General features: G+C 64.1%; 52 protein-coding genes, 1 tRNA gene and 1 pseudogene (2 of these 54 cut by a window edge). 32 read left to right on the top strand and 22 right to left on the bottom strand.

Translation table 11 applies throughout. The annotated features are described in order from the left end of the window. The 5 genes from CAG00_RS19425 to CAG00_RS19405 all read left to right on the top strand — a co-directional run. Positions 1–1,601, top strand: partial view of a Lon protease family protein gene (locus tag CAG00_RS19425; RefSeq protein WP_085665091.1) — the 3' portion only. It extends 838 nt beyond the left edge of the window; the window shows 1,601 of its 2,439 coding nt (coding positions 839–2,439); its start codon lies beyond the left edge, outside the window; it ends in the stop codon at positions 1,599–1,601. A gap of 161 nt (positions 1,602–1,762) precedes the next feature. Then, on the top strand, positions 1,763–2,101 hold the full coding sequence (locus CAG00_RS19420; protein ID WP_003247487.1) for a hypothetical protein: 339 nt from the start codon (positions 1,763–1,765) through the stop codon (positions 2,099–2,101). A 191-nt stretch (positions 2,102–2,292) separates the two neighbouring features. Beyond that, complete coding sequence (locus tag CAG00_RS19415; RefSeq protein WP_003247486.1) at positions 2,293–2,781, top strand: TIGR00645 family protein; 489 nt, start codon at positions 2,293–2,295, stop codon at positions 2,779–2,781. 158 nt (positions 2,782–2,939) lie between these two features. Continuing rightward, positions 2,940–3,245 carry a DUF6482 family protein gene (locus CAG00_RS19410; RefSeq protein WP_015268897.1) on the top strand — a complete coding sequence of 102 codons (306 nt, stop codon included), beginning with the start codon at positions 2,940–2,942 and terminating at the stop codon, positions 3,243–3,245. A gap of 85 nt (positions 3,246–3,330) precedes the next feature. Next, positions 3,331–3,948, top strand: a complete 618-nt coding sequence (locus CAG00_RS19405) for an FKBP-type peptidyl-prolyl cis-trans isomerase (protein WP_025337633.1) — start codon at positions 3,331–3,333, stop codon at positions 3,946–3,948. A 118-nt stretch (positions 3,949–4,066) separates the two neighbouring features. On the opposite strand, the gene CAG00_RS19400 is transcribed toward CAG00_RS19405, so the two are convergent. The 3 genes from CAG00_RS19400 to CAG00_RS19390 all read right to left on the bottom strand — a co-directional run bounded on the left by CAG00_RS19400 (position 4,067) and on the right by CAG00_RS19390 (position 5,894). Then, the gene (locus CAG00_RS19400) at positions 4,067–4,312 is read right to left on the bottom strand and encodes a hypothetical protein (protein WP_003256316.1); all 246 of its coding nucleotides are present in this window, start codon (positions 4,310–4,312) and stop codon (positions 4,067–4,069) included. Positions 4,313–4,396: 84 nt separating this feature from the next. Beyond that, positions 4,397–4,738 (bottom strand): zinc ribbon domain-containing protein YjdM, encoded by a 342-nt coding sequence (locus CAG00_RS19395; RefSeq protein WP_009686103.1) that lies wholly within the window; start codon positions 4,736–4,738, stop codon positions 4,397–4,399. Positions 4,739–4,925: 187 nt separating this feature from the next. Then, the gene (locus tag CAG00_RS19390; protein ID WP_003256318.1) at positions 4,926–5,894 is read right to left on the bottom strand and encodes a polyprenyl synthetase family protein; all 969 of its coding nucleotides are present in this window, start codon (positions 5,892–5,894) and stop codon (positions 4,926–4,928) included. Between the two features lie 244 nt (positions 5,895–6,138). Between CAG00_RS19390 and rplU the strand changes: the two genes are divergently transcribed. From rplU to CAG00_RS19365, 5 genes are all read left to right on the top strand, one after another. After that, entirely contained in the window at positions 6,139–6,453 is a 315-nt protein-coding gene (gene rplU / locus CAG00_RS19385) for a 50S ribosomal protein L21 (protein WP_003247466.1), read from the top strand. A 38-nt stretch (positions 6,454–6,491) separates the two neighbouring features. Beyond that, positions 6,492–6,749, top strand: coding sequence for a 50S ribosomal protein L27 (rpmA, locus tag CAG00_RS19380; protein WP_003247464.1), 258 nt, complete (start codon positions 6,492–6,494; stop codon positions 6,747–6,749). A gap of 189 nt (positions 6,750–6,938) precedes the next feature. Further along, positions 6,939–8,165, top strand: a complete 1,227-nt coding sequence (cgtA, locus tag CAG00_RS19375) for an Obg family GTPase CgtA (protein ID WP_025337634.1) — start codon at positions 6,939–6,941, stop codon at positions 8,163–8,165. A gap of 85 nt (positions 8,166–8,250) precedes the next feature. Continuing rightward, complete coding sequence (proB, locus tag CAG00_RS19370; RefSeq protein WP_025337635.1) at positions 8,251–9,369, top strand: glutamate 5-kinase; 1,119 nt, start codon at positions 8,251–8,253, stop codon at positions 9,367–9,369. A gap of 52 nt (positions 9,370–9,421) precedes the next feature. Continuing rightward, positions 9,422–9,835 (top strand): CreA family protein, encoded by a 414-nt coding sequence (locus tag CAG00_RS19365; protein ID WP_085665097.1) that lies wholly within the window; start codon positions 9,422–9,424, stop codon positions 9,833–9,835. A 125-nt stretch (positions 9,836–9,960) separates the two neighbouring features. Here CAG00_RS19365 and mksF read toward each other — a convergent pair whose 3' ends face one another. The 3 genes from mksF to mksB are packed head-to-tail and all read right to left on the bottom strand — an operon-like array spanning position 9,961 to position 14,778. Further along, the gene (mksF, locus tag CAG00_RS19360; RefSeq protein ID WP_015268901.1) at positions 9,961–12,795 is read right to left on the bottom strand and encodes an Mks condensin complex protein MksF; all 2,835 of its coding nucleotides are present in this window, start codon (positions 12,793–12,795) and stop codon (positions 9,961–9,963) included. Next, positions 12,792–13,499: an Mks condensin complex protein MksE gene (gene mksE, locus CAG00_RS19355; protein ID WP_025337638.1), complete on the bottom strand. Its 708-nt coding sequence runs from the start codon at positions 13,497–13,499 to the stop codon at positions 12,792–12,794. Before mksE ends, mksF begins: the two co-directional genes overlap by 4 nt. After that, positions 13,489–14,778 carry an Mks condensin complex protein MksB gene (gene mksB / locus CAG00_RS19350; protein ID WP_024086237.1) on the bottom strand — a complete coding sequence of 430 codons (1,290 nt, stop codon included), beginning with the start codon at positions 14,776–14,778 and terminating at the stop codon, positions 13,489–13,491. The genes mksE and mksB overlap by 11 nt, the downstream gene beginning before the upstream one ends. 285 nt (positions 14,779–15,063) lie before the next feature. Here mksB and CAG00_RS19345 point away from each other — a divergent pair, with 285 nt between their 5' ends. The 4 genes from CAG00_RS19345 to CAG00_RS19330 all read left to right on the top strand — a co-directional run bounded on the left by CAG00_RS19345 (position 15,064) and on the right by CAG00_RS19330 (position 17,753). After that, positions 15,064–15,849 (top strand): energy transducer TonB, encoded by a 786-nt coding sequence (locus CAG00_RS19345; RefSeq protein ID WP_085665090.1) that lies wholly within the window; start codon positions 15,064–15,066, stop codon positions 15,847–15,849. Continuing rightward, complete coding sequence (rimI, locus tag CAG00_RS19340; protein ID WP_025337640.1) at positions 15,846–16,301, top strand: ribosomal protein S18-alanine N-acetyltransferase; 456 nt, start codon at positions 15,846–15,848, stop codon at positions 16,299–16,301. Before CAG00_RS19345 ends, rimI begins: the two co-directional genes overlap by 4 nt. 52 nt (positions 16,302–16,353) lie before the next feature. Then, positions 16,354–16,992 (top strand): carbonate dehydratase, encoded by a 639-nt coding sequence (gene can, locus CAG00_RS19335; RefSeq protein ID WP_085665089.1) that lies wholly within the window; start codon positions 16,354–16,356, stop codon positions 16,990–16,992. Positions 16,993–17,177: 185 nt separating this feature from the next. Beyond that, positions 17,178–17,753 (top strand): D-Ala-D-Ala carboxypeptidase family metallohydrolase, encoded by a 576-nt coding sequence (locus CAG00_RS19330; RefSeq protein ID WP_085592580.1) that lies wholly within the window; start codon positions 17,178–17,180, stop codon positions 17,751–17,753. On the opposite strand, the gene CAG00_RS19325 is transcribed toward CAG00_RS19330, so the two are convergent. After that, the gene (locus CAG00_RS19325) at positions 17,693–18,610 is read right to left on the bottom strand and encodes a LysR substrate-binding domain-containing protein (RefSeq protein ID WP_085665088.1); all 918 of its coding nucleotides are present in this window, start codon (positions 18,608–18,610) and stop codon (positions 17,693–17,695) included. The two genes, CAG00_RS19330 and CAG00_RS19325, sit on opposite strands and share 61 nt — an antisense overlap. 246 nt (positions 18,611–18,856) lie before the next feature. Here CAG00_RS19325 and CAG00_RS19320 point away from each other — a divergent pair, with 246 nt between their 5' ends. After that, complete coding sequence (locus CAG00_RS19320) at positions 18,857–19,471, top strand: LysE family translocator (RefSeq protein WP_075043724.1); 615 nt, start codon at positions 18,857–18,859, stop codon at positions 19,469–19,471. A 93-nt stretch (positions 19,472–19,564) separates the two neighbouring features. Here the strand turns inward: CAG00_RS19320 and CAG00_RS19315 are convergent. Together CAG00_RS19315 and CAG00_RS19310 are read right to left on the bottom strand one after the other, a co-directional pair. Further along, positions 19,565–19,641, bottom strand: a tRNA-Met gene (locus tag CAG00_RS19315). A 130-nt stretch (positions 19,642–19,771) separates the two neighbouring features. Then, positions 19,772–20,332: pseudogene (locus CAG00_RS19310) on the bottom strand (FecR family protein); the annotation flags it as partial. 182 nt (positions 20,333–20,514) lie between these two features. On the opposite strand from CAG00_RS19310, the gene CAG00_RS19305 reads away from it, so the two are divergent. Together CAG00_RS19305 and CAG00_RS19300 are read left to right on the top strand one after the other, a co-directional pair. Further along, a complete protein-coding gene (locus tag CAG00_RS19305; protein ID WP_085665086.1) occupies positions 20,515–21,729 on the top strand; it encodes an MFS transporter in 1,215 nt (404 codons plus the stop codon). Positions 21,730–22,135: 406 nt separating this feature from the next. Next, on the top strand, positions 22,136–23,293 hold the full coding sequence (locus CAG00_RS19300) for an MFS transporter (protein ID WP_025337647.1): 1,158 nt from the start codon (positions 22,136–22,138) through the stop codon (positions 23,291–23,293). A gap of 108 nt (positions 23,294–23,401) precedes the next feature. Here CAG00_RS19300 and CAG00_RS19295 read toward each other — a convergent pair whose 3' ends face one another. The 3 genes from CAG00_RS19295 to CAG00_RS19285 all read right to left on the bottom strand — a co-directional run bounded on the left by CAG00_RS19295 (position 23,402) and on the right by CAG00_RS19285 (position 27,425). Continuing rightward, a complete protein-coding gene (locus tag CAG00_RS19295) occupies positions 23,402–25,870 on the bottom strand; it encodes a TonB-dependent receptor (protein WP_085665085.1) in 2,469 nt (822 codons plus the stop codon). A 96-nt stretch (positions 25,871–25,966) separates the two neighbouring features. Then, positions 25,967–26,923, bottom strand: a complete 957-nt coding sequence (locus CAG00_RS19290) for a FecR domain-containing protein (RefSeq protein WP_085665084.1) — start codon at positions 26,921–26,923, stop codon at positions 25,967–25,969. After that, positions 26,910–27,425, bottom strand: a complete 516-nt coding sequence (locus CAG00_RS19285; RefSeq protein WP_085665083.1) for a sigma-70 family RNA polymerase sigma factor — start codon at positions 27,423–27,425, stop codon at positions 26,910–26,912. Before CAG00_RS19285 ends, CAG00_RS19290 begins: the two co-directional genes overlap by 14 nt. 172 nt (positions 27,426–27,597) lie before the next feature. On the opposite strand from CAG00_RS19285, the gene CAG00_RS19280 reads away from it, so the two are divergent. The 3 genes from CAG00_RS19280 to CAG00_RS19270 all read left to right on the top strand — a co-directional run bounded on the left by CAG00_RS19280 (position 27,598) and on the right by CAG00_RS19270 (position 31,960). After that, on the top strand, positions 27,598–28,224 hold the full coding sequence (locus tag CAG00_RS19280; RefSeq protein WP_085665082.1) for a DNA-3-methyladenine glycosylase: 627 nt from the start codon (positions 27,598–27,600) through the stop codon (positions 28,222–28,224). Between the two features lie 209 nt (positions 28,225–28,433). Then, the gene (gene ada / locus CAG00_RS19275) at positions 28,434–29,492 is read left to right on the top strand and encodes a bifunctional DNA-binding transcriptional regulator/O6-methylguanine-DNA methyltransferase Ada (protein WP_085665081.1); all 1,059 of its coding nucleotides are present in this window, start codon (positions 28,434–28,436) and stop codon (positions 29,490–29,492) included. 56 nt (positions 29,493–29,548) lie between these two features. Continuing rightward, complete coding sequence (locus CAG00_RS19270; RefSeq protein WP_085665080.1) at positions 29,549–31,960, top strand: DUF3772 domain-containing protein; 2,412 nt, start codon at positions 29,549–29,551, stop codon at positions 31,958–31,960. Positions 31,961–32,074: 114 nt separating this feature from the next. On the opposite strand, the gene CAG00_RS19265 is transcribed toward CAG00_RS19270, so the two are convergent. From CAG00_RS19265 to CAG00_RS19240, 6 genes are all read right to left on the bottom strand, one after another. Continuing rightward, the gene (locus tag CAG00_RS19265; protein ID WP_085665079.1) at positions 32,075–33,292 is read right to left on the bottom strand and encodes a DUF3422 domain-containing protein; all 1,218 of its coding nucleotides are present in this window, start codon (positions 33,290–33,292) and stop codon (positions 32,075–32,077) included. A 188-nt stretch (positions 33,293–33,480) separates the two neighbouring features. Beyond that, positions 33,481–34,602, bottom strand: a complete 1,122-nt coding sequence (fic, locus tag CAG00_RS19260; RefSeq protein ID WP_085665078.1) for a protein adenylyltransferase Fic — start codon at positions 34,600–34,602, stop codon at positions 33,481–33,483. 264 nt (positions 34,603–34,866) lie between these two features. Continuing rightward, positions 34,867–35,112 (bottom strand): hypothetical protein, encoded by a 246-nt coding sequence (locus tag CAG00_RS19255; protein WP_024086246.1) that lies wholly within the window; start codon positions 35,110–35,112, stop codon positions 34,867–34,869. Between the two features lie 420 nt (positions 35,113–35,532). Continuing rightward, the gene (locus CAG00_RS19250; protein WP_085665077.1) at positions 35,533–36,963 is read right to left on the bottom strand and encodes an aldehyde dehydrogenase family protein; all 1,431 of its coding nucleotides are present in this window, start codon (positions 36,961–36,963) and stop codon (positions 35,533–35,535) included. 13 nt (positions 36,964–36,976) lie between these two features. Further along, positions 36,977–38,476 (bottom strand): cytosine permease, encoded by a 1,500-nt coding sequence (locus tag CAG00_RS19245; RefSeq protein WP_046616768.1) that lies wholly within the window; start codon positions 38,474–38,476, stop codon positions 36,977–36,979. 94 nt (positions 38,477–38,570) lie between these two features. Beyond that, complete coding sequence (locus tag CAG00_RS19240; RefSeq protein ID WP_085665076.1) at positions 38,571–38,960, bottom strand: nuclear transport factor 2 family protein; 390 nt, start codon at positions 38,958–38,960, stop codon at positions 38,571–38,573. A gap of 479 nt (positions 38,961–39,439) precedes the next feature. On the opposite strand from CAG00_RS19240, the gene CAG00_RS19235 reads away from it, so the two are divergent. Then, entirely contained in the window at positions 39,440–40,459 is a 1,020-nt protein-coding gene (locus CAG00_RS19235) for a transporter (protein WP_024086247.1), read from the top strand. A 15-nt stretch (positions 40,460–40,474) separates the two neighbouring features. On the opposite strand, the gene ehuA is transcribed toward CAG00_RS19235, so the two are convergent. The 4 genes from ehuA to ehuB form a co-directional block, all read right to left on the bottom strand. Next, positions 40,475–41,269 carry an ectoine/hydroxyectoine ABC transporter ATP-binding protein EhuA gene (gene ehuA / locus CAG00_RS19230; RefSeq protein WP_075046875.1) on the bottom strand — a complete coding sequence of 265 codons (795 nt, stop codon included), beginning with the start codon at positions 41,267–41,269 and terminating at the stop codon, positions 40,475–40,477. A gap of 59 nt (positions 41,270–41,328) precedes the next feature. Further along, positions 41,329–41,985, bottom strand: a complete 657-nt coding sequence (ehuD, locus tag CAG00_RS19225) for an ectoine/hydroxyectoine ABC transporter permease subunit EhuD (RefSeq protein ID WP_085665075.1) — start codon at positions 41,983–41,985, stop codon at positions 41,329–41,331. Then, the gene (gene ehuC, locus CAG00_RS19220) at positions 41,982–42,641 is read right to left on the bottom strand and encodes an ectoine/hydroxyectoine ABC transporter permease subunit EhuC (RefSeq protein ID WP_015268921.1); all 660 of its coding nucleotides are present in this window, start codon (positions 42,639–42,641) and stop codon (positions 41,982–41,984) included. The genes ehuD and ehuC overlap by 4 nt, the downstream gene beginning before the upstream one ends. A 62-nt stretch (positions 42,642–42,703) precedes the next feature. Next, on the bottom strand, positions 42,704–43,558 hold the full coding sequence (gene ehuB, locus CAG00_RS19215; protein WP_085665074.1) for an ectoine/hydroxyectoine ABC transporter substrate-binding protein EhuB: 855 nt from the start codon (positions 43,556–43,558) through the stop codon (positions 42,704–42,706). A gap of 239 nt (positions 43,559–43,797) precedes the next feature. Between ehuB and CAG00_RS19210 the strand changes: the two genes are divergently transcribed. The 11 genes from CAG00_RS19210 to CAG00_RS19160 all read left to right on the top strand — a co-directional run. Beyond that, positions 43,798–45,192 (top strand): PLP-dependent aminotransferase family protein, encoded by a 1,395-nt coding sequence (locus tag CAG00_RS19210; protein ID WP_085665096.1) that lies wholly within the window; start codon positions 43,798–43,800, stop codon positions 45,190–45,192. Between the two features lie 214 nt (positions 45,193–45,406). Further along, a complete protein-coding gene (gene eutB, locus CAG00_RS19205) occupies positions 45,407–46,378 on the top strand; it encodes a hydroxyectoine utilization dehydratase EutB (protein ID WP_085665073.1) in 972 nt (323 codons plus the stop codon). A 31-nt stretch (positions 46,379–46,409) separates the two neighbouring features. After that, positions 46,410–47,402, top strand: coding sequence for an ectoine utilization protein EutC (gene eutC / locus CAG00_RS19200; RefSeq protein ID WP_085665072.1), 993 nt, complete (start codon positions 46,410–46,412; stop codon positions 47,400–47,402). Between the two features lie 36 nt (positions 47,403–47,438). After that, positions 47,439–48,629 (top strand): ectoine hydrolase DoeA, encoded by a 1,191-nt coding sequence (gene doeA, locus CAG00_RS19195; RefSeq protein WP_085665071.1) that lies wholly within the window; start codon positions 47,439–47,441, stop codon positions 48,627–48,629. A 3-nt stretch (positions 48,630–48,632) separates the two neighbouring features. After that, on the top strand, positions 48,633–49,652 hold the full coding sequence (doeB, locus tag CAG00_RS19190) for a N(2)-acetyl-L-2,4-diaminobutanoate deacetylase DoeB (protein WP_025337669.1): 1,020 nt from the start codon (positions 48,633–48,635) through the stop codon (positions 49,650–49,652). Positions 49,653–49,688: 36 nt separating this feature from the next. Next, positions 49,689–51,155: an NAD-dependent succinate-semialdehyde dehydrogenase gene (locus CAG00_RS19185; protein ID WP_025337670.1), complete on the top strand. Its 1,467-nt coding sequence runs from the start codon at positions 49,689–49,691 to the stop codon at positions 51,153–51,155. A gap of 12 nt (positions 51,156–51,167) precedes the next feature. Further along, positions 51,168–52,553: an aspartate aminotransferase family protein gene (locus CAG00_RS19180; RefSeq protein WP_085665070.1), complete on the top strand. Its 1,386-nt coding sequence runs from the start codon at positions 51,168–51,170 to the stop codon at positions 52,551–52,553. Positions 52,554–52,677: 124 nt separating this feature from the next. Beyond that, entirely contained in the window at positions 52,678–53,298 is a 621-nt protein-coding gene (gene ycaC, locus CAG00_RS19175; protein ID WP_010951959.1) for an isochorismate family cysteine hydrolase YcaC, read from the top strand. Between the two features lie 230 nt (positions 53,299–53,528). Then, complete coding sequence (gene ppk2 / locus CAG00_RS19170) at positions 53,529–54,347, top strand: polyphosphate kinase 2 (RefSeq protein ID WP_085665069.1); 819 nt, start codon at positions 53,529–53,531, stop codon at positions 54,345–54,347. Between the two features lie 35 nt (positions 54,348–54,382). Beyond that, positions 54,383–55,579: a monovalent cation:proton antiporter-2 (CPA2) family protein gene (locus CAG00_RS19165; protein WP_085665068.1), complete on the top strand. Its 1,197-nt coding sequence runs from the start codon at positions 54,383–54,385 to the stop codon at positions 55,577–55,579. A gap of 39 nt (positions 55,580–55,618) precedes the next feature. Next, positions 55,619–55,983, top strand: partial view of an AI-2E family transporter gene (locus CAG00_RS19160; protein ID WP_025337674.1) — the 5' portion only. It continues 733 nt past the right edge of the window; 365 of the gene's 1,098 nt are visible here — the first part of the coding sequence; the start codon lies at positions 55,619–55,621; its stop codon lies off the right edge, out of view.

The following is a 55,983-nucleotide window of genomic DNA, read 5'->3' as shown; positions in this document are numbered from 1 at the left end:
GTACCGTGGTCGAGCAACTGGTCGATGACAGCAAGACCGACGCGGCCGCGCGCAAGCTGCTGGAAGAGCAGTACGCCCCGAGCCTGGTGGTCGGCCACCACGCCGACGGCGGTGCGCCGGTGGTGTTCGAGCCGCACCCGACCTACGACAACCTGTTTGGCCGTATCGAATACAGCACCGACCAGGGTGCGCTGTACACCTCGTACCGCCAGCTGCGCCCGGGCGCACTGCACCGCGCCAACGGCGGCTTCCTGATTCTGGAAGCCGAGAAGATGCTGGGCGAGCCGTTCGTCTGGGACGCGCTCAAGCGTGCGCTGCAGTCGCGCAAGTTGAAGATGGAGTCGCCACTGGGCGAGCTGGGCCGGGTGGCCACCGTCAGCCTGACACCGCAGATGATCCCGCTGAACATCAAACTGGTCATCATCGGTTCGCGCCAGCTGTATTACGCGCTGCAGGACCACGACCCGGACTTCCAGGAGATGTTCCGTGTGCTGGTGGACTTCGACGAAGACATGCCCATGGTCGACGAGAACCTGGAGCAGTTCGCCCAGCTGTTGCGCACCCGCACCAACGAAGAGGGCATGGCGCCACTGACCAGTGACGCGGTGGCGCGCCTGGCCACCTACAGCGCCCGCCTGGCAGAAAACCAGTCGCGTCTGTCGGCGCGTATCGGCGACCTGTTCCAGCTGGTCAGCGAAGCCGATTTCATCCGCCAGCTGGCCAGTGACGAAATGACCGACGCCGGGCACATCGAGCGTGCGCTCAAGGCCAAGGCCACCCGCACCGGGCGTGTTTCGCAGCGGGTGCTGGACGACATGCTCGCCGGCATCATCCTGATCGACACCGAAGGCGCTGCCATCGGCAAGTGCAACGGCCTGACCGTGCTTGAAGTGGGTGATTCGGCGTTCGGTATGCCGGCGCGCATCTCCGCCACCGTGTACCCGGGCGGCAGCGGTATCGTCGACATCGAGCGCGAGGTCAACCTCGGTCAGCCGATCCACTCCAAGGGTGTGATGATCCTCACCGGCTACCTGGGCAGCCGCTATGCCCAGGAGTTCCCGCTGGCGATCTCGGCGAGCATCGCCCTGGAACAGTCCTACGGCTATGTGGACGGTGACAGCGCCTCGCTGGGCGAAGCCTGCACGCTGATCTCGGCCTTGTCGCGCACGCCGCTCAAACAGTGCTTCGCCATTACCGGCTCGATCAACCAGTTTGGTGAAGTGCAGGCGGTGGGTGGGGTCAACGAGAAGATCGAGGGCTTCTTCCGCCTGTGCGAGGCGCGTGGCCTGACCGGCGAGCAGGGGGTGATCATCCCGCGTGCCAACGTCGCCACGCTGATGCTCGACGAGCGTGTGCTGCAGGCGGTGGAAAATGGCATGTTCCACGTGTACGCGGTCAGCCAGGCCGACGAGGCGTTGAGCCTGCTGGTGGGCGAGGAGGCCGGTGTGCTGGATGACAAGGGCCAGTTCACCGAGGGCAGCGTCAACGCCCGGGTGGTGGAGCGCCTGCGTGAGATTGCCGAGATGATCAGCGAGGAAGAAATCGAGAAGGCGGAGAAAGAACGCCTGGAAGAGGTAATTGCCCAGGCCAAGCCGGCCTGAGTCAAGAAACCGGCGCTAGCGGCGATGTGCTACCGTTCAGCGCCGGTTTTCCATCTTTCTGTACCGTTCTTCTATGCTGGAACTTAAGGACGGTATCAGCGTTCAGGATGGAAACAGCCTGAGGTTCAGGCTGAACAAGGCTTTTTGGAGGGGGCGCGGCCATGCGCAATCTCAGCCTCACACGCCAGTGCCTGGGCCTGGTGACCCGCATCGAATGCAGCATCCGTCCGCTGGCCGGGGACAACGGCATGTGGACGCTGCTGTTCGCCGCCGGCATGGCCGGTGAACAACCGTCCGCGATCAAGGCCCAGGGGCCGTTCCATGGGCCGTTGGTGGCCGAATCTGTGCTCAATGCCATTGTCGACAGCCTGACCTTGCATGGGTACCAGGTGGCCGAGGATCCGCAGATCTGGTGTTTGCATTTGCAGGCGCAGTTGCGGCGGATCAATGGTGAGCGGTGTCGGAATCTGGGGGATTACCAGTTTCATCCTGAGACCTGATTGATGCAGGGGGCCGCTTTGCGGCCCATCGCGACACAAGGCCGCTCCTACAAGGGACCGCGATCTCTTGTAGGAGCGGCCTTGTGTCGCGATGGGCTGCAAAGCAGCCCCATTCACCGGGCTTTTGCTGTAACAGGTGGCTGGCTATACTCGCCGTCGCTTTTTAGTCACCTGATGAGTCCCAACCCTCCATGGAACGTATCCTCGAAAACGCGATGTATGCCTCGCGCTGGCTGCTCGCCCCCATCTACTTCGGCCTGTCCCTCGGCCTGCTGGCCCTGGCGCTGAAATTCTTCCAGGAAGTGGTCCACGTCCTGCCCAACGTCTTCGCCCTGAGCGAAGCCGACCTGATCCTGGTGATCCTGTCACTGATCGACATGTCGCTGGTGGGCGGCCTGCTGGTGATGGTGATGATCTCCGGCTACGAGAACTTCGTCTCGCAACTGGACATCGACGAGAGCAAGGAAAAGCTCAACTGGCTGGGCAAGATGGACTCTTCGTCGCTGAAGATGAAGGTTGCCGCGTCGATCGTGGCCATTTCGTCCATCCACCTGCTGCGGGTGTTCATGGATGCACAGAACATCTCCACCGATTACCTGATGTGGTACGTGATCATCCACATGACCTTCGTGGTCTCGGCATTCTGCATGGGCTACCTGGACAAGCTGACCAAGCACTGAGCCTGTCAGGCCTCTTCGCAAACCCTGTGGGAGCGGGCAAGCCCGCGAAGAGGCCGGCACGGTCCACCTGACGAGCGGCGTCAGTCATGCCTTGTGCATTCTCCCTTTCTGTACAAAAAATGAGCTCTCATGCGTGGTTCCCATCGCGAGGTGCTTTCATGAACCTGCATCAGCTCAACACCGAGGCCAGGGCTGGCCATGTCGACGAACTGAACCTGATCGCCATCGAAGGCGGTGACTACCTGCTCGAGGCCCGGATCAAAGGCCACCCCCACCCCCTGTCCGATGCCCGTGGTGAACGCTTGCGCGTACATTCGGTGGAGGACGCGCGCAAGTTGCTGCAAACCATCCCCATGGTCTCGATGAACCTGGTGCACTGGTCGGTGCAGGACGAAATGTGCGGTATGGGCACGCACCCGGAAGAAGACTTGAAGGTGCCGATTTCCCAGCGCTCGGCCTGGTAGCTGCTCGCAGCGCCCCAGTGTGCTAGGCTGCTCGCCCTTTTCATCAAGGGCGCGGCTTCACTGCGCCCTGCAGTGGAGCACGACAATGTCCGAACTCAACCTGTCCACCGACGAAACTCGCGTCAGCTACGGCATCGGCCGTCAGCTGGGCGGCCAGCTGCGCGACAACCCGCCACCAGGCGTCAGCCTGGAAGCCATCCTGGCCGGCCTGACCGACGCCTTCAACGGCGCCGACAGCCGCGTCAGCGAAGCCGACCTGTCGGCCAGCTTCAAGGTCATCCGCGATGTGATGCAAGCCGAAGCAGCCGCCAAGGCCGAAGCCGCTGCTGCCGCTGGCAAGGCATTCCTGGTCGAAAACGCCAAGCGTGACGGCATCACCACCCTGGCTTCGGGCCTGCAGTTCGAAGTACTGACCGCAGGCGAAGGCGCCAAGCCGACCCGCGAAGACAACGTGCGCACCCACTACCACGGCACCCTGATCGACGGCACTGTGTTCGACAGCTCCTACGACCGTGGTCAGCCGGCTGAATTCCCGGTAGGTGGCGTGATCGCTGGCTGGACCGAAGCCCTGCAGCTGATGAACGCTGGCAGCAAATGGCGCCTGTACGTGCCAAGCGAGCTGGCCTACGGCGCCCAAGGCGTTGGCAGCATCCCGCCGCACAGCGTGCTGGTGTTCGACGTCGAGCTGCTCGACGTTCTGTAATGCCGCTGGGGTCGCTTTGCGGCCCATTCGCGACACAAGGCCGCTCCTACAGGGGAACGCACGCACCTGTAGGAGCGGCCTTGTGTCGCGATCGAGGGCGAAGCCCTCGCCAGGTCCGTCAGTTCCAGTCTGTTCCCCCGGGGCGCAACGCCCGCGCATAGCAGAACAGAAACAGATTCCGCACCAGCTCCTTGAGCACCCCCGGTTCACTCGAGTTCAGCCCGCTCATGTCCAGGTCGCCCTGGTCACGCAGCTCGTCGAGCGCTTCTTCTTCGAGCACCGCGCACACTTCGCCGGTTTCCCGATGAAGAATGCGCAGGTAGGGGTGAGGGCGGTCCAGCCAGGCGTCGATCAGATAAGTCATGGCTATTCTCCTTGGATAGCAGTCCCAATGAGAATAATTCTTATTATCTGAATAGCAAGCGCCAATTGCCGGTTTTTTGGAAAATCAGACCTTGCGTACGAACTCGGACTTCAGCTTCATGGCGCCGATGCCGTCGATCTTGCAGTCGATGTCGTGATCGCCATCGCACAGGCGGATGTTCTTGACCTTGGTGCCGACCTTGACCACCAGGGACGAGCCCTTGACCTTGAGGTCCTTGATCACGGTGACGGTGTCGCCATCCTGCAGGATGTTGCCGACCGAGTCCTTCTTCACCACCTCGTCGCTGGCCGCTTCGGCGTCGCCGCTGGCCGACCACTCGTGGGCGCATTCAGGGCAGATCAGCTGAGTGCCATCCTCATAGGTGTATTCAGAGTTGCATTTCGGGCAGGGTGGCAGAGTGCTCACTTCGGTTCCTCAAACAAACAGACGGGCGGTTAAAAACCCGAATTGTATAAGGTATTTTTTCAGAAGTGATTATGTCCGGACAAAAGCATTCGCGGGCTTGCCCGCTCCCACAGGATCTGCGCTACCTTTGAGGCTTGCGCGATCCCTGTGGGAGCGGGCAAGCCCGCGAAGAATACGACTCGGTCTATCAGTGAGTACGCGCGACCGCAAACTCGCTCAGCTCGACCAGCGCATCACGATATTCGCTGGCCGGCAGCACTTCCAGGCACTGGATCGCACGCTTCACATAGTCACGCGCCAGCTCCGCCGTGTACTTCAGCGCACCCGACTCCTCGACCGCCACGCGAATCTGCTCCAGGTCTTCCAGGCCACCCTTCTGGATCGCCTGGCGCACCAGCGCAGCCTGTTCGGCGGTGCCTTCGCGCATGGTGTAGATCAGCGGCAGGGTAGGCTTGCCTTCGGCCAGGTCGTCACCGACGTTCTTGCCCAGGGTCTGCGAGTCGCCCTTGTAGTCCAGCAGGTCGTCGACCAGCTGGAACGCCACGCCCAGGTGGTCACCGAAGGTACGCAGGGCCTCGCGCTGTTCGTCGGTGGCTTCGGCCAGCGCGGCGGCGCTGTGGGTCGAAGCTTCGAACAGCATCGCGGTCTTGCCGCGGATGACCTCCATGTAGACTTCCTCGGTGGTGCTGGCGTCGCGTACCCGCGACAGCTGCAGCACTTCACCCTCGGCAATCACGCGGGTGGCCTTGGACAGGATCTGCATGACCGGCATCGAGCCCAGTTCGACCATCATCTCGAACGAGCGCGAATAGAGGAAGTCGCCCACCAGCACGCTCGGCGCGTTGCCCCACAGGGCATTGGCGGTGGAGCGGCCACGGCGCATGCCGGACATGTCGACCACGTCGTCGTGCAGCAGGGTAGCGGTGTGCAGGAATTCGATGGTGGCAGCCAGCAGGCGCAGGTCGTCGCCTTCGCGGCCCAGGGCCTTGCCACACAGCAGCACCAGCAGGGGGCGCAGGCGCTTGCCACCGGCGGACGTGATATAGTCGCCGATCTTCGATACCAGCGGCACGCGCGAGGTCAGCTGCTTCTTGATGATCTCGTCGACGGCGCTGAAATCATCAGCCACCGCGCGGTAGAAGGATTGGGGTTGCATCGGCTGCTCCAGTGAGGTTGCGCGGCATGCTAGGTCGCAGGTCCCGGTGTGTCAAGGCGCGGTGCCAGCGCCCCGGGGGCGGTACTTGCAAGCAAAACCGCGGTTGCGTACAATCGCGCACCCTAACTTCCTGGGCAGCACCTGCCTTACGCAATTGCGCCGGGCCGTTCCAGCCCTGTGCAGCCATGCCAGCCAATACTCATCATATAAAGCGCTGGGTGAGCAGGATTATCGGAGAAATACCATGTCTTACGCAGTAATCGTTACCGGCGGCAAGCAGTACAAAGTCGCTGAAGGTGAATTCCTCAAGATCGAAAAACTGGAAGTCGCCACTGGCGAATCCGTGACCTTCGATCGCGTCCTGCTGGTCGCCAACGGTGAAGAAGTCACCATCGGTGCTCCAGTTGTTGCTGGCGCCAAAGTAGTGGCCGAAGTCGTTTCGCAAGGCCGCCACGACAAGGTTCGCATCATCAAGTTCCGTCGTCGTAAGCACCACATGAAGCGTATGGGCCACCGCCAGTGGTTCACCGAGATCAAAATCACCGGTATCCAGGCTTAATCCCCTAGATCCCCTGAATTTATTTGGAGAATTGAACCATGGCTCACAAGAAGGCTGGTGGTAGTACTCGTAACGGTCGCGACTCAGAATCGAAACGCCTTGGCGTGAAGATGTATGGCGGCCAGGTTATCAAGCCAGGCAACATCATCGTCCGTCAGCGCGGCACCGAATTCCACGCTGGCTACGGCGTTGGCATGGGCAAGGATCACACCTTGTTCGCCAAGATCGAAGGCGTGATCAAGTTCGAGAAAAAAGGCGAGTTCATGCGCCGTTACGTGAGCATCGTCGCCGCTTAATCGCGACGTCGCTCCAGAAGCCCCGTCATGCGACGGGGCTTTTTCGTTTGTGGTGAGCCTCTTGCAAAGCTGTTTGTATGGGCTGCCGGCGTGGGTTTCTACGGTCGTACGGGGCCGCCGCGCTCATTTTTGCAAGAGCCTCAGGTTTTTCAGGTATTCAACTCGCCAGCAGGCGAGAGGCGGTTTTGAATGAAGTTTGTTGACGAAGTATCCATTCGGGTCAAGGCCGGTGACGGCGGCAACGGTTGCATGAGCTTCCGTCGCGAGAAGTTCATCGAGAACGGTGGCCCCAACGGTGGTGACGGTGGCGACGGTGGTTCGGTGTACATGATCGCCGACGAAAACCTCAACACCCTGGTCGACTATCGCTACACCCGTCACCACGAGGCCCAGCGTGGCGCCAACGGCGGCAGCACCGACTGCACCGGCAAGAAAGGCGACGACCTGTTCCTGCGTGTGCCGGTCGGTACCACCGTGATCGACGCTTCCACCCAGGAAGTGATCGGTGACCTGGTCACCCCGGGCCAGAAGCTGATGGTCGCCCAGGGCGGCTGGCACGGCCTGGGCAACACCCGCTTCAAGTCCAGCACCAACCGTGCACCGCGCCAGACCACCCCGGGCAAGCCAGGTGACCAGCGTGACCTGAAGATGGAAATGAAAGTGCTGGCCGACGTCGGCCTGCTGGGCCTGCCAAACGCCGGCAAGAGCACCTTCATTCGCTCGGTTTCGGCCGCCAAGCCGAAAGTGGCCGACTACCCGTTCACCACCCTGGTGCCGAACCTGGGCGTGGTCAGCGTCGACCGCTGGAAGAGCTTCGTCATCGCCGACATCCCCGGCCTGATCGAAGGTGCTTCCGAAGGCGCCGGCCTGGGTATCCGCTTCCTCAAGCACCTGGCGCGTACCCGCGTGCTGCTGCACCTGGTGGACATGGCGCCGCTGGACGAAAGCAGCCCGGCTGATGCCGCCGAAGTCATCGTCAACGAGCTGACCCGCTTCAGCCCGTCGCTGGCCGAGCGTGAGCGCTGGCTGGTGCTGAACAAGGCCGACATGGTCATGGAAGACGAGCGCGACGAGCGGGTCAAGGAAGTGGTCGAGCGCCTGCAGTGGGAAGGCCCGGTCTACGTGATTTCGGCCATCTCCAAGCAGGGCACCGAAAAGCTCAGCCACGACCTGATGCGCTACCTCGAAGACCGCGCCGACCGCCTGGCCAACGACCCGGCCTACGCCGAAGAGCTGGCCGACCTCGACCAGCGTATCGAAGACGAAGCCCGTGCCCAGCTGCAGGCCCTGGACGACGCCCGTACCCTGCGCCGTACCGGCGTCAAGAGCGTGCACGACATCGGCGACGATGACGGTTGGGACGATGATTTCGAGGACGACGAAGACGGCCCGGAAATCATTTACGTGCGCGACTGACCGGTTGCAGTACACTAAACGCCGCTCTTTGGAGCGGCGTTTTTGTATCCACGGTATCTACAGATTCGACATAGGTTGGAAGAAGATGCGAAGCAAGGTGACGGGCGCCAAGCGCTGGGTCGTGAAGATTGGCAGTGCTCTGCTGACCGCCGATGGCAAAGGCCTCGACCGCGGTGCCATGGCCGTTTGGGTCGAGCAGATGGTCGCGCTGCGTGAGGCAGGCGTGGAGTTGGTACTGGTCTCCTCCGGGGCCGTGGCTGCCGGCATGAGCCAGCTGGGCTGGACGTCGCGACCGAGTGCGATGAACGAGCTGCAGGCGGCTGCCTCGATCGGCCAGATGCGCCTGGTGCAGGCCTGGGAGTCGAGCTTCGGCGAGCACGGCAAGCACACCGCGCAGATCCTGCTGACCCATGACGACCTGTCCGACCGCAAGCGCTACCTGAACGCCCGCAGCACCCTGCGCACGCTGGTCGACCTGGGCGTGGTGCCGGTGATCAACGAAAACGATACCGTGGTTACCGACGAGATCCGCTTCGGCGACAACGACACCCTGGCGGCGCTGGTAGCCAACCTGGTCGAGGCTGACCTGCTGGTGATCCTCACCGACCGCGATGGCATGTTCGATGCCGACCCGCGCAACAACCCCGACGCCCAGCTGATCTACGAGGCCCGCGCCGACGACCCGGCACTGGACGCCGTGGCCGGCGGTACCGGTGGCGCCCTGGGCCGTGGCGGCATGCAGACCAAGCTGCGCGCCGCGCGCCTGGCAGCCCGTTCCGGTGCCCATACCATCATCATCGGTGGCCGCATCGAGCGCGTGCTGGATCGCCTCAAGGCTGGCGAGCGTCTGGGTACCTTGCTGTCGCCCGAGCGCGGCATGCTTGCCGCGCGCAAGCAGTGGCTGGCCGGCCACCTGCAGACCCGTGGCACCCTGGTGCTGGACGCCGGTGCCGTGCAGGCGCTGCGCCAAGCCAACAAGAGCCTGCTGCCGGTTGGCGTGAAAACCGTGCAGGGCAGCTTCCGCCGTGGCGAGATGGTGGTGTGCGTCGGCCCGGACGGCCATGAAGTGGCGCGCGGCCTGGCCAACTACAGCGCCCTGGAGGCGCAGAAGATCATTGGTCAGCCGTCGGATGCCATCGAAAGCATCCTGGGCTATATCGCGGAGCCTGAGCTGGTGCACCGCGACAACCTGGTTCTGGTCTGAGGGCGCGCACGTGCTGAAAAGGATTATTGCCGTGGCGGCACTGGCGTTGCCGATGCTGGCCGGGGCCGAGGAAATCGGCCAGGTCTCCACCGTGTTCAAGTTCCTCGGGCCGAATGATCGTATTGTGGTCGAGGCGTTCGACGACCCCAAGGTCGAGGGCGTGACCTGCTACCTGTCGCGGGCCAAGACTGGCGGCGTGAAGGGTGGGTTGGGGCTTGCGGAGGACCGGGCGGAGGCATCGATTGCCTGTCGTCAGGTCGGGCCGATCAACTTCAAGGGTGAGCTGAAGGATGGCGAGGAAGTGTTCAAGGAACGCACCTCGCTGGTGTTCAAGACCATGCAGGTGGTGCGCTTCCTGGACAAGAAGCGCAATACGCTGGTGTACCTGGTGTACAGCGACCGCATGATCGAAGGCAGCCCGCAGAATGCGGTGACCGCGATTCCGATTCTGCCTTGGGCTCATTGATAGCCTGGTAGATCCAGGGAGGCCTTTGGCCTCCATCGCGACACAAGGCCGCTCCTACAGGGGGCGCGAATCCCTGTAGGAGCGGCCTTGTGTCGCGAAAGGGCCGCAAAGCGGCCCCAATTACCTCAGGCCAATTCCTCGGCCTGATGATCCTCACGCACAACCGCCTTCACCTCATCCCGACGGCTGATGAACTTCCAGTCCGCCTCGTCGATGTAGATGCCATTCGGCCCGCTGCCACCTTCCAGGTCGATCGCCACGCGTGCAGACACCTGCGGCTTCACGCTCGCCAGGATCGGCACGAAGCCCAGCTGCAGGCTGGTTTCCAGCAGCGCAGCCTGGTTGCGTTCGTCGATGTCCGCCGCTTCGTCCAGGTAGTACGGCAGGCGGATGCGCCCGGCCAGGTCGCGGTCCATCAGGTGCAGCAACAGGTACATGTTGGTCAGCGCCTTGATGGTCATGGTGGTGCCGTTGGATGCCGCGCCGTCGATGTCGGCATGGATCACCGGCTGGCCGTTGACCTTGGTGATCTCGAACGCCAGCTCGAACAGGTCCTTCAGGCCCAGCTGGTTGTGGTTGGCTGCCACCAACCGTGCCAGGTATTCCTTGGCCTCTTCGTTCTTGTTGTCCTGCTCGGCGCTCTGGGTCAGGTCGAACACCGACAGGGTTTCGCCTTCTTCGTACTGACCGGCGCTGTGGATGATCTGGTCGATGTGCTTGAGCGCTTCCTTGTTCGGCGCCAGCACCACGCGGAAGCTCTCCAGGTTGGATACCTGGCGCTTGTTGATCTCGCGGTTGAACAGGGCCAGCTGGTGCTCGAGGCTGTCGTAGTCGCTGCGGATGTTGCGCAGGGTCCGGGCGATGTCGGTGACCGCGGCGCGGCGGGCCTTGGCCAAGGTCAGGGCTTCGTCGGTGCGGTGCGCGTAGGCATTCACCAGCAACTGCAGGCGGCGTTCCATGTCGTCTTCGCTGTCGAACTTGGCCACGCCTTTCAGGCGCACCTGGGCGTACAGCGCCTCGATCTGGTTGTCCACCCGCTGCAGGCTCTGCCAGCTGTCCTGGTAGTCGTTGAGCAGTGGCAGCAGGTTGTCCATCGAGTCGTCGATGGCTTCCATGTACGGCGTGCCGTAGGGCAGGTCGGCCGGCAGCAGCTGGCGACGGCGCAGGGCGTCTTCCAGGGTGCGCTGCTTGGCCTCGAGGTCGCCGATCTGCCGGCCGACCAGTTGCAGCTTGGCCGACAGCTGCTGGACGCGTTCGGTGAAGGCGTCGCTGGAGCGCTTGAGTTCGTCCTGCGCGGCTTCGAGCTGCGACAGCTGCTCCAGCTTCTCGGGCTCTTCGGCGGCCAGGGTTTCGCTGCGGCGGAAGTCTTCCAGCGCTTTCTGCGCGTCCAGTACTTCCTGGTACAGGGCCTCGGTCTGCGCCTTGGAGGCGGAGCGGTCGGCGGCCACGGCCTGTTGGGTCTTGAGCTGCTTCAGCTCTTTTTCCAGGCGCTCTTTCTGGTCACGCAGGGCCGCACGGTCGGCCAGGGCCTGCAGCGCCGGTGGGTCGATGTGCGACAGGTCGATGGACAGGCCCGGGGCTTCGAAGCGTTCGCCCTTGAAGCCGTCGAGTACTGCTTCCAGCGATTTTACCCACAGGTCGCTGTCGTCCAGTTCGATACCGCGGTCGCCCAGCGGCAGGCTGAACAGCGCGCCATTGAACAGGCGCATCAGGCGGTCGACGTCCTGCTGCGAGAACTCTTCGCGCAGGCGGGCGTAGCTGTTGTTGTCGGCGTGGTCGAGCTGCTGCTTGACCTGCTTCAGGCGCTTTTCCAGGTCGCGGACGCGTTCGTCCAGGTCTTCGGCGCTGAACTGCCGCGACTGGGCCAGGGCGCCGGCCAGTTCGTCGTGGGCGTCCTTGGCCGCCAGCAGTTGCTGCTCCAGCACCTTGACGTCATCGACCAGGGCGAAGCGGTGCTTGAGCACCGACAGCTCGCCCAGCCAGCGCTGGATACCGGTGATTTCACGCTCCAGGCGCATCAGCTCCTGAGTACCGCCACGCTGGTCGTTCTGCAGGCGGTCCTGCTCGCCACGGTAGTGCTCGGCCTGGATCACCAGCTCTTCCTTGCGCGCCATGGCGTATTCCTGCCAGGTGCCCAGCAGGGTGTCGAGCACTGGCGAAATGCGGTGCAGCTTGCCGCGCAGGATGTCGCGCTGGGCCACGCCACCGGCCAGGGCCTCGACCAGCGGGCCGGCGGCGACCAGGGCGTTGTAGTCCTGTTCCATGCGGCGCACGTCGCGGAAGGCTTCCTCGCACGCGGCGATATAGTCGACGCTGCCAGAGCGCAGGCTGTGCTCGAAAGCGTCGAGGAACAGCTGCTTGAGCTTGGCGGCGGTGATTTCGCGCATGTGCAGCAGGTTGATGAACAGCGCGCGGAAGGTTTTCAGGCTTTGCTCGCTGGTCGAGCGCAGCGGGATCATGGTCAGGTCCAGCGGCACCGAGGTGTGGCCACCGACCAGCAGACGACGCAGTTCGTCCGGCTTCAGCTCGTAGGCCTTGATCCCCAGGCGCTCGAGGTTGGTGAACAGCTCTTTCTGGCGCAGGCAGGTGTCGTTCTTCTGGTAGTGGGCCAGGTCCAGTTCGCCCTTGTAGGCAAAGAACTGGTGGCCGAAACCGCCGCCCGGGCCGCGGCCGACAACGCCGATGACGTGCGGGCCGTGGGGCAGGCTCAGTTCGCAGAGAATGTACGAGGTGTCGCTGGCGAAGTAGAAGCGGCGCGACTGCTCGAGGCTGTACTTGCCGAAGCTCATGTCCGACATGCGCGCCAGGATCGGGAACTGCAGGGCGTTGATCGACGCCGATTTACCCAGGTTGTTGGCGCCGTATACCGACAGTGGGTGCTCCAGCGGGAACAGGCCAAGGCTGTAGCCGGCGGTGTTGAGCAGTGCGAAGCGGCGGATGCCGTAGCGTTCCTGGCTCATGCGTCAATCTCCTGTTGCTCTTCGCGGATCGCCCGGGCCAGGGCTTCCTCTTCGCTTTCTTCGCCCTCGAAGGGGGTGAGGTCGAGCGGGTCGTCGGTGCGGTTGAGTTCTTCGGGGCTTTCTTCCTCGACCAGTACCGGGGTCGGCAGCGGCAGGTCGCTGTGCAGGGTGGCTGCCAGGTCGCGGTCCTGCTGCACGGCCAGGCACACGTCGAGGAAGCGATGCATCGGCGGCAGGAAGCGGTAGATGCCGCCTTCCTCGAAGGCGAAGCCGAGCTGGGTCATGCGGCGCAGGATTTTTTCTTCCAGCTCGTCCACGGTCTGCACTTCGGCCTGCAGGAACAGGTCGCGGTACTTGTCCAGCAGCGAGGGCAGTTCGTCACGGCCGATGCTGCCGCCATCGAGCACGGCCATCGGGTCGCGGCCCTGGTCGGCCAGGTGTTCGACCAGGATGAAGGTGAACAGCGACAGGCGCTGCGCGGTCTTGTTGACCTGCGCGGCGGTCATGTCCGGCACGAAGTAGTAGAAGCCACGGGTGTCGCACACCAGTTCGAAGCCCAGGGCCTTGAACAGGGTGCGGTACTGGTCCTGGAAGTTCGACAGCTGGGCGTACAGCTCGGGGTCGCGGCGGCTGACGTGGAAGCCTTTGAACAGCTCGCGGAAGATCGGCGCGAGCTGGGACAGTTCGGAAAGATCAAGATGCATGGGCTGGGCTCGCGTTGGATTCGGTAGGCGCGCTGGCGGCGTCTTCGCGGCTGGAAGTCAGGGCGAACGAGCGCAGGCTGACTAGGTGTTCCTGGGTGATGTACTCGCGGCGGTCGAGGCGTTCGCGCTTGAAGCGCTTTTCCCGCGACAGGCGCGAGAACCAGTACAGCAGCTCGTCGGTGGCGCCTTCGGGTTCCTGCTCCAGCAGCCAGACCATCAGGTCGGGCAGCGGCAGGGCCTGTTCGCAGCGTTCGGCCATTTCCTTGACCGTGCGCGGTGCACGGGGCAGGGCGCCGGACTGGGTCTTGTGGGCCTTGGGGAAGCGCGCCGGCTTGGGCTCGAAGCGGGCCAGGGCGTAGACATAGGCCTCGACCTGGCTGGCGCTGCCGAGGAAAGTGCTTTGCGGGCGGGTGAACATCGGCATGGCCGCTTGCGGTACGGCGTCGATGCCCTTGCGCCGGATCACCGACAGGGCCAGTGCGGCGCCACGGGTTACGGCGTTGTGCCGGCGGGCTTCTTCACGCAGCGGCAGCAGCAGTTCGCGGGCGTGGCGCAGGGTCAGCTGGGCGCTGGTCTGCATTTCCAGGATGCGCGCGTGGGTGCGCAGCAGCATGTCGTCGTCGACCAGGTGGCCCAGGCGCGCCTGTTCGCCCAGCAGCTTCAGCAGCACGGTCTCGACCTTGCGCACGCCCTGTTCGAAGGCGCCGTCGGCGTTGACCAGCTGGATCATCGGCTCGACGTACTCGTCCCAGGTCGCCAGTACTTCGGCATAGCGCTGGCGCAGCGGGATCTGGCGGTTGCTGGTCTTGGCCCGCTCGGCCACGGCCACCAGTGCCTGTTCGTCGTTGTCGAGCTTCTTCAGTACATCGCGCACGCGCATGTCGAGCAGGCGCAGCTGGCGCGCCAGGTCGTCGCTGTCGCGGTTGTCGAAGGCGTCCTGGATATGCCCGGCCAGGCGCTCCAGGTGGCGCAGGTAGGCTTCGATCTCCAGGCACAGGCCCAGCCGGTGTTCGCGGCGCAGGTAGGCGAGGAAATCGTGGATCTGCGCGTTGAGCTCGAAACGGTTCGGGCTCTTGGCCACCGGGACCAGGATATCCAGGCGGATCCACACGTCGAGCAGCTGGGTGATGTCCTGCGGGGTGCTCTCGACCTGCTGGCGGGCTACATGCTGACGCAATTCGACCAGGCTCAGGGTGCCCTGGTCGAAACGCTCGCACAGCGGCTCGATCAGGGCCCAGTGTTCGGCTAGGGCGCGCAGGACGCGCTTGGGTTCGATCATTGGCTTCGACTCGTTGCCAAGAAAAAGGGGGCGATTGTACTGCATCCGGGGGGGAGGTTTTCACCCCTTGGTCTGTAATGAGAGATAACCTTTGTCGTTGTAGGGGATTCACTGGCCCTTTCGCGGGTGAACCCGCTCCCACAGGGCCTTGCGCAGTACCGGTGGGAGCGGGTTCACCCGCGAAAGGGCCAGTACAGGCAATAAAAATCCGCCGACCAGTTGCGGCACTCGAATGCCAACGGCGTTAGAATGGCCCTTTGTCTTCGCTCCTCGGAACCCCGCCCCTTGCTCACCGAACCCCGTCGCCGCGCCTACCTTTCCGCCATGCAAGTGGTGCACTGGCTGCCGCGCGCCGAACTGCCGTTCGCCGCACCGTCGCGGCCCGAGCTGCTGCTGCCGGTGGCGCCGGTCGAGGACCTCGATTTCGACGTCAGGCCGGCACCGGCTGCCAACGAGGCGCCAGTCACCTCCCAGGCCCGCTCCGGCGAGCGACCGAAAATCGAGATTCCGCGCCCGGGCAGTGTGCCCAAGCCGGCCGCCAAGCCCGCCGAGGCCGAGGAGCAGGCCGCGCCACCGCGCCCGGCCCCGGTGCCACCCCCGCGCTTCTCGCTGCAGTTGCTGCGAGCCGGCAGCTGCCTGCTGCTGGTGGAGTTGGCCACCGGCCAGCCGTTCCAGAGCCGCGACCCGTCCTACCTGCTGCTCAAGGACATGCTGCGCGCCGCCGGCCTGCCCGACGCCCCGCAGATCATCGGCGAGCCGGTGCGCTGGCCGCTGCTGGTGCGCGGCAATATGGACCAGGGCCCGGAGGCGGCGCGCGATTTCGTCCAGGGCTTTGTCCAGGCGCGCCTGGAAGACGCCCCGTGCACCTGCCTGTGGCTGGTCGGCCTGCCGGCGCTGCGCTTTGCCGCCAATGTCGACGGCGAAGCCTATTACCAAACCCTGAAGCTCGAGGGCCTGGGCGAAGCCTGGGCCTTGCCGGGCCTTGAACTGTTGATGGACGAGCCGCAGCGCAAGGCGGACGTCTGGAAAGCCATGCGCCAGCTGATGGCGCGCTGGAAGAGCGTTGAATGAGTGACTCGATCAGCTTCCGCCCGATGACCGAGGCGGATCTGGATGCCGTACTTAAGATCGAATATGCCGCGTTCAGTCATCCCTGGACCCGCGGGATCTTTCAGGATGCGCTCAAGTCGTACGAAGTCTGGCTGATGTTCGACGGCCAGCAGCAGGTGGGCCATGGCGTGATCAACGTGATCATCGACGAGGCGCACCTGCTCAACATTACCGTCAAGCCGGAAAACCAGGGCTGCGGCCTGGGCCTGCGCCTGCTCGAGCACCTGATGGCCCGGGCCTACCAGCTCAATGGCAGGGAGTGCTTCCTGGAAGTGCGCGCCAGCAACCAGTCGGCCTATCGTTTGTACGAGCGCTACGGTTTCAACGAAATCGGCCGCCGCCGCGACTATTACCCGGTTGCCGGTGGCCGTGAAGACGCCCTGGTGATGGCCTGCACCCTGCTCGAGGACTGACCTTGCAGGGGCTTGCGCTGTCACGCAGGCAAACCCTGATGAGGCAACGACCATGCACGACTTGCAGGAACTGATCGACAACAACGCCCGCTGGGCTGACGCGATCAACCAGCGCGACCCCGACTTCTTCGCCAAGCTGGCCCGCCAGCAGACTCCGGAATTCCTCTGGATCGGCTGCTCCGACGCCCGCGTGCCGGCCAACGAAATCGTCGGCATGCTACCGGGTGATCTGTTCGTCCACCGCAACGTTGCCAACGTGGTGCTGCACACTGACCTCAACTGCCTGTCGGTGATCCAGTACGCGGTGGAAGTACTGAAAGTGCGGCACATCCTGGTCACCGGCCACTACGGTTGCGGTGGCGTGCGCGCCGCCATGCAGGATCGCCAGCTGGGCCTGATCGACGGCTGGCTGCGCTCGATACGCGACCTGTATTACGAAAAGCGCGCCGAGCTGGCCAAGCTGGACAACGAAGAGGCCAGGGTCGACCGCCTGTGCGAACTGAACGTCATCCAGCAGGTGGCCAACGTGGCTCACACCAGCATCGTGCAAAACGCCTGGCACCGTGGTCAGGAGCTGTCGGTGCATGGCTGCATCTATGGCATCAAGGATGGCCGGTGGAAGAGCCTGGACACCACCATCAGCGGCTTCGCCCAGCTGCCGTCGCAGTATCGGTTGCGGGCGTTGGAGTAGTAACGTTTGCCAGTTTGACGCGGCCCCTTGTAGGAGCGGCCTTGTGTCGCGAGCGGGCTGCGCAGCAGCCCCGGCAATATCAGCAGCGAAGCTGAAAATCTGGGGCCGCTTCGCAGCCCGTTCGCGACACAAGGCCGCTCCTACAAGGGGGCGTATAGCAGTCTCCATGCAGGGATGGTCAAGGAATGAAAAAACTGCTTCTGGCTGCAAGCCTCCTGATAACGGCCACTGCCCACGCCGACGAACGCGACCTGTGGATGTTCGCCCAGTGGGCTGGCGACCATCACACCCGTCCCTTCCGTGAAATGCTGGTGGATGCCCGCCTTTACGGCATAGTGCCTATCCATCAGCTGCTGCGTTCGGCTTCGGACTGGAAGCTGTGCCACGCGTCCCCCTTCGCCGTGCCGCCTGCCAGCAACTGGCCGGCAGTGCGTTCTACGCTCTCGCTGATCAAGGCGCTCGACGACCAGGGCATCCTGCGCCAGTTCGAGGTGGTTTCGGCCTATCGAGACCCACGCCTGAACGTCTGCGCCGGCGGGGCTGCCAACAGCGCCCATACCCGGGCCTTCGCCGTCGATATCTTGCTACCCGACTGGGCGGACCCCAACCCGCTGTGCCGTTTCTGGCAGCAGTATGGCCAGGCCTGGAACATGGGCCTGGGGCGCTATCCGTCCGGGCGGATTCATGTGGATACCGCGGGTTACCGCACCTGGGGTGGTGACGGCCGTGCAGGTTCGTCGTTCTGTATCAAGCCCAGATGAGCCAGGCAGCTCCTGCATTCGCCCATCACCCACGTGGCGAAGCGCTGGCGCTTGCCTTCGTCTTCCAGCGGCTGAGGGCTGAGCAGGTGGTAGGCCGAGCCGTCACGCACAAAGCCGAACGGCGCCTGCAACTGACCGCTGTCGAGTTCGTCGCGCACCATGAGGGCTGAGGCCATGGCCAGGCCCAGGCCGGCGCTGGCGGCCTGAATCGACAGGTAGAAGTGCTCGTAGTCGCTGCGCTCGGTATGCCGGGCCTGCTGGCCGCTCAGGCGCAGCCAGTCGGGCCAGGCGCCGGGGCGGGTGGCGCTGTGCAGCAGGCGTTGGCCTTCAAGTTGGATGGGGGCGGTGGGATGGCAGACCGGGCCGATCCATTCGTCGCAGATCTTCTGGTTGTACAGCTGCTTGTCCCAGTGGAAGTCATCGCGGCGAATTGCCAGGTCGACACCACTGCGGGCGAAGTCCAGTGGCCCGCCTGCGGCCACCAGGTGCAACTGCAGGTCGGGATGGGCGGCATGAAAGCGGGGCAGGCGCGGGATCAGCCAGCGCATGGCGATGGTCGGCTCGCACGACAACACCAGAACGTTGTCGCGGGCCTGTTGTTGCAAGCGCTGCACGGCGCCTTCGAGCTGCTCGAAAATCGCCTGGGTGGTGCCCTGCAAGGCACGGCCGGCAGGGGTGAGGAAAATGGCCCGGTTGCGGCGCTCGAACAACTCCACACCAAGGCTTTCTTCAAGCAGGCGCACCTGGCGGCTGACTGCGCCATGAGTGACGTGCAGGTGCTCGGCGGCGCGCACGAAGCTCTCGGTTTCGGCGGCGATGTCGAAGTAGCGGAAGGCATTGAGTGGCGGCAGTTTCATGGCATCCCTGTTTGCCTGTGCCGGCCTCTTCGCGGGTAAACCCGCTCCCACAGGGACTTCACCAAACCTGAGGGCGGCGCATCACCTGTGGGAGCGGGTTTACCCGCGAAGAGGCCAGCACAGGCTCTATGTATCTGTGAAGAAAACTATCAGATTTACCTCACTATAAATCGATTTTTCCTGGTCTATAAGCTCTCGATAATTACCTGGTCTGTGCATTTCCATCGTCTATCGAGAGCCACCAGCATGACCGAACTCATCGCCGTCGCCCTGTTCACCCTGCTTGCCGTCATCAGCCCCGGTGCCGACTTCGCCATGGTCACCCGCAGCAGTTATGCACAGGGCCGCAAGGCCGGGCTGGCTGCTGCCGTGGGCATTGCCCTGGGGGTGCAGGTGCACGTTCTGTACACGGTGCTGGGCATCGCGGTGATCATCAGCCAGAGCCCGGCTCTGTTCCTGGGCATGAAAGTGCTGGGCGCGGGTTACCTGGTCTACCTGGGTTACCAGTCGCTGACCAACACCCGGCGCATCAGCCTCGACGGGGTTGCCGCATCCGCCGCCAGCGTAACGCAGGCCCTGCGCACGGGCTTTCTGACCAACGCCCTCAACCCCAAGACCATGCTGTTCGTCATCAGTGCCTTCACCCAGGTGGTGCAGCCTGGCAGCTCGCTGGCGCTGGATTTTGCCTACGGCGCTTTCATGTCCGTTGCCCACTGGCTGTGGTTCAGTCTGGTGGCGGTGTTCTTCTCCAGCACGGCATTGCGCAAGGCGATGATCGAGCGGCAAAGGCTGGTGGACCGGGTAATCGGCCTGGCGCTGATCGGGTTGGGCCTGGCTGTGGCGGTGACCGGCATGCGTTGAGGTAGCGATTGCATGTGGGGGAGGGGCGGGCCTGTGGTATTTTTCGCAGGCAAAGAAAAAGGGCTTACCTTGCGGTAAGCCCTTCGTCTTGTTTGGTGGCTACACAGGGACTTGAACCCCGGACCCCAGCATTATGAATGCTATGCTCTAACCAACTGAGCTATGTAGCCGATGGCGCGCATTATTCTCTTGAACGGCCCCCCTGTCAACACTCATTTCAAAAAAAATTTGCACGCTTTCAAAAACTTAGCGGCCAGGCCCTGGTTCTGCCTTGCCCAACGGCATGTCGTCGGCTTTCTACTGCCCGTTGCGCCAGCCATCGGTGCCCTTGAGGTCGGCTTTCTGTAACGGGCCGATACGCCCGCCATCGAAGGTTACCCGCTCGCCCGCCGATACAAGGCGCTGTTCGCCACCCTGGATAACCATGGCCTTGCCACTGAACACCACCAGTTCGTCATGCCCGGCATGGCGGGCGACCTGCAGGCGGGTACCGAACACCTGGATGCGCGCATCGCCCACTGTCACCTCCATGGCCCGGCCGTCGAGCATCACTTCCAGGTATACCCGGCCCTGCACCAGCTGCAGCTGGCGCGTGCGGCCGCGCAGGTCGGCGTTCATCGCGCTGGCGCTGCCCAGGTGCAAGGTGGTGCCATCGGCCAGGCGGATGCTGCGGCGTTCACCTGCCTCGGTGTGCAATTCGCTGCCCAGGCGCTGCATCAGCGGCCAGTACAGGTAGGCTGCAGCGCCTAACCCCAGCAGGAATAGCAGCGCCAGCCATTTGCCCATGTGGCTGTGGCGCGTGTTGATCTGCCGAGGGCGGGGGCGGTCAGGCTGCAGCTGATTGGCGAGCATCTGGCTCATGGGTTCGATCTGCTCGCGATAGGGGCCGTTTCGCCCAACGATGACAGGGGTATGGGCCAAGGATGCTAATTATATTGATAACCATTTTCAAGTGCGTCACGACAGAGAGATAAAAAAGGTAGCTATGTATCTATTTGTTTCCCGATAATCGGATCCCAAACTGCTGACGGAGATTCAGGCACATGGCTATCAGTAGCGCCTCCACGGCGCCCACCAGTGCGGCGGCGAGCCAAGCCACGCCGCTGGTGATGCGCATCATCGGTTTCTGCGCCCTGGCGCACCTGATCAATGACCTGATCCAGTCGGTGCTGCCGGCGATCTACCCGATGCTCAAGGCCAACTACGACCTGAGCTTCGCCCAGATCGGCATGATTACCCTGACGTTCCAGATCACCGCCTCGCTGCTGCAGCCTTGGGTCGGCTTTTTCACCGATCGCCGACCGGCGCCGAACCTGCTGCCGCTGGGCACCCTGTGTACCCTGGTGGGTATAGTGATGCTGGCCTTCGTCGGCAGCTTCCCCATGATTCTGCTGGCCTCGGCGCTGGTGGGGATCGGTTCGTCGACCTTCCACCCGGAAACCTCGCGTATTGCGCGCCTGGCCTCGGGCGGGCGCTTCGGCCTGGCCCAGTCGACCTTCCAGGTCGGCGGCAACACCGGGTCTGCGCTGGGCCCACTGCTGGCGGCGGCCATTGTCATTCCGTTCGGTCAGAGCCACGTGGCCTGGTTCGGCCTGGCTGCGCTGTTCTTCCTCGGCGTCACCCTGATGCTGCGTAGCTGGTACAAGGAGCACCTCAACCAGGCCAAGGCGCGCAAGGCAGTGCAGGCGACCCACGGCATTTCCCGCGGGCGGGTGGTCGCGGCGCTGATCGTGCTGGGCCTGCTGGTGTTCTCCAAGTACTTCTACATGGCCAGCTTTACCAGCTACTTCACCTTCTACCTGATCGAGAAGTTCGATGTGTCGGTGGCCAGCTCGCAGCTGCACCTGTTCCTGTTCCTTGGTGCGGTGGCGGCAGGTACCTTCTTTGGCGGGCCGATCGGTGACCGCATCGGGCGCAAGGCGGTGATCTGGTTCTCGATCCTCGGCGTGGCGCCGTTCACCCTGGTACTGCCGTATGCCGACCTGTTCTGGACCACTGTGTTGAGCGTGGTGATCGGCTTTATCCTGGCTTCGGCGTTTTCCGCGATCGTGGTGTATGCGCAGGAGCTCGTGCCGGGCAGCGTGGGCATGATTGCCGGGATCTTCTTCGGGCTGATGTTCGGCTTTGGTGGCATCGGTGCAGCCTTGCTGGGGTATGTGGCGGACCTGCGTGGCATCGAGTACGTGTACGAGCTGTGTTCGTTCCTGCCGTTGTTCGGATTGCTGGCGGTGTTCTTGCCAAGTACCTGCAAGCGCTGAGGTTGCCGGGGCTGCTTTGCAGCCCATCGCGACACAAGGCCGCTCCTACAGGGGACTGCGTACTGTTGTAGGAGCGGCCTTGTGTCGTGAAAGGGCCTCGTAGAGGCCCCCAGGGCAATTGACGAGCCAACCTGCGGTGGCCTAGAGTCCGCTTTTTCCCAACCACCTGCGTAGTAGTCAAAGCGATGTGCCGTAACCAGTCCCTGCCAAACGCCCGCCAGCCTGCCTTCCAGGCCCTGCGTCGAGCGTGGCCGAGCGATACGGTGCTCAAGCGTCGCCGCAGCGTGCTGTTTGCCTTCACCTTCTCGCCACACCTCGCCTGAACTGATCTGCGCTTTCGCGTCGCTCGCCACCCTGGCGTGCGCGCCTGTGTCTGCACGTCTTTTCGGTTTGCAAGGAGTGGTACATGAACATGCGTTTGCTGGCGGGCCTGTTGTTCGCCGTTTCGGTCGTGGGTTTCAGTTTGGGGGCCAGCCTGCCGCTGGTGTCGTTGCGCCTGCATGAAGCCGGTGCGAGCACTCTGGAAATCGGCATCATCTCGGCCATCCCCGCTGCGGGCATGATGCTCTCGGCGTTCCTGGTCGACGCCTGCTGTCGCCACCTCACCCGGCGCACCATCTACCTGCTGTGCTTCAGCCTGTGCACGCTCAGCATTGGCTTGCTCGAGTCGGCGTTCGGCTCGCTGTGGCTGCTGGCGTTGTTGCGCCTGGGCCTGGGGCTGGGCATGGGTATCGCCATCATCCTCGGCGAGTCGTGGGTCAACGAACTGTGCCCGGAGCACAACCGCGGCAAGATCATGGCCCTGTACGCCACCAGCTTCACCGGCTTCCAGGTGCTCGGCCCGGCCATGCTGGCGGTGCTGGGCGCCGACAGCCCGTGGATCACCGGTGTGGTCACCGCCTGCTATGGCCTGGCGCTGCTGTGCATCGTGCTGACCGTGCCCAACGACCATGTGGAACATGAAGAGGGTGAAAAGAGCTTCGGCCTGGCCGGTTTCTTCCGTGTGGCGCCGGCGTTGTGCGTGGCGGTGCTGTTTTTCTCGTTCTTCGATGCCGTGGTGCTGTCGCTGCTGCCGGTGTATGCCACCAGCCATGGCTTTGCCGTGGGCGTGGCGGCGCTGATGGTGACCGTGGTGTTTGCCGGTGACATGTTGTTCCAGTTGCCGCTTGGCTGGTTGGCCGACCGGGTGGAGCGCACCGGGCTGCACCTGGTATGCGGGCTGCTGGCGATGGCGATCGGTATCGGCCTGCCCTGGCTGCTGAACCTGACCTGGCTGCTGTGGCCGCTGCTGGTGCTGCTGGGCGCCGTGGCAGGGGGTATCTATACCCTGGCGCTGGTGCTGATCGGGCAGCGCTTCAAGGGGCAGGACCTGGTTACCGCCAATGCCAGCGTGGGCTTGCTGTGGGGTGTGGGTAGCCTGGTCGGGCCGCTGGTCAGCGGTGCGGCGATGGATGTGGCGCCGCATGGTCTGCCCATCGCGCTGGCGCTGATGGCCGGGTTGTTCGTGTGCTTTGCCCGGCAGTCGTACCGGCGCGCGGGGCGGTTGCGGGCGGTGGCGGACTGAGGTCCTCCAGGGCTGCACGGTCCCTCGGCCCGGGGGCCGCTTTGCGGCCCTATCGCGACACAAGGCCGCTCCTACAGGAATGGTGCCAGCCGGTCAGGCAAATGCCTGTCAGAAACTCCCGCGCAAGGTCACCGACACATTGCGCGGCTCCCCCCAGTAGTACCCCGTCGCCGTGGTACCGATCTGCCGGTAGTACTTCTTGTCGAAGATGTTGTTGGCGTTCAGTTGCACTGAGTAGTTGTCGTTGATGCGATAACCGAGCATGCCGTTGTACACCGCATACCCCGCCTGGGTCGCCTTGGCCGTGCCGCTTTCGGAATAGATATCGCTCTGCGCCTGCACGCCGCCGCCAATGGTCCAGGCATCCAGCGTGCCTGGCAGGCGGTAGCTGGTGAACAGCCGCAGCATGTGCTCCGGGTCGGTGGTGCGGATCGCGTTGCCATTGGTGGCTGCCGAGTTCTTCAGGTACTCGGTGGTGTTGTAGGTGTAGCCACCGGTGACCTGCCAGCCCGGCAGCACTTCGCCGGAAATCTCCAGGTCGATGCCCTCGCTGCGGCTCTTGCCCGAGGCGATCTTGCAGCGGCCGGTGGTGCCGTTGCAGCCGATCTCCGTGGACATGTCATCCACCGGCGTACCCACCTGGTTGATACGGAAAAACGCCAGGCTGGTGTTCAACCGGCCATCGTAGAACTCGCCCTTGATGCCCGTTTCGTAGGCTTCGCCGATGATCGGGTCGAGCACCGAGTTGTTCTTGTCCACCACTGTCTGCGGGCTGAATATCTCGGTGTAGCTGGCGTACACGCTGAAGTTGTCATTCAGGTCGTAGATCAGCGCCGCGTACGGCACGATCTTCTCATCGACGCTGAACTTGCCGTTGGCTCCGGTGTTGTTTTCCTGCTCGTAGTCATACCAGTTGGCTCGCGCGCCGATGATCGCGGTCAGCGGTTCGGCCAGCGAAATGCGCCAGGTGGCGTGCGCGGCTTGCTGGGTGGTACGGGTGCGCACCGGGTGTGCGGTGATGTCGATGTCCGGCTCGGGCAGGCTGGTTTTCGGGTCCCAGTAGCGGATGTCGTACAGCCCGGAAATTACCCGGTTGGTGGCCGAAGCGTAGGAATCGTTGCGAATCCGTTCGACGCCGACCATCAGCTCGTGGGTGCGGCCAAACAGGTCGAACGGGCCGTTGAGGGTGGCGCTCAGGTTGTTCTGCAGGCTCTCGCCGCCGTCGCCTTCGGTAACCTGGTATTGCATCAGGTACGGGTTGCCGGTGGGGTTCAGGTTGGCCGGTGCGCGCTCCATGTAGGTTTGCTTGAAACCATGGTCGTCCAGCTCGAAGTGGGTACGCAGGGCCATCAGCTTCAGCGTCCAGTCGTTGTCGAAGCGGTGTTCCAGTTCGGCAAAAGTGTTCAGGTTGCTGCGGTCCCAGCGGTTCCAGTCGGCGCCCAGGTAGGTGCTGCGGCCGAAGGGCAGGGGGGCGCCGCTGGCATCGGCGGGCAGGTTGCCCCAGGCGCCGGTGGCGTCGAGCTTGGTCCACTCGACACCGGTGGTCAGCGTGGTGCTGTCGTCCAGGTCGAAGGCCAGCGAGCCGCCGAACGCTTCCTTGCGCTCCATGCGCGAGTCCTGGAACAGGTCGCGGTCGTCATGCACGGCGATCACCCGCCCGCGTACGTTGCCGGTTTCGGTCAGCGGGCCGGAGATATCGGCCACATAGCGCTGGGCATTCCATGAGCCCAGGGTCACGCTGCCCGTAGCCTGGAAGTCATGGGTCGGGCGCTTGCGCACCAGGTTCACCGTGCCCGACGGGTTGCCGGCGCCACGCAGCATGCCGGTGGCGCCGCGCAGCACTTCGGCGCGGTCGATGAACGCCGAGTCGGTCTGGATGAACGAACCGCCACCGCTGCTCTGCACCACGGTGGCGCCGTCATACTGGATGGCATCGATGGCAAAGCCACGCGAGTAGTACTGCACCCGCTCGCTGTCGGTGTAGTTGACCACCACGCCGGGTGTCTGCTCCAGCAGGTTGGTCAGGTTGGTGATGTTCTGGTCATCGATGCGCTGGCGGGTTATCACACTGACCGATTGCGGGGTATGGCGCAGGGTTTGCGGCATCTTGCCGATGGTCACTTCGCCGGTAGTGTAGGAGCCGGTGTGCTCGGTGGTTTCGCCCAGGCGGTCGCTGGAAATGCTGGTCGCACCTAGCTCAAGGGCGTTTCCCACATCCAGCGCCGGGATCAGCAGGAAGCTGGTTGCGCTTTCCTGCTGGACCTGCACGTTGCTGCCCTGCAACAGGATCGATAGTGCCCCTGCACTGTCATGCCGGCCCTGCACGCCGCGGGTGGTCTTGCCCTGCAGGCTGTTCGCGTCGAACGACAGGCTCAGGCCGCCCTGGCGGGCCAACTGGTCCAGCGCCGGGGCCAGCGGGCCGGCCGGGATGTTCCAGTCGGTCTGCTGGCTCTGGCTGGCCACTGCAGCCTGGGCCATGGCCGGGAAGGCACCACCAGCTGCCAGGCCAAGGCCGAACACGGCCGCGCGCACGGCACGGCGCAGCCTGTCGTTGCGAGGGGAACACGGGGCAATCATGAAGCGCTCCTGAAGGTTGTGAAGACCACTTTTCGGGTTTTGTTCCTTCAGGCCGGACGAGAATGAGATTCCACCTCATTTATTTTCGGAAATTTTTCAGGCCGCACCGATGCTCACCCAATAACGCGTGCGGTAGTCGACCCGTACCGGCAGGCTGCGGGTGAGCAGCTGCAGGATCTGCGCGGTGTCAGCCAGCTGGTAGGTACCGGACACCTTCAGGTCTGCCACTTCCGGGGCACAGCGCAGCAGGCCCGGGCGGTAACGCGCCAGCTCGGCGATGAACTCGCCCAGCGGCATCTGTTGCACGCTGAGCACGCCGTCGGTCCAGCCCCAGGGGTCGCCGTGCAGCGTCACCGCCTGGAAGCTGCCGCTGGCCCACACTTGCAAGGTTTCGCCTGGCAGCACCCGACGTGGCGAGGCCGAGGTGGGGAACAGCGTGACCTCGCCCCGGCGTACCGCCAGCAACAGGCCCTGGTCGTTCTCGCGCAGCAGCAGTTGGCCGTCGAGGGTGGCCAGTTGGCCAATGCGGGTGCCGATGCGGAACGGGCGGTTATCGTTGGGGTTGCTGTCCAGGCTCACCTCGCCACGCACCAGTTGCAGCCGGCGCTGCTCGGCGCTGTAACGCAGGTCGATGGCGCTGGCGGTATTGAGCTGGATGCGGCTGCCATCGCTGCCTTGCAGCTGGCGGCGTTCGCCGGTGGCAGTGCTGCTGTCGGCCAGCAGCTGGGGTATGCCCAACGGTTCGCGCGCGGCCCAGCCCAGGCTGCCGCCCACGGCCAGCACGGCCAGCAGCTTGAGGTGGTCGCGGCGGCTGATGCGCTGGCGCTGGCTGCTATCCAGAGTGCGGCGGCTCAGGCCCTTGGGCAGCCCGGCCAGTTCGTCACTGAGGTGGCTGACCCGCTGCCAGGCCAAGGGGTTGTGCGGATGGCTGGCCAGCCAGTGCTGGAACTGCTGCTCGATACGCGGGCAGGGGCTGTCGAAGCGCAACTTCACCAGCCAGTCGATGGCCTGGTCGACCTGCGCCTGCGCGGGCGCGTTGTCAGGCGTCGGCATAGCGCAACCGGTAGCAGACGCCCAGGGCCTTGGCCAGGTCCCGCTCGACGGTGGCCCGCGACACACCCAGGCGCAGGGCGATCTGCACGATGCTCAAACCATCGAGCTGAGCCAGCAGGAATGCCTGGTGGGCACGCGGTTTCAGCTGGTGCAGGGCACGGTCGAGGCGCGCCAGGGTATCCAGGATGACCAGTCGATCTTCTTCGCTGGGCACTTCGGCTTCGGGGAGGTGAGCCAGGCTTTCCTGGTAGGCCCTCTCCAGCGCGCGGCGGCGGAACTGGTCGATCATCAGGCCACGGGCGATGCTGCTGAGGTAGGCGCGTGGCTCCTTCAGCGGCGAAAGCTGGCGGGCCCGCAACAGCCGCACGAAGGTATCCTGGGCCAGGTCGGCGGCGTGCTCGCTGCAACCTACCCGGCTGCGCAGCCAGCCGCTGAGCCAACGGTGGTGGGCCTGGTAGAGCAGAGCGACCTCGGTCGGCTTGAGCGTGTCGTTGATCTGCATCTTGGCGAAGGCCCGGTCCTGTGGATATATGCGATTGTGAATAGTTCTCAATTCTATGCGGGGACGATGGCGCGGAGCAATGGCACGCCAGGAATTAGCCGCGCAAGAACCGGCGTTTGCCCGATGAACGGCTGCGCTAAGCTGGACCTGCAATCGACTTGATGGAGGTGCCATGATCCGGGCCGACCTTTCGCCTGACGCGTACCGCGAGGCCACCGAATACCTGGCGGCGCTCGACCCGGACTGGTCGCGGCATATCGCGGCGACCGGGCCTTGCCTGCACCAGGCTACTCCGGGGCGTGAGCCTTACGAAGTGCTGGTACGGGCGATTGCCTACCAGCAACTGCATGCCCGTGCTGCCGAGGCAATTCTTGGGCGCTTGCTGGCGTTGTTCCCGGAGGCTGCGTTCCCAGGGCCGGAGCAGTTGTTGGCGGTTACACCAGAAACCATGCGCGCCTGTGGTTTTTCCGCGAGCAAGATGGCGACGATCCAGGGTATTGCCCAGGGCCGGCTGGATGGCCTGGTGCCGAGCCGGGACGAGGCACTGGCCATGGCTGACGACGCGTTGATCGAACGGCTGGTGGCATTGCGCGGGGTAGGGCGGTGGACGGTGGAGATGTTGCTGATCTACAGCCTGGCGCGTTCGGACGTTCTGCCGGTCGACGATTTTGGCGTGCGCGAGGGGTATCGGCGGCTGAAGGGGCTGGACAAGGCGCCGACGCCGGCGCAAATGCGTTCGCTGGGTGGCGGCTGGCGGCCATACCGTACCGTGGCGGCCTGGTATCTGTGGCGGGCCTGAGGTCTTGCACCGCCTGCGCCGGCCCTTTCGCGGGTAAACCCGCTCCCACAGGCACTTCCACAGCCTTGAAGGTCTATGCAGTACCTGAAGTTGTAGGTAAACCGGCCTCAAAGGCATGGCACAACATCCGAAACCGACACGGTACCTGTGGGAGCGGGCATGCCCGCGAAGAGGCTGGCACAGGCAACAACCTATCTGGACATTTACCAATGAACCCCTACACCACCCCCGACCAACGCTGGCAAGCCGTAGAATCCCGCGACACTACCGCCACCGGCCATTTCGTCTACGCCGTGCGCACCACCGGCATCTACTGCCACCCCGGCTGCAAATCGCGCCTGGCCAAGCGAACCAACGTCGAGTTCTACGACACCCCAGCCGCCGCCGAAGCCGCCGGCTACCGCGCCTGCAAACGTTGCACCGCCACCACCAGCGCCAGCGCCACCCGCCACAGCCAGCTGGTCACCCGCGCCTGCCGGCTGATCGAAGCCAGCGACCCCGCGCCCAGCCTCGATCAACTCAGCGCCCAACTGGCCGTCAGCCCTTTCCACCTGCATCGCCTGTTCAAAGCCGAAACCGGCCTCACCCCCAAGGCCTACGCCACCGCTTTCCGTGCCCGGCGCCTGCGCGCGCACCTGGAAGATGGCCAGCGCTCTGTCACCGATGCCATCTATGACGCCGGCTACAACTCCAACAGCCGTTTCTACGAAAGCGCCGACCAACGCCTGGGCATGCGCCCGCGGCAATACCGCGCCGGCGGCGCCGGGGCAACCATCCACTTCGCCCTCGGCCAGTGCTCTCTGGGCGCGATCCTGGTGGCCCAGAGCGAGAAGGGCATTTGCGCGATCCTGCTGGGCGACGACCCCGAGGCCCTGCTGCGCGACCTGCAGGACCAGTTCCCCAGGGCCCACCTGGTTGGTGGCGACAGTGCCTACGAACGGTTGGTCGCCGAGGTGGTGGGCTTCGTCGAAGCCCCGGCGCTGGGCCTGGCCTTGCCCCTGGATGTGCAAGGCACTGCGTTCCAGGAGCGGGTGTGGCAGGCCCTGCGCGAGGTGCCGGCCGGCAGCCGGGTCAGCTACACCGACATCGCCGAGCGCATCGGCGCGCCCAAGGCGGTGCGTGCGGTGGCCATGGCCTGCGCGGCCAACCACATCGCTGTGGCCATCCCTTGTCATCGGGTGGTGCGCCGCGACGGCGACATCAGCGGCTACCGCTGGGGTGTCGAGCGCAAACAGCAACTGCTCAAACGAGAAACGGCACTCTCCTGATTGCCTGAAGCCGCGTAGAATCCCCCGCCAAATCGAATTGTAAAGAGGAATATTCGATGAGGCGTGTCAGCCTTGCCCGTTTTTGCCCAGGCCTGATGGTTTTCATGGCCTTGATGCTGGCCATTGCCAGCCCGGCCTGGTCGGCCCCGGCCACGCCGCTGTCCAATCTGGCGGTTGCCGAAGCGAACGTGCTGGATGAAAACGCCAGCATCGAGCAGTTGAGCGATCGACTGGACCAGATCCGCCAGGGTGTCACCAGCGAGGCCAATGACGATCTGCTGTCGCAACTGCGCCTGGGCGCCATGCAGGTCCAGCGCCAGGCCGATGCGTTAAGTGCCCTGCGCACCACGGATGTGGAGAAAGTCGACGACAAGCTCAAGGTCATCGGCCCGGTCCAGCCGGACGAGGCCGCCACCCTGACCCAGCAGCGCAAGGAGCTGGAGGCCGAGAAGAAGGCCTTGGTAGCCCAACGGGACCAGGCGACCAAGCTGACCCAGTCGGCCCGCGACCTGTCCACGCAAATCGTCAACCTGCGCCGCAGCCAGTTCAACTCGCAGATCACCAGCCGCGCGGCCTCACCGCTGAGCCCGGCGTTCTGGCAGAGCATCATTCGCCCCACCCAGGACGACGTGGCACGCCTGCGTGACCTGCGTGGCGAGACGGCCGATGCCATCGGCAGTGCCTTCAGCGCCGAAAATCGCTGGCTGTTCATTACCAGCCTGGTGGCGGCAATCCTGGTCTGGACCTTGGTGCGCCGCGTGCTCGAGCGCCTGCTGGCCGACGCCATGGTCAGCTGGCTACCCGAAGGCCGCCTGCGCCGCAGTGCGTTGGCGCTGGGCGTGAGCCTGGCAACCCTGGGTACCATCGCCGGTTCGGTCTCGCTGCTGCGATGGGGGCTGGAGAGCAGCGCCGAGCTGGGCGCCGATATCGCCAGCCTGGCCAACCATGTACTTGCCCTGGTGGTGTTCAGCGCCTTCATCACCGGCCTGGGCCGCGCCATGCTGATGCTGCAACGCCCGTCCTGGCGCCTGCCGCCGATTCACGACGAAGTCGCCAGCGCCCTGGGCTGGTTCCCCAAGGTGCTGGCGTTGGCGCTGATGGTCATGATGACCATGGAACGCATCAACAGCGTGATCGGTGCCAGCCTGGCGCTGACCGTGGCGGTCAACGGCCTGACCGCGCTGGTAGTGGCGGTCACCTTCGCCGGTGCGCTGCTGCGTTACCGCCGCACCCTGCGCAAGCATGACCTGGAGCGCCCCACGGGCCTGGCCGGGCTGATCCCGTTCGTGATGGTGATCTGGCTGACGCTGATCCTGCTGGCCCTGCTCGCCGGTTACCTGACACTCGCCTACTTCCTCACCGCCAAGCTGCTGTGGGTCAGCCTGGTGATCACCTGTGCCTACCTGCTGACCACGTTCTTTGGCGACCTCTGCGAAACCCTGCTGTCGCCCCGCCAACCCGGCGGCCTGGCGCTGGCCTCGACCCTGGGCCTGGCGCCGCGTCACCAGGCCCAGGCCAGCACTATCCTGGCCGGCATCGGCCGCACCGTGGTGCTGTTCCTGGCGTTGTTGCTGGCACTGATGCCATCGGGCACCAGCCCCAGCGAGCTGCTACTGAGCCTGGGTGATTGGGACGAGACCGGCGGCAAGCTGCTGGGCAACATGAACATTGTCCCCCAGGACATCCTGTTGGCGGTGGTGATGTTCCTCGGCGGCCTGTTCGCCATCCGCGTGGTCAAGCGCTGGCTGAGCGATCGCCTGCTGCCGGAAACCGACATGGACGCCGGCATGCGTGCCTCGCTGGTGACCCTGGTGGGTTACCTGGGCTTCATCTTCCTGGCCATGCTGGTGATGTCGACCCTGCGCATCAACCTCACCAGCCTGACCTGGGTGGTCAGTGCCCTGTCGGTGGGTATCGGTTTCGGCTTGCAGCAGATCGTGCAGAACTTCATTTCCGGCCTGATCCTGCTGACCGAGCGCCCGGTCAAGGTGGGCGACTGGGTCAGCCTGGCGGGCGTCGAGGGCGACATTCGCCGTATCAACGTGCGCGCCACCGAGATCCAGATGTCCGACCGCTCGACGGTTATCGTGCCCAACTCGCAGTTCATCTCGCAGAACGTGCGCAACGTGACCATGGGCAATGCCCTTGGCGTGGTCGGCATTACCCTGACCATGCCGCTGGAGACCGATGCCAACCGCGTGCGTGAACTGCTGCTGGCGGCTTACCAGGAGCACGAGGCGATTCTGGATGCGCCGGCCACCTCGGTCACCTTCAAGGACCTGACCAGCAGCGGCATGGTGATAGGTGTGAGTGGTTACGTGGCGGGGCCGCGGCAGGTGTCCGGTACGCGCAGTGACCTGTTGTTCACCATTCTTGGGCGCCTGCGTGATGAAGGTATTGCCCTGTCGTCGCCGCAGAGCATGGTGTTGGTGCAAGAGAATGCACGGCCGGCTGACGAGCCGGTGTGAGCATCGGGGGCTGCGTTGCAGCCCATCGCGACACAAGGCCGCTCCTACAGGAAATGTGCAGTCCCTGTAGGAGCGGCCTTGTGTCGCGATAGGGGCGCAAGGCGCCCCCAACCCTCAATGCTGCTTGGCCTGCCTGATCCTCAGCAAAATCACCAGCAACACCAACAGCACAGGCGGCGCCATGGCCAACAGCCCATCCCGCGCCGTCAGCCCCAACCCCAGTACATTCAGCCCGCCATACAGCAGCTTGAACAGGTTCAGCAGGTAGTAGGTGATGGCGATGATCGACAGTCCCTCCACCGCCCGCTGGATCTTCACCTGGGCATCGGCCCGGGCATTGAGGCTGCGCAAGATCTCAGCGTTCTGTTCTTCCATCTCCACCTGTACCCGTGCCTGCAACAGGTCGCCCAGGTTGGCCACATTCTTCGCCAACTGCTCCAGGCGCTGCTCGGTGGCCGCGCAGTAGCGCACGGTCGGTTTGAACCGTCGTTCGATGAACACCCCCAGGCGCTGGCAGTCGCCCACATGGCTTTCCCGCAGCTCGCCCAGGCGCTCGAACACCAGTTGCGCATAGGCTTGCGTGGCGCCGAAGCGGTGGCGGGTCTTTACCGTGCGGCTGACCACCTGGCGTGACAGGTGGGCAATGGCCTCCAACAACCCTTTGGAATCATGGTCATCGACCCCGGCACTGCGCTCCGAGAGGCTGACCAGGGTCTTGTCGAAGGCATCCAGTTCCTGGCTCAGGTCCTTGGCCGTGGTCAGCGTCAGCGAGGCCATCATGCGGTAGGTCTCGATCTCCAGCAGACGGCGGATCATGCGGCCCTGGCGGTAGGCATTGAGGCGACGGTTGATGAACAGGAAGCGGTTGGTGCCGTCCTCGGTCAGGCGAAAATCGCTCCACACCACCGCATCGCCACCGCCGACGCAGGAGCCGCACGGGTCCTTGAAACCGTAGTGGGGCAGGTCCAGTTCCTGTTCGTCACGGACCAGCACCTGCACCGCGTTGATCACCTGCGCCGCTTGCGGGGCGATAGCCTCGGCCAGCACCGGCGGCAGCGTTTGCCACTCGGTGTCGGCGGCAGTGCAGGGCACCACCAGGGTCAGGGTGAAGAACTCGGTGTGCCGTTCCCACTTGAACGGATGGCCATCCAGGCGGGTGATGCCTTGGGCGGCAGCAGTGTCCAGGGCATCCGGGCAGCAGCGTTGCAGCAGTGCCGCACAGGCAGCATCGCCGCCGAGCAAGGCCAGGTGGAAGACATGCGCCGGGCCGTCGAAATACAGCGACGGGCGGGCGTGCAGTTCGTTGTGCAAGGCGGTGCGTTGAGGGTGCATGGGTGGTCCGGCCTGGTGTTGTGATTGTGGGGGTACCAGGAAGTGGGACTTTGCGGGGGGAGGGGAAAGTCACGCGGGTGCAGAGTTTTGTGTCGCTTGTGCCAGCTCTTCGCGGGCTTGCCCGCGAAGAGCCGCAAAGTGGCCCCGGTATCCCGCCTTACTACCCAATCCAATATCGGATGGGGTGATCATTCGTAATATCTGAATTCGTTGCTGTCACGGACCAGCAGCTGCATCAGCTTTGGATGAATGAACAGCTTTTCTCTGCCTACTTGCATCTCCTGCAAGACGCCTATTCCCGCCAGATCTTGTAGATAGCGTGATGCGGCCTGTCGCTGAGCGATCTGCTTTTCAACGATGTTGCCAATACGGCAATAGGGCTGTTCAAAAATGACATCGACCAGCTCGCGCGAGTAGATTTTAGGCAATCGCTCGCGTACATATTGAGTGGTGTGCTCGGCAAGGCTGCGGATAGCGGTGATCTTGGCGCTTGTCCATCTAGCGGTTTGCTCGACCGCACTCAACATGTACAACAACCAAGGCTCCCAGGCTTGTTCTCGCGTAACATCAAGTAGCAGTCGATAATAGTCGTTGCGATTGGCGATGATAAAACGGCTCAGGTAAAGGATGGGCAGGTTCAACAGACCTTGCTCAATGAGAAACAGAATATTGAGCACGCGACCGGTACGACCGTTGCCGTCGGAGAATGGGTGAATAGCTTCGAACTGATAGTGCCCCACGGCCATGCGCACCAGAGGGTCCAGCTCGGTTTCGTTGTGCAGGAAACGCTCCCAATTTGCGAGCAAGTCGCGTAGATGGCTTTCACCTTCTGGCGGCGTATAGATGACTTCGCCCGTGCGGTCATTGGCGAGCTGTGTGCCTGGAACACGGCGTACGTCCATGTTCACGCCTTTCAGCGTACGACAGATCTCGACTGCTGTCCCAGTGGACAGGGGGCGTTCGGAAAGTGACTGGAAACCACGATACAGAGCGGTTCGGTAGCGCAGCGCTTCCTTGGTGGCGGGGTCTGCATGTCCGTCACTATCTTGTGCGTGTTGAAACAACATGTCAGTCGTTGTGACGATACTTTCGATTTCCGAGCTGTCTTTGGCCTCCAGTAACGGTAGGGTGTTGATCAACATCGTCTGGTTCGGGATCAGTTCAGCGGCCTGTTTCAGCTCCCCCAAGGCTGTACGTGCTTCGATGCAGCGTTTGAGCACTGCCCGTGTTTCCAGTTCAGCGGCTGGTGGCAAGGCAGGAAGCTGATTGAACGGTTTGCCGGCCTGCCAGGGTAGGTGGGAAGCAGTCATACACGAGCGCCTGATCGGAAATGAATGTGTCGCTATTTTGTGATTTCAGCGACACGTTTTGTCAATGTGTCGCTGCCAGCGACATGTTTACCAAACGTGTTCTCGAAATGGTATTTTTGCGACATATCCTGTGAAGCCTGTACCGGCCTCTTCGCGGGCAAGCCCGCTCCCACAGGTACGGTGCTGCCCTTCAGGCCTGCGCTATCCCTGTGGGAGCGGGTTTACCCGCGAAGAGGCCGGTGAGCCCGGCATCAATTCCAGGCCTTACTCGCGGTTCAACAGCAACTGGTTGAGCGCCCGGGTCATTTGCACGTTATGCACGGTATTGACCAACAACCCGATGCCCGGTTCGCCAGCGTTGGCGCAGATGTATTCGTCGAGGGTGTCCTCGATGCCAAGCAGCAACTGCGAGACGTATCGCAGTGCCTCGGGTGAGGGCAAGTCGTTGTTGATGGTGTAGAACGGGCGGGAGCCAGGTTTTACAGGTGGATCGGGCACAAGTTTATTCATTGCGTTTCCCTAGGTCGGTCAGGAGCTACCACCCCATTCCCTCTCACAGGATCGGGTGGCAGCCGTACGCGGGGTGAGAGACCGGAGACCTAGGAACCCGGCCAGGACCAAGCCTGCCCGCGCACAGCTACCGTTGAGGTTGCAACCAGATCAGCACGGGCTCTCACACCCGGTCGCCATTTGTGACGACCCAGGGAAATTAGCCCTGATGCACCTGTTCAACAACAGAGAAACGGCTGCGGCGCGGGTAGGATAATTCCCAAGCTACTTCCAGCTGAAGCATTTGGTTTCAGGTTGGGAAAAGTCTTACATCTGAGGGGGGCAAGGCGAGGGCTTCGCCCTCGATCGCCGGCAAGCCAGCTCCCACAGGGATGGCACATGGCTTGCCGGCGAAAGGGCCGCAAAGCGGCCCCGGAAATCTCAACCCAGACAACGCGTCACATGCTTGACCGATTGGTAGGCCGACAACCCCCAAGGCCCCAGCTCACGCCCGATTCCGCTACCCTTGGTGCCACCCCACGAGGTCTCGACGAACACCGCCTGCACCGAGTTGATCCACACATGGCCAACCTCCAGCGCATCGGCCACCCGCTCGGCGCGCTCCAGGTCGGCGGAGCACACCGTAGCCACCAGCCCGAAGCGGCTATCGTTGGCCTCGGCAATCGCCTGTTCCTCGGTCGCAAAGCGACGCGCGCACAGCACAGGGCCAAAGATTTCCTCGGTCCACAGGCGGCTGTCTTTCGGCACATCGGCATACAGCGTCGGGCTGACGAACCAGCCATCACGGTCCAGCGCCTTGCCACCGGCCAGGCACTGCAGGCCTTCTTCCCGCGCCGTGGCAAAGTAGCCGGCCACCTTCAGCCACTGCGCCTGGCTGGTCAGCGGCCCCATGTCGACCTCTTCGGTCAATGGATTACCGACCCGTAGCTGTTCCAGTGCGGCCTGCAAACGCGGCAGCAATGCATCGGCAATGCCGTCCTGCACCAGCAGCCGCGAAGTGGCCGAGCACATCTGCCCGGCGTTCCAGGTAATGCCGGCGACGATCCACTCCACCGCCTGGCCCACGTCGCAATCATCGAACACCACGATCGCCGACTTGCCGCCCAGCTCCAGCGTCACCGGCCGGCACTGCGCCGAAGCGCTGCGCATTACCTGGCTACCGACACTGTTGCTGCCGGTGAACGACAGCTTGTCCAGGCCATTGTGGTTGCTCAGCGCAGCACCGGTCTCGGCCTTGCCGTTGACGATGTTCAGCACCCCGGGCGGCAGCCCCAGGGCATCGGCGATCTGGCCGTAGGCCTGTTCGATCAGCGGGGTGACTTCCGATGGCTTGAGCACCACGGTGCAACCGGCGGCCAGGGCCGGGGCGAGCTTCCAGGCGCTGGTCACCAGCGGGAAATTCCACGGCACGATCAGGCCGACCACGCCCACCGGTTCCAGGCGGGTGCGAGCGCTGAAACCCGGTGCAGCCAACGGCACATCGCGGTTCTTCGATGGCAGTTGCTCGGCCAGTTCGGCGTAGTAGCCGAAGGTGGCGATGGCATCGTCCAGGTCGATTTCCGCCTCGTGACGTGGCTTGCCGTTGTTGCGCATCTGCAAGGCGATCAACGCTTCACGGCGCTGCCCGAGCTGTTCGGCAAAGCCGCGCAGGTAGGCGGCGCGTTCGCTGGCGCTGGTGTTTTTCCAGGCGGGCAGGGCGCCACGGGCAGCGGTCACGGCCTGGTCTACTTGGGCGACGCTGGCGGCCATCAGTTCGGCAAACGGTTGCCCAAGGGCCGGGTCATTGACGCTGATGCAGTCGCTGCCCTGGCCTTCGACCCAGCGGCCGGCAATGTAGTGGGAAGTGGTCATGGTCGGTTTCCAGTCAGGCCATTTCGGCGGTGGTTACCGGCGTGTGCGCGGTGCTTTTGCAACGCACCCAACGCGGGCCCTGGGGGCCATACACGCCGGCAGGTTCGGGGAACAGGTTGAGCAGCAGCAGGTACAGCACGCCGGCCAGCCCCAGGGTGACCGGCAGGCTCAGGTCGATGCCGCCGGCCAGGTCGCCCAGCGGGCCGACGAACTGCCCTGGCAGGTTGACGAAGCACAGGCCCACCGCCGCGCTGGGGATCCACGCCCCCATGCCGCGCCAGTTCCAGCCATGCAGGAACCAGTAGTGGCCGCCACGCTGGCCGCGGGTGAACACCTGCAGGTCGTCGGCATGGTAGAAGCCGCGGCGGGTGATCAGGCCGAGGATCATGATCACCATCCACGGGCTGGTGCAGGTGATGATCAGCACGGCGAAGGTCGACACGCTCTGCACCAGGTTGAAGGTGAAGCGGCCGACGAAGATGAAGCCGATCGCCAGCACGCCGATCAGCAATGTGGCGCCGGCACGGCTGAGCAGGCGTGGGAACACGCTGGACATGTCCAGGCCGGTGCCGTACAGCGCCGTGGTGCCGGTGGACATGCCGCCGATCACCGCAATCAGGCACACCGGCAGGAAGAACCAGCTTGGCGCCACCGCCAGCAGGCCACCGACGTAGTTGTTGGCGGCGATGTAGTCCGGTGCCTGGGTGGCCACCAGGGTGGCGGTGCACAGGCCGAACAGGAACGGGATCAGTGTCGCGCCCTGGGCCGCGATCACCGCCAGCATGATGCGCGCCTTGGGCGTTTCACGCGGGATGTAGCGCGACCAGTCGCCGAGGAACGCACCGAACGACACCGGGTTGCTCATGGCCAGGATCGCCGCACCGACGAATGCCGCCCAGAAGCCCGCCTGGCCGAGGTTTACGCTGCCCGCGTAACCGGCATCGAACGGCCCGGCAAAGGCAACGATGCCCAGCAGGAACAGCAGGCTCGAGGCCCACACGGCAATCTTGTTGACCCACAGCATGAAGCGGAAGCCGAAGATGCACACCACCAGCACCAGCACCGCGAACAGGCCATAGGCCAGGCCCAGGGTCAGGTCGGTTTCCGGCAGGCCGGCCAGGCGCTTGGCGCCGCCGACCAAGGCGTCGCCCGAGCTCCACACCGACAGCGAAAAGAACGCCACCGCGGTGAGCAGCGAGAGGAACGAACCGACGATGCGTCCGTGCACGCCAAAGTGCGCCCCAGACGACACCGCGTTGTTGGTGCCGTTGAGCGCGCCGAACAGGCCCATGGGCGCGAGGATCAGCGCGCCCACGCCGACGCCGAGCAGGATCGCCCACACACCGGCCTGGAACGACAGCCCGAACAGCACCGGGAAGCTGCCCAGCACGGCCGTGGCGAAGGTATTGGCGCCGCCGAAGATCAGGCGGAACAGGTCCAGCGGGGAGGCGTCGCGTTGATCGTCGGGGATCTGTTCGACGCCGTTGGTCTCGATACCGGTCGAGTGGCTCATGGTGATGCTCCAGCGCGGTTGTTGTGGGCCGGCGCAGTACGCGGGCCTTATTGTGGGTGCGATGGCAGGGCGGCAGGGCCGCGTAAATGGATGATCAGGCCGGCGATACGACCGACAGGTGCTCGTGGCAGGCCAGCCACCTTTCGCCGTGGCGGCGGAAGACGATGGTCTCGCGCTCGCTCAACTGGTGTTCTTCGCCGGCGATGCGGATGTGCGTGGCCACATCATGCATGAAGATCGCCACGTCACCTTGCAGGCTCACCTGGACATTGCCCGATTCGCAGGCGAGCACCGCAAACCCGTCGGCCTGCCACTGGGCCCAGAGTTGCTCGTAGGCATGGCGCGACAGCAGCGGTTGCGGCAGGGTGTGGAAAAGGAAGGTGGCGTCTTCGCTGAAGCAGGCGAAATAGCGAGCAGTGTCGTTGCTGGCGAACGCCGCAACGAGGTCGGCGGCGGCTTGCCGTACCTGGAGTGTCTGGTCCACGGGAGTGGCCTCACGGTTCTTGTGATTGTGGTGAAGCGATTCTGGTGGCGGTTGGCGAGGGGAAAAATCGCTGCGGGCAAATAATCAGTTCAGGAATTTGTGAAGTGATGGCTGCGCTTTCTCAGGTTTCGCGCCGCGCATCATGTGGGAGCGGGCGTGCCCGTTCTCATAAGGCTGCACATAACTCATTGAATTAGCAGGGACCCTGTGGGAGCGGCTTTAGCCGCGAACACCGGCGCAGCCGGTGCCAGGCACCGCGTTGGATTCTTCGCGGCTAAAGCCGCTCCCACAGGGGATTGCGCCAACTTTTAGAATTTGAGCAAGACAGTTGCTCCCACAGGGTATGCGGACCGCTTGTGAATTCGGCTCTCTACGCGACAGCGCAGCCCAAAGGGCTTTCAGCTATCCAGCTGTCATCTGACTGCAACGAATATTCCGCAACCTTTCTGCCATCTCCCCGTGCCTCATTGCGAGTTCGAATGGGCCATCCCGCGCTGCATCTGCCACAGGACCACGACCTGTTCGGCCTGCTCTACGCCTTCGCCTTCCGCCCTGGCCAGCCGGGGCGCGAAATCGATTCGGCGCAGTTGTTGCGCACGCTCGGCCAGCCGCTGGAACCTGGCGAGTTTCTGTGGGTGCACCTGAACCTGGCCCACGCTGCCTGCGAACGCTGGCTGCGCACCCACCTGCAGTTGCCCGAAGCCTTCTTCGAAACCCTGCGCGAAGGTTCGCGCTCGACCCGTATCGAACACGCCGACTCGGCGCTGCTGGCAGTGGTCAACGATGTGGTGTTCAACTTCGGCCTGGTGTCCTCGGACATCTCCACGCTGTGGGCCTGCGCCAGCAGCCAGTTGCTGGTGAGCGCGCGGTTGCAGCCGCTGCATTCGGTGGACAAGCTGCGCTCGTCGGTGAAGCATGGCGAGCGCTTTCATTCATCCATCGAGTTGCTGGTCCATCTGTTGCGCGACCAGGGCGATGTGCTGACCCAGATCGTGCGTGAAACCACCACCAGCGTCGACCGCATCGAAGACCAGTTGCTGTCCCAGCGCCTGAGCGACAACCGCGCCGAACTGGGCAGCATGCGCCGGGTGCTGGTGCGCCTGCAGCGCCTGCTGGCGCTGGAGCCGGGGGCGCTGCTGCGCCTGCTCAACCGGCCGCCCGACTGGCTGCAGGAACAGGACATACGCCAGCTGCGCGCGGCCACAGAAGAGTTCACCCTGGTGATCAGCGACCTCACCGCCCTCGGTGAGCGGATCAAGCTGCTGCAGGAAGAAATCGCCGCCAAGCTCAACGAGCAGACCAACCGCACCCTGTTCACCCTGACCGTGGTGACCGTGCTGGCGCTGCCCATCAACATCATCGCCGGTTTCTTCGGCATGAACGTCGGGGGTGTGCCGCTGGCGGAAAACCCCCATGGTTTCTGGGTGCTGGTGGCGCTGGTGGCGACCTTCACCGTGCTGGTGGGGCGCTGGGCGTTTCGCAAGCGGCGCGAGTACTGACGCGACAATCGTCGGTCAGTTTGCCTCCCGCACTGCACTGAGGAACGCCCGGGTCCGCTCCTGTTGCGGGTTTTCGTAGATCTGCGCCGGCGTCCCCTGTTCGTGGATCTGCCCCTTGTAGAAGAAGCACACCCGATCCGCGAACTCCCTGGCAAAGCCCATCTGATGCGTCACCATCAGCATGGTCAGGTTGTGCTCGCTGCCCAACCGGCGGATCACGTTCAGCACCTCGCCACACAGTTCCGGGTCCAGCGCCGAGGTCACTTCGTCGAACAGCATCACCTTGGGCCGCATCGCCAGCGCCCGGGCAATCGCCACGCGCTGTTGCTGGCCACCGGACAACTGCGACGGGTAATGCTCGAACTTGTTGCCCAGGCCAACCATCTCCAGCAGCTCGGCAGCCCGTTCGCGCGCCTCGGCCGGCTTCACGCCCAACACCTGGACTGGGGCCTCGATCACGTTCTGCAAGGCACTCATGTGCGGGAACAGGTTGAAGCTCTGGAACACCATGCCGATCTTCGCCCGCACTTTGCGTACATGGCGCTCGTTGGCGATGAGCTGCGCGCCGTTGCGCCCGGGCATGTGGGTGAGCGATTCGCCATCGACTTCGATCATGCCCTGGTCGATGCCCTCAAGCGTCATCAGTACCCGCAGCAACGTCGACTTGCCCGAGCCGCTGGGGCCGATGATCGCCACCTTTTCGCCGGGGGCGACATCGAGGTTGAGGCCGTCGAGCACGGTGAAGCTGCCGTAGCGTTTGGTCACGTCCTTGAAGCTGACGATCGGTTGGGCAATGGCCGGTGTGGGCATGTGGGTTTCCAGCGGCTGGGTGGCGATAGCAGTGGCGAAGTGGGTCACAGGGGCGATCATCAGCGGAGCTCCAGGCGCACTTCAAGGCGCCGAACGAGGTAGGCCAGAGCGACGCTCAAGGCCAGGAAGAACAGACCGACCAGGGTGATCGGCTCGAGGTAGCGGAAGCTTTCGGAGCCGACATTCTTGGCCTGCTGCATGATTTCCACCACGGTGATGGCCGACAGCACCGGGGTGTCCTTGAGCATGGCGATCAGGTAGTTGCCCAACGGCGGCAGTATCGGCCGAATCGCCTGGGGCAGGATGACTGCCCGGTAGGCGGTCCACGGCGCGAAGTTGAGGGCGACCACCGCTTCCCACTGGCTGCGCGCCACCGAGTCGAGGCCGCCGCGGTAAACCTCGGCCAGGTAACAGGCGTAGTGCACGCCGATACCGATGATGCCGGCCTGCATGGCCGTCATGTTGACCCCGTAGTTGGGCAGCACGTAGTAGAGGAAATACACCTGGATCAGCAGCGGCGTACTGCGGATGAACTCGATCAGCAATGCCACCGGCCACGACAGCCAGGCCTGGTGGCTGCGTCGGGCGATGGCCAGGAACAGGCCCAGCACCACTGCGATCAGGAAGCCAACCAAGGTGATGCCCAGGGTTTTCAGCGACGCCTGCAGCAAGTCGGGCAGGATTTGCGCGACGTAGTTCCAGTCCCAGAAATTCATGACAGGCTCCCCCGCAGTCGACCGCGGCTCAGGCGCCGTTCGACCCGACGCATGAGGAAGTTGATGACCTGCGCCAGGACGAAGTAGAGCAGCAGGGTGAGGCTGAAGATTTCCAGGGTCTGGAAGGTCGCCTGGTCCAGTTGACGGGCGCGGAAGCTAAGGTCCGACAGGGTGATCAGCGACACCAGCGAGGTGTTCTTCAGCAGTTCGATCAGCAGGTTGGTGCCAGGTGCGATGGCCGCCAGCAATGCCTGCGGCAGGATGATCCGCCGGAAGCGGGTGGTGGCGGGCATGTTCAGCGCGGTGCAGGCTTCGTACTGCCCCTTGGCCACCGAGCTGATCGCCCCGCGCATCACTTCGGCACCGTAGGCACCGATATGCAGCCCGAGGCCGACGATGGCCACGGTGTAGGCGCTGAGTTCGAGGTTGAACGGTGGCAGCGGCAATACGAAGAACAGCCAGAACAACTGCACCAGCAACGAGGTGCCGCGGAACAGCTCGATGTAGGCCACGCACAGCCAGCTCAATGGCCGCCATGACGAACGCCGGCCGAGGGCGGCGAGGATCGCGGCGACGATGGCCAGCAGCGAGCCGAAGAAGGTGACCTGGATGGTGATCCAGGCGCCTTGCAGTAACAACGGTATCAATTCACCCATGGTTCGACCTGAATAATCGGATTACACAGGGAATGGCACGGCAAGCGCCATGCCACCTCGATTCACTGCTGGGCACAGAGCTCGGCGGCGGTCTTGTCAGTCACGTTGCTGCGGTCGAAGCCGAACGGCGCGACGGTCTTCAGATGCTCCTCGCTGCCCAGCCACTTCTTCATCTCGGCGTTGACCGCGTCGCGCAGGGCCTTGTCCTCGGGGCGGAAGGCCAGGGCACCGTAGCCGGTGTGGGCCGGGTCATCGGTGAAGTCGCTGATCGCCTCGACCTTGTCGCCCCCCTTTTTTGCCAGGCCCTTCATGGTCAGCTGGGTGCCCACGGCAGCATCGGCGCGGCCGGCGCGCACGGCCTGCAACTGGGCGGTGGTGTCCGGCACCTGAAGGATCTGCGCATCCGTGATGCCGGAGTCGCGGGCATAGGCGAGGTTGACCGTGCCGGCCATGATCGCCAGCTTCACGTCCGGGTTCCTGGCGATGTCGGCGTAGCTGTGCAGGTTCTTCGGATTGCCCTGTGCCACCAGCAGGGTGTCGGGCAGGGCGTACTGCGGGTCGGTGAAGATCACCTGCTTGCAGCGTGCCGGGGTGATGTACATGCCGGCGGCAATCACATCGAAGCGCCCGGCGCGCAAGCCCGGGATCAACGAACCCCACTCGGTGAGCACGCCATCGACCTGTTTGATGCCCATTTTCCCGAAGATGATCTTGGCGATTTCCGGTGACTCCCCGGTTACCCGGCCATCGGTCTCGGTGAAGGCAAACGGGGTTTCGTTGGCGTAGCCGATGCGGATGTGGCTGGTTTCCTTGATTTCGTCCAGGCTGGCGGCCTGGGCGCTGGCAAGCACACCGAAGGTGGCACAGGCCATCAGCAGGCGTTGGAAGGGGCGTGGAACGTTGAAAGGCTGGCTCATCAATGAAGCTCCTGTTTGTTATAAAAACCGTCATCGACGGCTCTGTGTTAGGAGGCAGTGGAGCAAAACAGCGAAAGCAGGTCGGTCTTTTGTTCGAAGCTGCCGGGCAGCGGGAGTTCGACCTTGGGCCGAGCATACAAAAGCTGAAACGGCCATTGCATTGCACTAGGACAATTGCCCGAAGCACTTGTACGGGGGATGCTGTGACCCTGGCCCCGGCAAGTGAAGCGAACATCATGATGCACAGTTGGAAGGCAGCCCTGGACGCCGCCCGCATCGGCGAGTCCAAATACAAGATCCTGGTCCAGGCCGTCACCGGCGAGATCGAGCGCGGCGTATTGGTACATGACCAGCGCCTGCCACCGCAGCGCCAGGTAGCCGATGCCCTGGGCATCAGCGTGCAGACCGTGACCAATGCCTACAAGGAACTGGAGCGCCAAGGCCTGGTGCGTTGCGAGATCGGCCGTGGCAGTTTCGTCAGCCGGCGCATGAGCGACCGTGTGTCGGATGACATCATCGACCTGCCCGAGCGTACCCTGGTCGACTTCTCCATCACCCGCATCCTGCACACCCAGGTGCATGAGCGCATCTGGCGCGACACCTGCGCCGAGCTGGCCGTGGAAGAGGAGCAGCCGTGGATCCATGCCTACCGGCCCATCGCCGGTTTCGAGAGCCACCGCGAGGCCGCGGTGCGCTGGCTTGCCGGCCTGGGCATGCAGGTCGAGCGTGACGATGTGCTGGTCACCAACGGCGCCGCCCACGCCATCTTCCTGGCCCTGGCCTCGCTGGCCGGGCCGGATGATGTGGTGCTGTGCGAGGGGTTGACCGACCATGGCGTGATCGGCAATTCACAGGTGCTCGGTTTTACCCTCAAAGGCCTGGAGATGGACCGCGAGGGTATCAACCCGGAGCATTTCGAGGACATCTGCAGCAACGAGCGGGTGACCGCGCTGGTGTGTACACCCAACCTCAACAACCCGACCGTCAGCCTGATGCCCGACAGCCGCCGCCAGGAGATTGCCGAAATTGCCCGGCGCTTTGGCGTGCATATCATCGAAGATGACGTTTACGGGCCGCTGCTGGGTGGCAGCCATGCCAGGCCGCTCAGTTCCTATGCGCCGGAGCTGTCGTTCTACTGCACCAGCATGACCAAGTCGGTGCTTACCGGCCTGCGCGTGGGCTACCTGGCCATGCCCAAGCGCCTGGCGCTGCGCACCGAGAGCATCTTGCGGGTCAACAGCTGGATGGCCACGCCCTTGGTGGCGGAAATTGCATCGCGCTGGATCAACGATGGGCGCGCGGCGCAGCTGGTGGCGCTGCAGCGCACCTTGCTGGGCGAGCGTCAGGCGTTGTTGCGTGAGTACCTGGGGGATTATGTGCGTGGTCAGCACGCGCATGCCCTGGGGGCGTGGCTGAACATTCCCGAGCGCTGGGAAGTGGACAGCCTGGTGCGTGCCTTGCGCCGCCGGCAGATTGCGGTGACGCCGCCGGAGCCGTTCCTGGTGCGCGGTACACCGCGGCCACGGGCCGTGCGCTTGTGCGTGGGCGCCGAGTGTTCCGGGGCAAAGCTGCGCCAGGCCTTTGGCGATATGCGGGAGTTGTTCGGGCAGTATCCGCAGATCCACGAGCTTTGAGCGGCCTGTACCGGCCTCTTCGCGGGTAAACCCGCTCCCACAGGTTCCGTGCGAGGTTCAGGAAATGCGCGATTCCTGTGGGAGCGGGTTTACCCGCGAAGAGGCCGGTACAGGCAAAAACAAATTCCCCGGCAAATTGCCCTAGTACATTCATCACGACAATTTTCGCCTCATACACTCCGCCCAACATCAGCTCACTTGTTGGGTCCCGGTCATGTCAGCGCTCTCGCTTCACGATCTCTACCTCGCCCGCCAGCGTATCCACGGCCTGGTGCGCAGCACGCCGCTGGAACTTTCCCCCAGCCTGTCGCGGCACCTGGGCATGCCGGTCTACCTGAAGCTCGAAGCCCTGCAGACCACCGGCAGCTTCAAGCTGCGCGGCGCCAGCAATGCCATCGCCGCACTCAGCGTGGAACAACGCGCTTGCGGCGTGGTTACGGCCTCCACCGGCAATCACGGCCGGGCGGTGGCCCACGCTGCTGCGCAACTGGGCGTGAAGGCAACCGTGTTTCTTTCGCAACTGGTGCCAGCCAACAAGGTCCAGGCCATCCGCGACCTGGGCGCCGAAGTGTGCATCGTCGGCCACTCCCAGGACGATGCACAGCAGGCCGCGCAACAACATGCCGAGCAACAGGGCGCAACGCTGATTCCACCTTTCGATCACCCTCAGGTCATCGCCGGCCAGGGCACGCTGGGCCTGGAAATCATCGAGCAGTTGCCCGAGGTGGAGCATGTGCTGATTCCGCTCTCCGGTGGTGGCCTGTTCGCGGGTGTGGCGTTGGCGATGAAAGGCATCAAGCCGGCGATCACCATCCACGGCATCAGCATGCAGCGCGGTGCGGCGATGTACGCCAGCCTGCAGGCCGGCAGGCCAGTCGAGGTAGAGGAGCTGCCGACACTCGCCGACTCGCTTGGTGGCGGCATCGGCCTGGGCAACCAGCACACCCTGAGCATGACCCAGCGTCTGCTCGACCAACTCCACCTGCTGCCGGAAGCGTCGATCGCCAATGGCATGCGCCACGCCTACCAGCACGAACGGTTGGTACTCGAAGGTGCCGGCGCAGTCGGCATCGCCGCGCTGCTCGACGGCCTGGTGACGGCCCGCGGCCCGGTCGTGGTGGTGGTCAGCGGGCGCAACGTCGACAGCGCACAGCATCAGCGCGTCATCAACGGCGGCGACGCCTGAAATTCACGTTTCCTTCACTGGAGGTATTCGAATGCCGGCCATCACCTTGCTCAGCGAAGCCGACCTGCGTAGCTGCATCACCCTCGACCGCAACGCGATCGATGCCATCGAGCAGGCCTTTGCCCTGCTTGCCACGGCCAAGGTGGCAATGCCGCCGATCCTGCGCCTGGATGTGCCCGAGCACAACGGCGAGGTGGACGTGAAAACCGCCTACCTGCCTGGGCTGGAGCGTTTCGCGATCAAGGTCAGCCCAGGCTTTTTCGACAACCCCAAGCTTGGCCTGCCCAGCCTCAACGGCATGATGATGCTGCTGTCGGCCCGCACTGGCCTGCTCGATGCCTTGCTCCTCGACAATGGCTACCTCACCGCCGTGCGTACCGCTGCAGCCGGTGCGGTAGCTGCACGCTGGCTGTCGCGGCAGGACAGCCGCAGCGTGGCGTTGATCGGCAGTGGCGAACAGGCACGCCTGCAGCTGCAGGCACTGCGCCTGGTGCGGCCGATCGAGCAGGTCAAGGTGTGGGGGCGCGATGCGCAGAGAACCGCAGCGTTATGTGACGACCTGGGGCGTGATGGGCAACTGCAGGTACAGGCCTGCGACAGTGTCGACCAGGCCATGCAGGCGGTCGATATCGCCATCACCTGCACCCCCAGCCGCGAGCCGCTGATCCAGCCGCATCACCTGCAACCGGGGCTGCACATCACTGCCATGGGCTCGGATGCCGAGCACAAGAACGAGATCGCGCCCACGGCCCTGGCCCGGCTTGATCGTTATGTCGCCGACCGCCTGAGCCAGACCCGCGTGCTGGGCGAACTGCACCACGCCTTGCGCGCTGGCGCGGTCAGCGAGCAGGCCATTCATTCCGAGCTGGGCCAGATCATCGCCGGCCTGCACCCGGGCCGTGTGCAGGCCGAAGAGGTCACCCTGTGCGACCTGACCGGCACCGGGGCCCAGGACACCGCCATCGCCAACCTTGCCTTCGAATGCGCAATTGCCGCCCACAAAGGCCTGGCGTTTCACAGCTGACAGTTTTCACAACCCACTCACAAGAAGGGCATCCGTATGTCACAGACAGTGGTCAACCTGCCGTTCGGTCGGCAGGAGTACGCCCAGCGCCTGGCCAAGACCCGCGCGGCCATGCAGGCACAGGGCCTGGAGCTTTTGCTGGTTACCGATCCATCGAACATGGCCTGGCTCACCGGCTATGACGGCTGGTCGTTCTACGTGCACCAGTGCGTGCTGCTGGCGCTCGATGGCGAGCCGATCTGGTTTGGCCGCGGCCAGGACGCCAATGGCGCAAGGCGCACGGTGTTCATGCAGCACGACAACATCGTCGGCTACCCGGACATCTATGTGCAGTCACGCGAGCGCCACCCGATGGACTACCTGTGCCAGGAGGTGATTCTGGCCAAGGGCTGGGGCGGCCTGAGCATCGGCGTCGAGATGGACAACTACTACTTCAGCGCGGCGGCCTACCAGGCGCTGTGCAAGCACCTGCCACAGGCGCGTTTCAGCGATGCAGCCGGGCTGGTCAACTGGCAGCGGGCGGTCAAGTCGCCGCAGGAAATCGAATACATGCGTATCGCCGCGCGCATCGTCCAACAGATGCACGGGTGCATCCTCGAACGCATCGAGCCCGGCATGCGCAAGAACGAGCTGGTGGCCGAGATCTACCGCAGCGGCATCCTCGGTGTCGATGGCCATGGCGGCGACTACCCGGCCATCGTGCCGTTGCTGCCGACTGGCGCTGATGCCAGCGCGCCGCACCTTACCTGGGACGATTCCCCGTTCACCCGCGGCGCCGGCACGTTCTTCGAGATTGCCGGCTGCTACAAGCGCTACCACTGCCCGCTGTCGCGCACCGTGTACCTGGGCAAGCCGCCGCAACACTTTCTCGATGGCGAAAAGGCGGTGGTCGAAGGTATCGCGGCCGGCCTCGATGCCGCGCGGCCAGGCAACACCACCGGTGACATCGCCAGGGCGTTCTTCCGCGTACTGGAGAAGTTCGGCATACACAAGGACAGCCGCTGTGGTTACCCGATCGGTATCAGCTACCCGCCAGATTGGGGCGAGCGCACCATGAGCCTGCGCCCGAGCGACACCAGCGTGCTGCAACCGGGCATGACCTTCCACTTCATGCCGGGGCTGTGGATGGATGACTGGGGCCTGGAGATCACCGAAAGCATCCTCATCACCGAGACCGGGGTCGAGACCCTGTGCAACGTGCCGCGCCAGCTGTTCGTGAAGGACTGACCCATGAATGCGATCGCACAGGCCGCCGCCACGGTGGCCAACCCCATCACCTGTACCTTGGATTTCGAGCAGGATGGCGTGCAGCACGGCTTCCTCAAGCTGCCGTACTCGCGTGACGACTCGGCCTGGGGGGCGGTGATGATTCCGCTGACGGTGGTCAGGAACGGCAATGGCCCGACAGCCTTGCTCACGGGGGGCAATCACGGTGACGAATACGAAGGCCCGGTGGCGCTGAGCAAGCTGGCCCAGCAGCTGCAGGCCGGGCAGGTAAGCGGGCGGGTGATCATCGTGCCGTTCATGAACACACCGGCGTTCCAGGCGGGCACCCGCACCTCGCCGATCGACCGGGGCAACCTCAACCGCAGCTTCCCTGGCCGGCCTGATGGCAGCGTGACGGAAAAGATCGCCGACTATTTCCGCCGCACCTTGCTGCCGTTGGCCGATATTGTCCTGGACATCCACTCCGGTGGTCGCACCCTCGATTTCCTGCCGTTCGCTGCATGCCATGTGCTGCCCGACAAGGCCCAGCAGGCCCGTTGTGAAGCCGGCATGCAGGCCTTCGCCGCGCCCTACAGCATGCGCATGCTCGAGCTGGATGCGCAGGCGATGTACGACACCGCGGCAGAAGAGCAGGGCAAGGTGTTCATCACCACCGAACTGGGCGGTGGTGGCACCTCCACTGCGAAAAGCGTGGCCCTGGCGGAGCGCGGCGTGCGCAATGTGCTGATCCACGCCGGCATCCTCGCCGGCGAAGTGGAGCAGGGCGAGACAACCCTGCTGGACATGCCCGATGGCGATTGCTTCATCGCCAGCGAGCACGACGGATTGCTGGAGATGTGCCGCGACCTGGGCGAAACGGTCAGCCAGGGCGAAGTGATCGCCCGTATCCATGACATCCGCCGCACCGGCAGCGCCCCGGTCGAGTACCGCGCCCGACGCAATGGCTTGCTCGCAGCCCGGCACTTTCCCGGCCTGGTGCAGTGCGGCGACACCCTGGCGGTTATCGCCGACGTACTGGCCTGAACCTGGCGCCACGACAACGAGGTATGGAGAACAGTCATGTCACACCACTACCCATTCAACAGCCTGTGCCACGTCGATGGCCAATGGCTGCACAGCCACAGTGGCAACAGCGTCGCCGTGCATGACCCGGCCAACCGCCAGGTCATCGGCCATGTGCCGCTGCTCGACCATGAGCAGATCGTCGCCGCGGTGGATGCCGCCCAGCGGGCTTTCCCGGCCTGGCGCCAGCAGAGCCTGGACAGCCGCGCTGCGCTGTTGCGGCGCTGGGCCGAATTGATGCTCGAGCACCAGGAGGCTCTGGCGCGCATTCTCAGCGAGGAGCAGGGCAAGCCGCTGGCCGAAGCACGCGGTGAAATCGCCTATGCGGCAAGCTTCATCCCCTGGTTTGCCGAGGAGGCCCGGCGCCTCAACGGGCAGACCATCCCCAGCCATATTCCGGGTGCCCAGCTGAGTACGCTGAAGGAGCCCGTCGGGGTCTGCGCGCTGCTCACCCCGTGGAACTTCCCCAGCGCCATGATCACCCGCAAGGCGGCTGCGGCGTTGGCGGCCGGCTGCACGGTGGTGGTCAAGCCGGCCCACGAAACACCGTTCTCGGCGCTGGCCCTGGCCCAGCTGGCAGAGGACGCCGGCTTCCCGCCGGGGGTGTTCAACGTGGTGATCGGCGAGCCGCAAATGGCCATGGAAACCCTGGTGCGCGACAGCCGCGTGCGGGCGGTCAGCTTCACCGGCTCGACCCGGGTCGGCAAGCTGGTGCTGCAAGCCGCGGCTCAGGATGTGAAGAAAGTGGCGCTGGAGCTGGGCGGCAACGCGCCGTTCATCGTCTGCGCCGATGCCGACCTGGAGCTGGCCGTGCGGGTGGCCGTGGCCGCCAAGTTCCAGACGTCTGGCCAGGACTGCTGCGCGGCCAACCGGATCATGGTGCAGCGGCCGTTGTACGAAGCATTCCTGGCGCGCTTCGCCGAAGCGGTGCGGGCGCTGAAGGTTGGCCCGGCGATGGTCGATGGCGAGGAGACGGCGGCAGAGGTCGGCCCGCTGATGCACCAGGCCGCCTTCGATGCCACCCAGGCCCGGGTCGAGGACGCCCTGCAGCGTGGCGCCCGGCGCCTGGTCGGTGGCGAGGGTCATGCGCTGGGTGGCTGGTTCTTCCAGCCGACGGTGCTCGCCGATGTCACGCCGGCGATGCGCATCTACCAGGAAGAAAACTTCGCGCCGATTGCCGGGGTCATGCCGTTCGACACGCTGGAGCAGGCCATCACCATGGCCAATGACACCGAGTACGGCCTGGCTGCCTACATCGTCGGCAACCGCCTCGATGTCGTGCACCCGTTGGTGCGCCGGCTCGACCACGCGATGGTGGCGATCAACGGCGTCAAGTTCACCGGCCACCCCATCCCGTTCGGCGGCATGAAGGCTTCGGGCCTTGGCCGCGAAGGCGGTAGCGAGGGCTTCGAACCCTTCGTCGAAACCAAATACGTTTGCTTGCACCACCACGGTCAGTTCTAAGGAGTGTTTGCCATGAGCCAAGATTTCAGCCAGCTGTTCGAACAGGACCGCGCCCACTTCATGCACCCCTCGACCCACGCCCATGATCACGCCAGCGGCGCGCTCAAGGGCCGGATCATCACCGGTGCCGAGGGCATCCGCCTGCGTGACCATGAAGGCCGCGAACTGATCGACGCCTTCGCTGGCCTGTACTGCGTGAACATCGGTTACGGGCGTACCGAGGTCGCTGACGCCATCCATCGCCAGGCCAAGGAGCTGGCGTATTACCACACCTACGTCGGCCACTCGACCGAGGCGATCATCGAGCTTTCCAGCCGCATCATCGACTGGGCGCCGGCCGGGATGAAAAAGGTCTATTACGGCCTGTCGGGGTCCGATGCCAACGAGACCCAGGTCAAGCTGGTGCGCTACTACAACAACATCCTCGGTCGCCCACTCAAGAAGAAGATCATCTCTCGCGACCGCGGCTATCATGGCTCGGGCATCATGACCGGCAGCCTTACCGGCCTGCCCAGCTTCCACCAGCATTTCGACCTGCCGGTGGAGGGCGTCAAGCATACGGTCTGCCCGCACTGGTACCGCAAGGCACCGGCCGGCATGGATGAGCAGGCCTTCGTGCGCTATTGCGCCGACGAGCTGGAGCAACTGATCCTGGCCGAAGGGCCCGACACCGTCGCCGCGTTCATTGGCGAGCCGCTGATGGGCACTGGTGGCATCATCGTGCCGCCGAAGGGCTACTGGAAGGCGATCCAGGCTGTGCTCGATCGCTACGACGTGCTGTTGATCGCCGACGAAGTGGTGTGCGCCTTCGGCCGCCTGGGCTCGAAGATGGGCAGCCAGCGCTACGACATCCGCCCGGACCTGATCACCACGGCCAAGGGCCTGACCAGCGCCTATGCGCCGCTGTCGGCAGTGATCGTTGGTGAGAAGGTGTGGAACGTGATCGAAGAGGGCTCGCAGAAGGCCGGCCCGATGGGCCACGGCTGGACCTACTCCGGGCACCCGATCTGCGCGGCGGCGGCGCTGGCCAACCTGGATATTCTCGAGCGCGAGAACCTGACCGAGAATGCCGAAGTGGTGGGGGCATACCTGAACCGGCGCATGCGCGAAACCTTCGAAGGCCACCCGCTGGTAGGTGAAGTACGGGGTGACGGCATGCTTTGCGCGGTCGAATTCATGGCCGATCGCGAGGCGCGCACGGCGTTCGACCCGGCGTTGAAAGTCGGGCCACAGGTATCGGCAGCGTGTCTTGAGCGCGGGATGATCGCCCGGGCCATGCCGCATGGTGACATTCTCGGTTTTGCACCACCGTTGGTGCTGGACCAGGAGGATGCCGAAAAGATCGTCGCCATCACCAGGGCGGCGGTCGATGAGGTGGCTGGCAAGGTGCTCGGCTGAGCATTGCAGGGGCCGCCATGCGGCCCCATCGCCGGCCTCGGCAGGCGAACCGACTGACGGTCCCCCCCACCCCGCATCCTTGCCTACGCTGATAGTCCAACCCGCTGAAGCAAGGAGAACCGTCATGGCCTTCCAATACAAGCGTCTGGACAAGAACAACGCCGCCGTGCTGCTGGTCGACCACCAGACCGGCCTGCTCTCGCTGGTAAGGGACATCGACCCCGACCGCTTCAAGAACAACGTCCTGGCCCTGTCGGACCTGGCCAAGTACTTCAAGCTGCCGACCATTCTCACCACCAGTTTCGAGACCGGCCCCAACGGGCCGCTGGTGCCCGAACTGAAAGAGCAGTTCCCCGACGCCCCGTACATCGCCCGGCCTGGCAACATCAACGCCTGGGACAACGAGGACTTCGTCAAGGCCGTCAAGGCCACCGGCAAGAAGCAGTTGCTGATCGCCGGCGTGGTGACCGAAGTGTGCGTGGCCTTCCCGGCACTGTCGGCGCTGGAGGAGGGCTTCGAGGTATTCGTCGTCACCGATGCCTCCGGCACCTTCAACGAACTGACCCGTGACTCGGCCTGGCGGCGCATGGAGGCCGCCGGGGCGCAACTGATGACCTGGTTCGGCGTGGCCTGCGAACTGCACCGTGACTGGCGCAACGACATCGAAGGGCTGGGGACCCTGTTCTCCAACCATATTCCGGACTACCGCAACCTGATGACCAGCTACAACAAACTGGCCAAGTAATCCGGCCTCGAAGGCACCCCCGTGCCTTGTGGGAGCGGGTTCACCCGCGAATGCGTCGGTAGCTTCAATGACGCATTCGCGGGTAAACCCGCTCCCACACCCTCCCTGGAACACTCACCAGCACTCGCAGAATCAATGAGATAGAAGCAAGCCTGCGAAATCCACAAGCGAAGCGGCAAACTGCCATGGATCGACCATACTGACTCTTCATTCGCCCTCAGGAGAGTGCCATGTCGAAGTCGTCCAGGAAAAAAGACCTCAAGGACCAGCCGGAGAAACTGGGCGGCAAGGCGTACGAGAAGGCACTCAAGCAGCTGCATGTGGAGCTGGTGAAGCTGCAGGAATGGGTGGTGGCCAAGGGCCTGAAGGTGTGCATTGTCTTCGAGGGCCGCGATGGCGCCGGCAAGGGCGGTACCATCAAGGCCATTACCGAGCGCGTCAGCCCGCGAGTATTCCGCGTGGTGGCGCTGCCGGCACCGACCGAGCGGGAAAAGACCCAGATGTATGTGCAACGCTACCTGGGCCACCTGCCTGCCGCGGGCGAGGTAGTGATCTTCGACCGCAGCTGGTACAACCGCGCCGGTGTCGAGCGGGTGATGGGCTTCTGCAGCGAAGAACAGAGCAGCAAGTTTCTCACCGTGGTGCCGCTGTTCGAAAAGATGATGGTCGAGTCGGGGATCATCCTCATCAAGTACTGGCTGGAGGTCAGCGCCGAAGAGCAGACCCGCCGCCTGCAGGACCGCATCAACGATGGCCGCAAGCTGTGGAAGCTGTCGCCGATGGATCTCAAGTCGTACACCCGCTGGGATGAATACACCCGGGCCCGCGACGACATGTTCGCCGCCTCCGATTCGTCCTGGGCACCGTGGTTCATGGCCCATTCCAACGACAAGCGCCGTGCCCGGCTGAACATCATCAGCCATCTGCTGACGCGCATTCCCTACAAGGACCTTACCCGCGACGGGCTGGTGAAGTTGCCCAAGCGCGGCAAGATCGGCAAATACAAGGCCGTCAACTACCCGTTCAAAGTCGTCGAAGAGCGTTTCTGATCTCTCCCCACGAGGAGCAGCGAGGGTGCGAGCCTATGCCACATGATGGCAGCCTGTTGCAGGCGACGGTGGTGTTCCTGCTGGCCGTGGTGCTTCTGGTACCGCTGGCGCAGCGTCTGAAAATGGGGGCGGTGCCCGGCTATCTGCTGGCGGGCATCCTGATAGGGCCATCGGTATTTGGCTTGCTGAACAACCCGGATAACGTGGCACGCCTGTCGGAGATGGGTGTGGTGATGCTGCTGTTCGTCATCGGCCTGGAGCTGTCGCCGCGGCGTTTGTGGAGCATGCGCCGGGCGCTGTTTGGCGTCGGCTCGCTACAAGTGGGCCTGAGCGCTGTGGTGCTTGGCCTGCTGGCGTACTGGCTGTTCGGCCAGTCGAAGCCGGCTGCCATCGTGCTGGGCCTGGGCCTGGCGCTGTCGTCCACCGCGTTTGGCCTGCAGGTACTGGCCGAGCGCAAGGACCTGGGCAAGCCGCACGGCCGCCTGGCCGTGGCGATCCTGCTGTTCCAGGACATTGCCGCGATCCCGCTGATTGCCGTGGTGCCGCTGCTCGGTGGTGATGTCAGCACCGCCGACGAAGGTGCCTGGCCGGTGCTGGCGGTGGTGGTTGGCATAGGTGTGCTGATCATCTTTGGCCGCTACCTGTTGACCCCTGTCTTCAACTGGACAGTCGGTTCGGGCCTGCCCGAGCTGTCGACCGCTACCGCCTTGCTTGTGGTGCTGGGCACCGCCTGGGTGATGGAGCACGTGGGCGTGTCCATGGCGCTGGGGGCATTTCTGGCGGGCGTGTTGATGGCCGAGTCACCTTTCCGCCACGAACTGGAAACCCAGATCGAGCCCATCAAGGGTTTGCTGCTGGGGTTGTTCTTCGTTGGTGTGGGGATGAGCGCCGACCTGCGCCTGCTGTTCGGCATGCCGTTAATGGTGCTGGGGCTGACCCTGCTGCTGGTGGTCATCAAGCTGCCGCTGCTGTATGGCCTGGGCCGCACGGCGGGTGGGCTGAACCAGGCCCAGGCGCTGTGCCTGGGCGTGGTGCTGGCCTCTGGCGGCGAGTTTGCCTTCGTGGTGTTCAAGCTGGCGCTGGACCATCAGGTGCTGGCGCAGCAGGTGCATGACCTGCTGGTGCTGGCCATCACCTTGTCGATGGCGGTAGTGCCGTTGGTAATGATGGCCCTGGCGCGGCAGTTGCGTGACGACAGCCCCACACAGGCAACCCCTGAAGCGGGCCACTGAATCGCGCCACATGGCGCGCGTATAGTTCGGAGGTGAAGCATGCAACCGGGTATCAAGCTGGACAGCCGCCTGTCGCGGGGCTTGCTCGATGTGCTCATCAAGGCCGGCCTGGTGGCTGCCCTGGTGATATTCGCCTTCCAGACGTTCCAGCCGTTCCTGGAGCTGATGCTGTGGTCGGTGATCCTGGCGGTGACCTTGTACCCGCTGTATTGCCGCATCCAGCGCCGCACAGGGCTCAAGGACGGGCTTTCGGCGACGCTGGTGGTTCTGCTGGTACTGGTCGTGCTGCTGGTGCCGATCTACCTGGTGGTGATGTCCATCGGCGAGTCGGTGGACAGCCTGGTGACGCTGCTGAAAAGCGGGGCCTGGAGCGTGCCGGCGCCTCCCGATTCGGTGGCGGCCTG

The sequence above is a fragment of the Pseudomonas sp. B5(2017) genome (assembly GCF_002112825.1).
Taxonomy (GTDB): Bacteria; Pseudomonadota; Gammaproteobacteria; order Pseudomonadales; family Pseudomonadaceae; genus Aquipseudomonas; species Aquipseudomonas putida_Z.
Note: the sequence above shows the minus strand (reverse complement) of the source record. Positions and strands in the feature narration are given on the sequence as shown.

Coding starts and splice junctions, on each gene's coding strand:
- ppk2 (WP_085665069.1), top strand. CDS start 53,529: ATGTCGAAGTCGTCCAGGAAAAAAGACCTCAAGGACCAGCCGGAGAAA.
- ehuC (WP_015268921.1), bottom strand. CDS start 42,641: ATGGGTGAATTGATACCGTTGTTACTGCAAGGCGCCTGGATCACCATC.
- mksB (WP_024086237.1), bottom strand. CDS start 14,778: ATGATCGAACCCAAGCGCGTCCTGCGCGCCCTAGCCGAACACTGGGCC.
- ada (WP_085665081.1), top strand. CDS start 28,434: ATGAACCCCTACACCACCCCCGACCAACGCTGGCAAGCCGTAGAATCC.
- CAG00_RS19305 (WP_085665086.1), top strand. CDS start 20,515: ATGGCTATCAGTAGCGCCTCCACGGCGCCCACCAGTGCGGCGGCGAGC.
- eutB (WP_085665073.1), top strand. CDS start 45,407: ATGTCAGCGCTCTCGCTTCACGATCTCTACCTCGCCCGCCAGCGTATC.
- CAG00_RS19320 (WP_075043724.1), top strand. CDS start 18,857: ATGACCGAACTCATCGCCGTCGCCCTGTTCACCCTGCTTGCCGTCATC.
- mksF (WP_015268901.1), bottom strand. CDS start 12,795: ATGAGCCAGGAACGCTACGGCATCCGCCGCTTCGCACTGCTCAACACC.
- cgtA (WP_025337634.1), top strand. CDS start 6,939: ATGAAGTTTGTTGACGAAGTATCCATTCGGGTCAAGGCCGGTGACGGC.
- CAG00_RS19330 (WP_085592580.1), top strand. CDS start 17,178: ATGAAAAAACTGCTTCTGGCTGCAAGCCTCCTGATAACGGCCACTGCC.
- rpmA (WP_003247464.1), top strand. CDS start 6,492: ATGGCTCACAAGAAGGCTGGTGGTAGTACTCGTAACGGTCGCGACTCA.
- ehuB (WP_085665074.1), bottom strand. CDS start 43,558: ATGAGCCAGCCTTTCAACGTTCCACGCCCCTTCCAACGCCTGCTGATG.
- CAG00_RS19390 (WP_003256318.1), bottom strand. CDS start 5,894: ATGCAACCCCAATCCTTCTACCGCGCGGTGGCTGATGATTTCAGCGCC.
- fic (WP_085665078.1), bottom strand. CDS start 34,602: ATGACTGCTTCCCACCTACCCTGGCAGGCCGGCAAACCGTTCAATCAG.
- doeB (WP_025337669.1), top strand. CDS start 48,633: ATGAATGCGATCGCACAGGCCGCCGCCACGGTGGCCAACCCCATCACC.
- CAG00_RS19410 (WP_015268897.1), top strand. CDS start 2,940: ATGAACCTGCATCAGCTCAACACCGAGGCCAGGGCTGGCCATGTCGAC.
- CAG00_RS19250 (WP_085665077.1), bottom strand. CDS start 36,963: ATGACCACTTCCCACTACATTGCCGGCCGCTGGGTCGAAGGCCAGGGC.
- CAG00_RS19245 (WP_046616768.1), bottom strand. CDS start 38,476: ATGAGCCACTCGACCGGTATCGAGACCAACGGCGTCGAACAGATCCCC.
- CAG00_RS19210 (WP_085665096.1), top strand. CDS start 43,798: ATGCACAGTTGGAAGGCAGCCCTGGACGCCGCCCGCATCGGCGAGTCC.
- mksE (WP_025337638.1), bottom strand. CDS start 13,499: ATGCATCTTGATCTTTCCGAACTGTCCCAGCTCGCGCCGATCTTCCGC.
- CAG00_RS19270 (WP_085665080.1), top strand. CDS start 29,549: ATGAGGCGTGTCAGCCTTGCCCGTTTTTGCCCAGGCCTGATGGTTTTC.
- CAG00_RS19180 (WP_085665070.1), top strand. CDS start 51,168: ATGAGCCAAGATTTCAGCCAGCTGTTCGAACAGGACCGCGCCCACTTC.
- CAG00_RS19300 (WP_025337647.1), top strand. CDS start 22,136: ATGAACATGCGTTTGCTGGCGGGCCTGTTGTTCGCCGTTTCGGTCGTG.
- CAG00_RS19365 (WP_085665097.1), top strand. CDS start 9,422: ATGCTGGCCGGGGCCGAGGAAATCGGCCAGGTCTCCACCGTGTTCAAG.
- rplU (WP_003247466.1), top strand. CDS start 6,139: ATGTCTTACGCAGTAATCGTTACCGGCGGCAAGCAGTACAAAGTCGCT.
- eutC (WP_085665072.1), top strand. CDS start 46,410: ATGCCGGCCATCACCTTGCTCAGCGAAGCCGACCTGCGTAGCTGCATC.
- CAG00_RS19415 (WP_003247486.1), top strand. CDS start 2,293: ATGGAACGTATCCTCGAAAACGCGATGTATGCCTCGCGCTGGCTGCTC.
- doeA (WP_085665071.1), top strand. CDS start 47,439: ATGTCACAGACAGTGGTCAACCTGCCGTTCGGTCGGCAGGAGTACGCC.
- CAG00_RS19405 (WP_025337633.1), top strand. CDS start 3,331: ATGTCCGAACTCAACCTGTCCACCGACGAAACTCGCGTCAGCTACGGC.
- ehuA (WP_075046875.1), bottom strand. CDS start 41,269: ATGCCCACACCGGCCATTGCCCAACCGATCGTCAGCTTCAAGGACGTG.
- CAG00_RS19265 (WP_085665079.1), bottom strand. CDS start 33,292: ATGCACCCTCAACGCACCGCCTTGCACAACGAACTGCACGCCCGCCCG.
- CAG00_RS19290 (WP_085665084.1), bottom strand. CDS start 26,923: ATGCCGACGCCTGACAACGCGCCCGCGCAGGCGCAGGTCGACCAGGCC.
- proB (WP_025337635.1), top strand. CDS start 8,251: ATGCGAAGCAAGGTGACGGGCGCCAAGCGCTGGGTCGTGAAGATTGGC.
- CAG00_RS19285 (WP_085665083.1), bottom strand. CDS start 27,425: ATGCAGATCAACGACACGCTCAAGCCGACCGAGGTCGCTCTGCTCTAC.
- CAG00_RS19165 (WP_085665068.1), top strand. CDS start 54,383: ATGCCACATGATGGCAGCCTGTTGCAGGCGACGGTGGTGTTCCTGCTG.
- CAG00_RS19280 (WP_085665082.1), top strand. CDS start 27,598: ATGATCCGGGCCGACCTTTCGCCTGACGCGTACCGCGAGGCCACCGAA.
- CAG00_RS19185 (WP_025337670.1), top strand. CDS start 49,689: ATGTCACACCACTACCCATTCAACAGCCTGTGCCACGTCGATGGCCAA.
- CAG00_RS19295 (WP_085665085.1), bottom strand. CDS start 25,870: ATGATTGCCCCGTGTTCCCCTCGCAACGACAGGCTGCGCCGTGCCGTG.
- CAG00_RS19325 (WP_085665088.1), bottom strand. CDS start 18,610: ATGAAACTGCCGCCACTCAATGCCTTCCGCTACTTCGACATCGCCGCC.
- CAG00_RS19255 (WP_024086246.1), bottom strand. CDS start 35,112: ATGAATAAACTTGTGCCCGATCCACCTGTAAAACCTGGCTCCCGCCCG.
- rimI (WP_025337640.1), top strand. CDS start 15,846: ATGAGTGACTCGATCAGCTTCCGCCCGATGACCGAGGCGGATCTGGAT.
- CAG00_RS19400 (WP_003256316.1), bottom strand. CDS start 4,312: ATGACTTATCTGATCGACGCCTGGCTGGACCGCCCTCACCCCTACCTG.
- CAG00_RS19420 (WP_003247487.1), top strand. CDS start 1,763: ATGCGCAATCTCAGCCTCACACGCCAGTGCCTGGGCCTGGTGACCCGC.
- can (WP_085665089.1), top strand. CDS start 16,354: ATGCACGACTTGCAGGAACTGATCGACAACAACGCCCGCTGGGCTGAC.
- CAG00_RS19235 (WP_024086247.1), top strand. CDS start 39,440: ATGGGCCATCCCGCGCTGCATCTGCCACAGGACCACGACCTGTTCGGC.
- ycaC (WP_010951959.1), top strand. CDS start 52,678: ATGGCCTTCCAATACAAGCGTCTGGACAAGAACAACGCCGCCGTGCTG.
- ehuD (WP_085665075.1), bottom strand. CDS start 41,985: ATGAATTTCTGGGACTGGAACTACGTCGCGCAAATCCTGCCCGACTTG.